Source organism: Streptomyces sp. NPDC056128 (genome assembly GCF_042263835.1).
Taxonomy (GTDB): Bacteria; Actinomycetota; Actinomycetes; order Streptomycetales; family Streptomycetaceae; genus Streptomyces.
The window spans coordinates 43,478-99,912 of record NZ_JBHJVQ010000002.1; the positions used below are offsets into that span (position 1 = coordinate 43,478).

48 protein-coding genes and 1 tRNA gene (1 of these 49 cut by a window edge) are annotated in these 56,435 nt (G+C 71.8%); 20 read left to right on the forward strand and 29 right to left on the reverse strand.

The genetic code is table 11. The features are described from left to right. Nucleotides 1-102: 102 nt before the first annotated feature. The 4 genes from ACFC1X_RS04155 to ACFC1X_RS04170 all read right to left on the reverse strand — a co-directional run bounded on the left by ACFC1X_RS04155 (nucleotide 103) and on the right by ACFC1X_RS04170 (nucleotide 3,043). Nucleotides 103-175 (reverse strand) — tRNA-His (locus ACFC1X_RS04155). Between the two features lie 122 nt (nucleotides 176-297). Then, nucleotides 298-900, reverse strand: coding sequence for an oligoribonuclease (gene orn / locus ACFC1X_RS04160; RefSeq protein ID WP_376348621.1), 603 nt, complete (start codon nucleotides 898-900; stop codon nucleotides 298-300). Nucleotides 901-1,139: 239 nt separating this feature from the next. Next, complete coding sequence (locus ACFC1X_RS04165) at nucleotides 1,140-2,330, reverse strand: helix-turn-helix domain-containing protein (RefSeq protein ID WP_376348622.1); 1,191 nt, start codon at nucleotides 2,328-2,330, stop codon at nucleotides 1,140-1,142. 386 nt (nucleotides 2,331-2,716) lie between these two features. Next, nucleotides 2,717-3,043, reverse strand: coding sequence for a hypothetical protein (locus ACFC1X_RS04170; RefSeq protein WP_376348624.1), 327 nt, complete (start codon nucleotides 3,041-3,043; stop codon nucleotides 2,717-2,719). Nucleotides 3,044-3,336: 293 nt separating this feature from the next. Between ACFC1X_RS04170 and ACFC1X_RS04175 the strand changes: the two genes are divergently transcribed. Beyond that, the gene (locus ACFC1X_RS04175) at nucleotides 3,337-3,864 is read left to right on the forward strand and encodes a universal stress protein (RefSeq protein ID WP_125495710.1); all 528 of its coding nucleotides are present in this window, start codon (nucleotides 3,337-3,339) and stop codon (nucleotides 3,862-3,864) included. A gap of 127 nt (nucleotides 3,865-3,991) precedes the next feature. On the opposite strand, the gene glmS is transcribed toward ACFC1X_RS04175, so the two are convergent. From glmS to ACFC1X_RS04190, 3 genes are all read right to left on the reverse strand, one after another. Beyond that, nucleotides 3,992-5,809, reverse strand: coding sequence for a glutamine--fructose-6-phosphate transaminase (isomerizing) (glmS, locus tag ACFC1X_RS04180; protein ID WP_376348626.1), 1,818 nt, complete (start codon nucleotides 5,807-5,809; stop codon nucleotides 3,992-3,994). Between the two features lie 33 nt (nucleotides 5,810-5,842). Continuing rightward, nucleotides 5,843-6,100 (reverse strand): hypothetical protein, encoded by a 258-nt coding sequence (locus ACFC1X_RS04185; protein WP_376349747.1) that lies wholly within the window; start codon nucleotides 6,098-6,100, stop codon nucleotides 5,843-5,845. A gap of 76 nt (nucleotides 6,101-6,176) precedes the next feature. After that, entirely contained in the window at nucleotides 6,177-7,058 is an 882-nt protein-coding gene (locus ACFC1X_RS04190) for a DUF4429 domain-containing protein (RefSeq protein ID WP_376348627.1), read from the reverse strand. 102 nt (nucleotides 7,059-7,160) lie between these two features. Here ACFC1X_RS04190 and ACFC1X_RS04195 point away from each other — a divergent pair, with 102 nt between their 5' ends. Continuing rightward, nucleotides 7,161-8,762 carry a beta-N-acetylhexosaminidase gene (locus ACFC1X_RS04195; RefSeq protein ID WP_376348629.1) on the forward strand — a complete coding sequence of 534 codons (1,602 nt, stop codon included), beginning with the start codon at nucleotides 7,161-7,163 and terminating at the stop codon, nucleotides 8,760-8,762. A 76-nt stretch (nucleotides 8,763-8,838) separates the two neighbouring features. Here ACFC1X_RS04195 and ACFC1X_RS04200 read toward each other — a convergent pair whose 3' ends face one another. The 10 genes from ACFC1X_RS04200 to ACFC1X_RS04245 all read right to left on the reverse strand — a co-directional run bounded on the left by ACFC1X_RS04200 (nucleotide 8,839) and on the right by ACFC1X_RS04245 (nucleotide 21,831). After that, entirely contained in the window at nucleotides 8,839-10,608 is a 1,770-nt protein-coding gene (locus ACFC1X_RS04200) for an IucA/IucC family protein (RefSeq protein WP_376348631.1), read from the reverse strand. Next, nucleotides 10,605-11,165, reverse strand: a complete 561-nt coding sequence (locus ACFC1X_RS04205; RefSeq protein ID WP_376348632.1) for a GNAT family N-acetyltransferase — start codon at nucleotides 11,163-11,165, stop codon at nucleotides 10,605-10,607. Before ACFC1X_RS04205 ends, ACFC1X_RS04200 begins: the two co-directional genes overlap by 4 nt. Then, entirely contained in the window at nucleotides 11,162-12,442 is a 1,281-nt protein-coding gene (locus tag ACFC1X_RS04210; protein ID WP_376348633.1) for a lysine N(6)-hydroxylase/L-ornithine N(5)-oxygenase family protein, read from the reverse strand. The genes ACFC1X_RS04205 and ACFC1X_RS04210 overlap by 4 nt, the downstream gene beginning before the upstream one ends. Further along, the gene (gene desA, locus ACFC1X_RS04215; protein WP_376348635.1) at nucleotides 12,426-13,868 is read right to left on the reverse strand and encodes a lysine decarboxylase DesA; all 1,443 of its coding nucleotides are present in this window, start codon (nucleotides 13,866-13,868) and stop codon (nucleotides 12,426-12,428) included. Before desA ends, ACFC1X_RS04210 begins: the two co-directional genes overlap by 17 nt. A 173-nt stretch (nucleotides 13,869-14,041) precedes the next feature. Next, a complete protein-coding gene (locus ACFC1X_RS04220; RefSeq protein WP_376348637.1) occupies nucleotides 14,042-14,902 on the reverse strand; it encodes a siderophore-interacting protein in 861 nt (286 codons plus the stop codon). Nucleotides 14,903-14,927: 25 nt separating this feature from the next. Continuing rightward, nucleotides 14,928-15,974 carry an ABC transporter substrate-binding protein gene (locus tag ACFC1X_RS04225; protein ID WP_376348638.1) on the reverse strand — a complete coding sequence of 349 codons (1,047 nt, stop codon included), beginning with the start codon at nucleotides 15,972-15,974 and terminating at the stop codon, nucleotides 14,928-14,930. A 131-nt stretch (nucleotides 15,975-16,105) separates the two neighbouring features. Beyond that, nucleotides 16,106-17,266, reverse strand: a complete 1,161-nt coding sequence (locus ACFC1X_RS04230) for an acyl-CoA dehydrogenase family protein (protein WP_376348639.1) — start codon at nucleotides 17,264-17,266, stop codon at nucleotides 16,106-16,108. A 6-nt stretch (nucleotides 17,267-17,272) separates the two neighbouring features. Further along, nucleotides 17,273-18,238, reverse strand: coding sequence for a hydroxymethylglutaryl-CoA lyase (locus ACFC1X_RS04235; RefSeq protein WP_376348640.1), 966 nt, complete (start codon nucleotides 18,236-18,238; stop codon nucleotides 17,273-17,275). Further along, nucleotides 18,235-20,178 (reverse strand): acetyl-CoA carboxylase biotin carboxylase subunit, encoded by a 1,944-nt coding sequence (locus ACFC1X_RS04240; protein ID WP_376349749.1) that lies wholly within the window; start codon nucleotides 20,176-20,178, stop codon nucleotides 18,235-18,237. Before ACFC1X_RS04240 ends, ACFC1X_RS04235 begins: the two co-directional genes overlap by 4 nt. Before the next feature lie 36 nt (nucleotides 20,179-20,214). Beyond that, complete coding sequence (locus ACFC1X_RS04245; RefSeq protein WP_376348642.1) at nucleotides 20,215-21,831, reverse strand: carboxyl transferase domain-containing protein; 1,617 nt, start codon at nucleotides 21,829-21,831, stop codon at nucleotides 20,215-20,217. A 97-nt stretch (nucleotides 21,832-21,928) separates the two neighbouring features. On the opposite strand from ACFC1X_RS04245, the gene ACFC1X_RS04250 reads away from it, so the two are divergent. The 3 genes from ACFC1X_RS04250 (at nucleotide 21,929) to ACFC1X_RS04260 (ending at nucleotide 24,675) form a co-directional block, all read left to right on the forward strand. Further along, nucleotides 21,929-22,537, forward strand: coding sequence for a TetR/AcrR family transcriptional regulator (locus ACFC1X_RS04250; protein ID WP_376348644.1), 609 nt, complete (start codon nucleotides 21,929-21,931; stop codon nucleotides 22,535-22,537). A 97-nt stretch (nucleotides 22,538-22,634) separates the two neighbouring features. Continuing rightward, a complete protein-coding gene (locus ACFC1X_RS04255; RefSeq protein WP_376348646.1) occupies nucleotides 22,635-23,792 on the forward strand; it encodes an acyl-CoA dehydrogenase family protein in 1,158 nt (385 codons plus the stop codon). A 10-nt stretch (nucleotides 23,793-23,802) separates the two neighbouring features. Continuing rightward, nucleotides 23,803-24,675, forward strand: coding sequence for an acyl-CoA thioesterase (locus ACFC1X_RS04260; RefSeq protein WP_376348647.1), 873 nt, complete (start codon nucleotides 23,803-23,805; stop codon nucleotides 24,673-24,675). Between the two features lie 14 nt (nucleotides 24,676-24,689). Here the strand turns inward: ACFC1X_RS04260 and ACFC1X_RS04265 are convergent, their stop codons facing one another. Further along, on the reverse strand, nucleotides 24,690-25,478 hold the full coding sequence (locus ACFC1X_RS04265; RefSeq protein WP_376348648.1) for a phosphatase: 789 nt from the start codon (nucleotides 25,476-25,478) through the stop codon (nucleotides 24,690-24,692). Between the two features lie 62 nt (nucleotides 25,479-25,540). Beyond that, nucleotides 25,541-27,337, reverse strand: coding sequence for a PucR family transcriptional regulator ligand-binding domain-containing protein (locus ACFC1X_RS04270; RefSeq protein ID WP_376348650.1), 1,797 nt, complete (start codon nucleotides 27,335-27,337; stop codon nucleotides 25,541-25,543). Between the two features lie 114 nt (nucleotides 27,338-27,451). On the opposite strand from ACFC1X_RS04270, the gene ACFC1X_RS04275 reads away from it, so the two are divergent. Genes ACFC1X_RS04275 through ACFC1X_RS04285 form a run of 3 tightly spaced genes read left to right on the forward strand, consistent with a single transcriptional unit; the run spans nucleotide 27,452 to nucleotide 31,639 of the window. Next, nucleotides 27,452-28,915: a sodium:solute symporter gene (locus tag ACFC1X_RS04275; protein WP_376348652.1), complete on the forward strand. Its 1,464-nt coding sequence runs from the start codon at nucleotides 27,452-27,454 to the stop codon at nucleotides 28,913-28,915. Between the two features lie 52 nt (nucleotides 28,916-28,967). Further along, nucleotides 28,968-29,957, forward strand: a complete 990-nt coding sequence (gene speB, locus ACFC1X_RS04280; RefSeq protein WP_376348653.1) for an agmatinase — start codon at nucleotides 28,968-28,970, stop codon at nucleotides 29,955-29,957. Then, on the forward strand, nucleotides 29,954-31,639 hold the full coding sequence (locus tag ACFC1X_RS04285; protein WP_376348654.1) for a thiamine pyrophosphate-binding protein: 1,686 nt from the start codon (nucleotides 29,954-29,956) through the stop codon (nucleotides 31,637-31,639). Before speB ends, ACFC1X_RS04285 begins: the two co-directional genes overlap by 4 nt. A gap of 13 nt (nucleotides 31,640-31,652) precedes the next feature. On the opposite strand, the gene ACFC1X_RS04290 is transcribed toward ACFC1X_RS04285, so the two are convergent. The 3 genes from ACFC1X_RS04290 to ACFC1X_RS04300 all read right to left on the reverse strand — a co-directional run bounded on the left by ACFC1X_RS04290 (nucleotide 31,653) and on the right by ACFC1X_RS04300 (nucleotide 33,318). Then, the gene (locus ACFC1X_RS04290; RefSeq protein WP_376348656.1) at nucleotides 31,653-32,468 is read right to left on the reverse strand and encodes an endonuclease I family protein; all 816 of its coding nucleotides are present in this window, start codon (nucleotides 32,466-32,468) and stop codon (nucleotides 31,653-31,655) included. 107 nt (nucleotides 32,469-32,575) lie between these two features. Next, on the reverse strand, nucleotides 32,576-32,989 hold the full coding sequence (locus ACFC1X_RS04295; RefSeq protein WP_376348658.1) for an SRPBCC domain-containing protein: 414 nt from the start codon (nucleotides 32,987-32,989) through the stop codon (nucleotides 32,576-32,578). Further along, nucleotides 32,986-33,318 (reverse strand): ArsR/SmtB family transcription factor, encoded by a 333-nt coding sequence (locus ACFC1X_RS04300; protein ID WP_376348659.1) that lies wholly within the window; start codon nucleotides 33,316-33,318, stop codon nucleotides 32,986-32,988. Before ACFC1X_RS04300 ends, ACFC1X_RS04295 begins: the two co-directional genes overlap by 4 nt. A gap of 159 nt (nucleotides 33,319-33,477) precedes the next feature. Between ACFC1X_RS04300 and ACFC1X_RS04305 the strand changes: the two genes are divergently transcribed. From ACFC1X_RS04305 to ACFC1X_RS04315, 3 genes are all read left to right on the forward strand, one after another. Next, entirely contained in the window at nucleotides 33,478-37,197 is a 3,720-nt protein-coding gene (locus ACFC1X_RS04305; RefSeq protein ID WP_376348661.1) for an ABC transporter ATP-binding protein, read from the forward strand. A 77-nt stretch (nucleotides 37,198-37,274) separates the two neighbouring features. Beyond that, nucleotides 37,275-37,667: a hypothetical protein gene (locus tag ACFC1X_RS04310; RefSeq protein ID WP_376348663.1), complete on the forward strand. Its 393-nt coding sequence runs from the start codon at nucleotides 37,275-37,277 to the stop codon at nucleotides 37,665-37,667. Nucleotides 37,668-37,761: 94 nt separating this feature from the next. Then, nucleotides 37,762-39,186, forward strand: coding sequence for a S28 family serine protease (locus ACFC1X_RS04315; protein WP_376348665.1), 1,425 nt, complete (start codon nucleotides 37,762-37,764; stop codon nucleotides 39,184-39,186). Nucleotides 39,187-39,208: 22 nt separating this feature from the next. On the opposite strand, the gene ACFC1X_RS04320 is transcribed toward ACFC1X_RS04315, so the two are convergent. Beyond that, a complete protein-coding gene (locus ACFC1X_RS04320; protein WP_376348667.1) occupies nucleotides 39,209-39,880 on the reverse strand; it encodes a hypothetical protein in 672 nt (223 codons plus the stop codon). A gap of 124 nt (nucleotides 39,881-40,004) precedes the next feature. Continuing rightward, nucleotides 40,005-41,852: a glycoside hydrolase family 3 protein gene (locus tag ACFC1X_RS04325; protein ID WP_376348669.1), complete on the reverse strand. Its 1,848-nt coding sequence runs from the start codon at nucleotides 41,850-41,852 to the stop codon at nucleotides 40,005-40,007. A 543-nt stretch (nucleotides 41,853-42,395) separates the two neighbouring features. Here ACFC1X_RS04325 and ACFC1X_RS04330 point away from each other — a divergent pair. Then, complete coding sequence (locus tag ACFC1X_RS04330; protein ID WP_376348671.1) at nucleotides 42,396-42,914, forward strand: hypothetical protein; 519 nt, start codon at nucleotides 42,396-42,398, stop codon at nucleotides 42,912-42,914. A gap of 90 nt (nucleotides 42,915-43,004) precedes the next feature. Continuing rightward, nucleotides 43,005-43,847, forward strand: a complete 843-nt coding sequence (locus ACFC1X_RS04335) for a DUF4097 domain-containing protein (protein WP_376348673.1) — start codon at nucleotides 43,005-43,007, stop codon at nucleotides 43,845-43,847. Nucleotides 43,848-43,857: 10 nt separating this feature from the next. On the opposite strand, the gene ACFC1X_RS04340 is transcribed toward ACFC1X_RS04335, so the two are convergent. Then, complete coding sequence (locus ACFC1X_RS04340; protein WP_376348675.1) at nucleotides 43,858-44,775, reverse strand: LysR family transcriptional regulator; 918 nt, start codon at nucleotides 44,773-44,775, stop codon at nucleotides 43,858-43,860. 109 nt (nucleotides 44,776-44,884) lie between these two features. Here ACFC1X_RS04340 and ACFC1X_RS04345 point away from each other — a divergent pair, with 109 nt between their 5' ends. Both ACFC1X_RS04345 and ACFC1X_RS04350 read left to right on the forward strand, forming a co-directional pair. Further along, nucleotides 44,885-45,829, forward strand: a complete 945-nt coding sequence (locus ACFC1X_RS04345) for an EamA family transporter (protein ID WP_376348677.1) — start codon at nucleotides 44,885-44,887, stop codon at nucleotides 45,827-45,829. Continuing rightward, nucleotides 45,826-46,467: a GNAT family N-acetyltransferase gene (locus ACFC1X_RS04350; RefSeq protein ID WP_376348678.1), complete on the forward strand. Its 642-nt coding sequence runs from the start codon at nucleotides 45,826-45,828 to the stop codon at nucleotides 46,465-46,467. Before ACFC1X_RS04345 ends, ACFC1X_RS04350 begins: the two co-directional genes overlap by 4 nt. Here ACFC1X_RS04350 and ACFC1X_RS04355 read toward each other — a convergent pair. Then, nucleotides 46,451-47,251 (reverse strand): sugar phosphate isomerase/epimerase family protein, encoded by an 801-nt coding sequence (locus tag ACFC1X_RS04355; protein ID WP_376349750.1) that lies wholly within the window; start codon nucleotides 47,249-47,251, stop codon nucleotides 46,451-46,453. The two genes, ACFC1X_RS04350 and ACFC1X_RS04355, sit on opposite strands and share 17 nt — an antisense overlap. A 203-nt stretch (nucleotides 47,252-47,454) precedes the next feature. On the opposite strand from ACFC1X_RS04355, the gene ACFC1X_RS04360 reads away from it, so the two are divergent. Together ACFC1X_RS04360 and ACFC1X_RS04365 are read left to right on the forward strand one after the other, a co-directional pair. Beyond that, the gene (locus tag ACFC1X_RS04360) at nucleotides 47,455-47,793 is read left to right on the forward strand and encodes a hypothetical protein (RefSeq protein ID WP_376349752.1); all 339 of its coding nucleotides are present in this window, start codon (nucleotides 47,455-47,457) and stop codon (nucleotides 47,791-47,793) included. 31 nt (nucleotides 47,794-47,824) lie between these two features. Further along, on the forward strand, nucleotides 47,825-48,868 hold the full coding sequence (locus ACFC1X_RS04365; protein WP_376348679.1) for a hypothetical protein: 1,044 nt from the start codon (nucleotides 47,825-47,827) through the stop codon (nucleotides 48,866-48,868). A gap of 553 nt (nucleotides 48,869-49,421) precedes the next feature. Here the strand turns inward: ACFC1X_RS04365 and ACFC1X_RS04370 are convergent. Continuing rightward, a complete protein-coding gene (locus ACFC1X_RS04370; protein ID WP_376348681.1) occupies nucleotides 49,422-50,930 on the reverse strand; it encodes a trypsin-like serine protease in 1,509 nt (502 codons plus the stop codon). A gap of 555 nt (nucleotides 50,931-51,485) precedes the next feature. Continuing rightward, nucleotides 51,486-52,532 carry a LacI family DNA-binding transcriptional regulator gene (locus tag ACFC1X_RS04375; protein ID WP_376348682.1) on the reverse strand — a complete coding sequence of 349 codons (1,047 nt, stop codon included), beginning with the start codon at nucleotides 52,530-52,532 and terminating at the stop codon, nucleotides 51,486-51,488. 191 nt (nucleotides 52,533-52,723) lie between these two features. Here ACFC1X_RS04375 and ACFC1X_RS04380 point away from each other — a divergent pair, with 191 nt between their 5' ends. The 3 genes from ACFC1X_RS04380 to ACFC1X_RS04390 are packed head-to-tail and all read left to right on the forward strand — an operon-like array spanning nucleotide 52,724 to nucleotide 55,898. Continuing rightward, nucleotides 52,724-53,875 (forward strand): Gfo/Idh/MocA family protein, encoded by a 1,152-nt coding sequence (locus ACFC1X_RS04380; protein ID WP_161326844.1) that lies wholly within the window; start codon nucleotides 52,724-52,726, stop codon nucleotides 53,873-53,875. Then, nucleotides 53,872-55,035 (forward strand): dihydrodipicolinate synthase family protein, encoded by a 1,164-nt coding sequence (locus ACFC1X_RS04385; RefSeq protein WP_376348685.1) that lies wholly within the window; start codon nucleotides 53,872-53,874, stop codon nucleotides 55,033-55,035. Before ACFC1X_RS04380 ends, ACFC1X_RS04385 begins: the two co-directional genes overlap by 4 nt. A 47-nt stretch (nucleotides 55,036-55,082) precedes the next feature. Beyond that, nucleotides 55,083-55,898 (forward strand): sugar phosphate isomerase/epimerase family protein, encoded by an 816-nt coding sequence (locus ACFC1X_RS04390; RefSeq protein ID WP_376349753.1) that lies wholly within the window; start codon nucleotides 55,083-55,085, stop codon nucleotides 55,896-55,898. Nucleotides 55,899-56,062: 164 nt separating this feature from the next. On the opposite strand, the gene rbsD is transcribed toward ACFC1X_RS04390, so the two are convergent. After that, nucleotides 56,063-56,435 carry the 3' portion of a D-ribose pyranase gene (rbsD, locus tag ACFC1X_RS04395; RefSeq protein ID WP_376348687.1) on the reverse strand. Its footprint extends 17 nt past the window's final position, so only the last 373 of its 390 coding nucleotides appear in the window; its start codon lies off the right edge, out of view; it ends in the stop codon at nucleotides 56,063-56,065.

The window sequence follows — 56,435 nt, forward strand, 5'->3', positions numbered from 1 at the left end:
GTGGGGGGGGAGTGGGGGCGGGGTGTGTGTGGGCGGTGGGGGGGTGGGCCGGGACGCCGGTGGGGGGGTTCCTTGCGCCAGGTCCCCCGCCCGACGGATCAGGGTGAGTGACGGGACTTGAACCCGCGGCCACCTGGACCACAACCAGGTGCTCTACCAACTGAGCTACACCCACCAAGGCCGGTGCTCGAATCCCGCGTGGCGGGGTTTCCCGACCGGCTGAGAAAAAGTGTACAGGGTCCGAAGGGGTGCTCGCGCCCGGCTTTCCGGGCGCCGCTCCCCGGCGTGCCGGGGCCCCTACCTGGCCGGTACGACGTGCTTCGCGGCGATCGCCTTGGCGGTCTCGGAGTCCGGGCCGGGCTGCGGGACGAAGACCGCCTCCCGGTAGTAGCGCAGTTCGGCGATGGACTCGCGGATGTCGGCGAGCGCGCGGTGGTTGCCGTTCTTCTCGGGGCTGTTGAAGTACGCCCGCGGGTACCAGCGGCGGGCCAGCTCCTTGATCGAGGAGACGTCGACGATCCGGTAGTGGAGGTAGTCCTCGAGCGTGGGCATGTCCCGCAGCAGGAAGCCGCGGTCGGTGCCGACCGAGTTGCCGCACAGGGGGGCCTTGCCGGGCTCCTTCACGTGCTCCCGTACATACGCGAGGACCTGCGCCTCGGCGTCCGCGAGCGTCGTGCCGCCGTCCAGCTCCGCGAGCAGGCCGGACGCGGTGTGCATCTCACGCACCACGTCGGGCATCGTCTCCAGGGCCCGCTCCGGCGGGCGGACGACGATGTCGACGCCCTCGCCGAGGATGTTCAGCTCGGAGTCGGTGACGAGGGCGGCTACCTCGATGAGCGCGTCGTCGGACAGCGAGAGGCCGGTCATCTCGCAGTCGATCCACACCATGCGATCGTTCATGCGGCCACTGTACGGTGGGCGCCCCTTTATCGGTCCCCCGGCGTCGGGGCGGGCGTCACGGGGGCTGCCGCCCCCGAACCCCCGCTTCGGCCTGACGGCCTCGTCCTCAAACGCCGGACGGGCTGGATGGGGCTGCCCGGCGTAGAAGGTGAACGCCGGACGGGCTGGATGGGGCTGCCCGGCGTCGAAGGTGAACGCCGGACGGGCTGAATCGCCCGTCCGGCGTTCCGAGAGCTATGTCACGACGCGCCCCGCTGGCCCGGGACGCCGGCCGCCGCCGGGACCGGTGCCGCTGTGCGGCGGGTCTGGAACGGGACCGAACCCTCCGGTGACAGGGCGGCCGGTTCGGCCGGGGCGGGCGGCCGGGGGGCTCCCGCGCTGCCCGGATCCGGGTCCACCGGGCGCTCGCTCTGGGGGCGCCGGGCCCGGTAGGCGGCACGGTAGGCGGCAGGGGAGGACCCCAGCTGGCGGCGGAAGTGACCGCGCAGGGCCACCGGCGAGCGGAAGCCGCAGCGGCCCGCGACCTCGTCCACCGAGTAGTCCGACGTCTCCAGCAGGCGCTGCGCCTGCAGCACCCGCTGGGTGATCAGCCACTGGAGCGGCGCACTGCCGGTCAGCGACCGGAAGCGGCGGTCGAAGGTGCGGCGGCTCATGTAGGCGCGCGCGGCCAGCGTCTCCACGTCGAACTGCTCGTGGAGGTGTTCCAGCGCCCAGGCGACGACCTCGGCGAGCGGGTCGGCGCCGATCTCCTCCGGTAAAGACCTGTCCAGGTAGCGCTCCTGGCCTCCGCTCCGGCGCGGCGGCACCACCAGGCGGCGGGCCAGCGCACCGGCCGCCTCGTTGCCGTGGTCGGTGCGCACGATGTGCAGGCACAGGTCGATCCCGGCGGCGGTGCCCGCGGACGTCAGCACGTCGCCGTCGTCCACGAACAGCTCGCGCGGGTCCACGTGCACCGACGGATAGCGCTTGGCCAGCGTCGGCGCGTACATCCAGTGCGTGGTCGCGGGGCGGCTGTCCAGCAGGCCGGCCGCCGCCAGCACGAAGGCGCCGGTGCACAGGCCGACGATGCGGGCGCCCTCCTCGTGCGCCCGGCGCAGGGCGTCGAGCGCCTCCTCCGGCGGCGGCGAGGTGATCGACCGCCACGCCGGCACGACGACGGTGCCCGCGCGTGAGATCGCCTCCAGGCCCTGCGGCGCGGTCAGTTCGAGGCCCCCCGTGGTCCGCAGCGGGCCGTCCTCACCGGCGCACACCAGCAAGCGGTAGCGCGGCACGCCGGCGTCCTGGCGGTCGATCCCGAACACCGACAGCGGTATGGAACTCTCGAAGATGGGGCCGCCGCTGAACAGCAGCACCGCGACGATCTCCTTGCGGCGTCGCCCGGAAAGCTTCCGGGCGGCGCTTTCCGGCGCGGCGGTGGAGTCGTGGCTCATACTGCTAAGCCCCCCTCGGTGGTCGCGGCACCCTCTACCCTTCGGGTCTGTCGCTCCAACACGTTTCCCCTCGGTCCTGCACGAGTCCCCCGCCGTAGACAGTCAAGATCGAATCTACTGTGTCCCGTCGCGCCGGGATGGCCGGTTCGGCACTTGGGACATTGTCGACATGGCAACTTGGCGTGAAGCAGTCGATCACGAAGCGTTGCACTCTGGGGCGCCCCAGGGAAGTGCGCCTTGTGTCAGTGGCCAATCCCCGTAGGGTGCGCGGGGTCCCCGAGACCCTTTCCGTGCAGGTGGAACGGGGGTTTGGGGGTGGTGAGGGGGGTAGATGAGCCACCCCAGGAAGTTGGCTGAAAAGAAGCGGAACTGTGCGCGGAAACCGGTCAGTCGACCGGTGTGTTTTCCCCAGCGTGCCGTCCGCCCCCGCGCGCCCGCGCCGCGGGCCTGCGCCGGCGGCCGCCCCGCCCCGCGCGCTCCCCGCCGCACGGGTGCGCGGCGAGGCGCTCGGACCGCCGCAGCAGCAGACGGCACACGCCGGTGACGGCGGCCAGGCCCAGGGCGGTGCCTGCCGTGCCGGCGAAGGACGCGCCGTACCAGAGGAGCGCGACCGGGACCAGGAAGCAGCTGAACGCCGCCCAGCGGACGAGGTCGGTCACGCCGTCCCGGGATGGCGCGGACGTCGGCTCGGCGGGGCGGTGCGGTCCGGACACGGGTGCTCCCTGAGGCTGGCGGCATGGAGATCAACGCCCGCGCGGCGCGTCGGTCACGACCGGTCACCGACAGTTGAATCCTGTGCAAACCGCCTGTACAGGGCAGCAACCATTGCGTTGCGGGCGCCCCTCGGGCATGCTCCGGTGAACCCCGCGGCGGACCCTCCGCGGGATCTGGGCGAAGGAGGCGTGCCGCCGTACCCTTGGGGGTATGGGGTTGGGAAGACCATTCCCGGACACAGCTCACCGCCCACTGTTGGCCCCCCATAGAGGATATAAACGCCGAGACAGCCATGGCCGGTCACGAATTCTTCGAACCCGCGGACCGCAAGCGGCCCGTCGCCGAACCTACGGCGGCCGAGCCCCTGGCGGCCGAAGAGCCACGCCAGTCGTGCGACCCCGCCTTCAAGCACGGGGTCGTTGTCGGCTTCGACGGCTCCACATCCAGTGAGCGTGCCCTTGCGTACGCCATCGGCATGGCATCCCGGCTGGGCTCCGGCCTGGTCATCGTGCATGTCGCCAACCGACTGCCCACCACGGTGTGGGCCGGCTGCGAGCCTCCCGTCTTCGTGGACGTGCCGGACCACCGCACCGAGGTGCTGGGTCTGGAGCTGGCGTGCGCCGACTATCTCGCCGACGTCCCCTGGATCCTGGTCGAGCGCGGCGGCGACATCTGCCACGAACTCGAAGAGGTGGGCCGGGAGTACGAGGCGGACGCCATCGTCGTCGGCTCCAGTCACGGACTCGTGGGCCGGCTCTTCGGCTCCGTCGCCGGGCGGCTCGCCAAGCGGGCGAAGCGGCCCGTGGTGATCATTCCGTAGCGTCCCGCCGTGTGGCGCGCAGGCCCCCCGCGTGTTTGGTGGCACACGTGGGGGGCCGTTCGGTTGTGTTGCCTGTGCGGGTGCGTCGTGGCTTGTCGCGCAGTTCCCCGCGCCCCTTTGGGGCGCGTTACTCCACCGTTACCGACTTTGCCAGGTTCCTCGGCTTGTCGATGTCCCTGCCCAGGGACAGGGCCGTGTGGTAGGCGAGGAGTTGGAGGGGGATGCCCATCAGGATGGGGTCCAGCTCGTCCTCGTTCTTCGGGACGACGATGGTGTGGTCGGCCTTCTCCTGCTCCTGGTGGGCGACGGCGAGGATCTGGCCGCTGCGGGCCTTGATCTCCTCCATGGCCGCGCGGTTCTTCTCCAGCAGGTCGTCGTCCGGCACGATCGCGACCGTCGGCAGCGCGGGCTCGATCAGGGCGAGCGGGCCGTGCTTCAGCTCGGAGGCCGGGTAGGCCTCGGCGTGGATGTACGAGACCTCCTTGAGCTTCAGGGAGGCCTCACGGGCGACCGGGTAGCCGCGGACGCGGCCGATGAAGAGCATCGAGCGGGCGTCGGCGTACTGCGCGGCCAGCTTCTTGACGTCCTCCTCCTGCTCCAGCATCTCGGCGATCTGCGCGGGCAGCTTGCGCAGGCCCTCGATGATCCGCTTCCCGTCGCGGACCGAGAGGTCGCGGGTGCGGCCCAGGTGCAGGGCGAGCAGCGCGAAGGCGACGCAGGTGTTGGTGAAGCACTTGGTGGAGACGACGCAGACCTCGGGCCCGGCGTGCACGTACATGCCGCCGTCGGCCTCGCGGGCGATCGCCGAGCCGACCACGTTGACGATGCCGAGGACGCGGGCGCCCTTGCGCTTCAGCTCCTGCACGGCGGCCAGCACGTCGTACGTCTCACCGGACTGGGAGACGGCGATGTACAGGGTGTCGGGGTCGACGACCGCGTTGCGGTACCGGAACTCGGAGGCGGGCTCGGCGTCCGCGGGGATGCGGGCCAGCTCCTCGATCATCTGGGCGCCGATCTGGCCCGCGTGGTACGAGGTGCCGCAGCCGAGGATCTTCACGCGGCGCACGGCACGCGCGTCGCGGGCGTCCAGGTTGAGGCCGCCGAGGTGCACGGTGGAGAAGCGGTCGTCGATCCGGCCGCGCAGCACGCGGTCCACGGCCTCGGCCTGCTCGTGGATCTCCTTGTGCATGTAGGTGTCGTGGCCGCCCATGTCGTAGGAGGCGGCCTCCCACTCCACGGTGGTGGGCTCGGCGGTGGTGCGGGTGCCCTCGGTGGTGTACGTGCGGAAGTCGTCCGCCTTGAGGGTGGCCATCTCGCCGTCGTCGAGGGTGACTATCTGGCGGGTGTGGGCGACCAGCGCGGCGATGTCCGAGGCGACGAACATCTCCTTCTCGCCGATGCCGAGGACGACCGGCGAGCCGTTGCGGGCGACGACGATGCGCTCGGGGAAGTCGGCGTGCATCACGGCGATGCCGTAGGTGCCCTCGATGACCCGCAGGGTCTCGCGGACCTTGTCCTCGAGCTTCTCCGCCTCGGAGCGGGCGATGAGGTGGACGAGGACCTCGGTGTCGGTCTCGGAGAGGAACTCGACGCCGTCCGCCTCCAGCTTGCGGCGCAGGTCGGCGGCGTTGTCGATGATGCCGTTGTGGACGACGGCGACCTTCTGGTCGGCCGACATGTGCGGGTGGGCGTTCGCGTCGGACGGGGCGCCGTGGGTGGCCCAGCGGGTGTGGGCGATGCCGGTGGTGCCCTTGAAGCGCGCCGGGACCTTGGCCTCCAGGTCGCGGACCCGGCCCTTGGCCTTGACCATCTTCAGGCCGGCCGCCTTCGGGGACGTGACGACGATGCCCGCCGAGTCGTAGCCGCGGTACTCCAGGCGCTGGAGGCCCTCCAGGAGCAGGGGCGCGACGTCACGCTTGCCGATGTATCCGACGATTCCGCACATATATACGTAAACCTCGTGTTCCTCTTCGGCTTCTCAGCCGTAGACGATGCGGCGCAGCTGACGGAGCGACAGCTCCGCCGGTGCCACCGCCCGGTATTTCAGTTCCGACCCGATCCGTTCGAAGATCGTCGCGTTCACCAGGCCCTGGGTCTGGAGTTCGCGGTGGCGGCGACGGACGAATTCCTCGGTCGTCTCGTCGAAGTAGGCGAGCACGTCCTGGATCACGCGCAGCGCCTCGCCCCGGTTCAGGGGAGTGGACCGCGTCAGATGATCAACGAGTTCGTCGTGCACCCGGTAGATCCTGGAGTACGAGGCACGGTTATGCAAGAATCCTGCCCGATTTCGGGCAGGGGTCGGCGGGGGCCGGTCAGAATCGCTTCAGTACCGCCTGCTTGGCCAGGTTGAACTCCTCCTCCGTCAGGACCCCGGAGCGGTGCAGCTCACCCAGCTCCCGCAGCCGGCGCAGCAGCGCGTCGTGGTCGTCCTCGGCCGCGGGGGCCGGGGCGGCCGCGTCCCCCGGCGGGAGGGTCTTCTCCACGGCGGCGGGGGCGGCCGGGTGCGGGAGGCGGGCCTGCACGGCCGCGGCGACCAGGGCCATCAGGGGGTCCTTCTTGAAGCCCCACAGCTCCACCGCGTTCGGGTCGTACTTGGGCGGCACCTTGCTCGGCGCGCCCCGCACGGTGAACCGGAGGTGGCCGTTCTCCATGCCGACCTCCGGCTGCCACTCCACCGAGAGGATGTCGCCGAGGGGGAGGGTGCGCGGACCCCCGGCCGACTTGGCGTCCTCCGCCTGCCACTTCCACTCCAGGCGCACCCGCTCGCCGTCGAAGCTCGCGATGCCGTCCCCGGCCGACACCGACAGCGGGACGGCGGGGCCCGGCAGCAGGTACGCGTCCACCGGACCCGGCGGAACCTGGTCGAGGAGCAGCGCGTTGCGCACCTCGTCCACGAAGTACTCGGCCACGCCGTACCGGTCGGACTCCACGAGGAGCTGGTACGGGTCGTGCGGCTCGGTCAGCCGGCCGCCCGTCGCGTGCAGCAGCGGGTCGGCGCCGTCCCGCAGGCGCAGCCGCAGCCGGCCGGACTTGCGGCCCTGCTCGAACGATATGCCCGCCAACGCCGAGAGCGGGACGAGCAGTTCACCCAACTCCCGGCGCAGCAGGGCGACGCTCTTGTCGCGTCCAGGAGTCAGCCGCAGCGAGTCGCCGTCGAAGACCCACGTTCCGTCCTTCTGGATGATTTCCGCCATGCGCGGATTGTTTCATCGCTTCTGTGGGCGGCGATGGTGCGGGAGAGTGGTCTACACCCGTCCCCAACCCCCGTACCGCACACCCGCGAAGGGAGCGCGCACGTGAGAGCTCATCGACGGCACCACCGAACGACTCCCCGCACCAGCCGGCTGCTGGGATCGCTGCTTCTGGTGGCGACGGCCTGTGCCATCACCACCGGCGCGGCACCCGCGCACAAGACCGCCGCGACCCCCCTGGACCAGGTGATCCCGGCCCCCGCCTCGGTCGACCCGGGCGGCGCCCCGTACCGCATCAACCGCTCCACCCACATCCGCGTCGACGGTTCGCGCGAGGCCCGCCGCGTCGGCGACTACCTCGCCGGCGTGCTGCGTCCCTCCACCGGCTACCGGCTGCCCGTCACCTCCCACGGCCACGGCGGCATCCAGCTGCGCCTGGCGAAGGGCTCCTACGGCGACGAGGGCTACCGCCTCGACAGCGGCCGCTCCGGCGTCACCATCACCGCCCGCAAGCCGGCCGGCCTCTTCCACGGCGTCCAGACCCTTCGTCAGCTCCTGCCCGCCGCCGTCGAGAAGGACTCCGTGCAGCCCGGCCCCTGGCTGGTGGCCGGCGGCACCGTCGAGGACACCCCCCGCTACGGCTGGCGCGCCGCCATGCTGGACGTCTCCCGGCACTTCTTCACCGTCGACGAGGTGAAGCAGTACATCGACCGCATCGCCCTCTACAAGTACAACAAGCTCCACCTGCACCTCAGCGACGACCAGGGCTGGCGCATCGCCATCGACTCCTGGCCGCGCCTGGCCACGTACGGCGGCTCCACCGAGGTCGGCGGCGGCCCCGGCGGCTACTACACCAAGGACGACTACAAGGAGATCCTGCGCTACGCCGCCTCCCGCCACCTGGAGGTCGTCCCCGAGATCGACATGCCGGGCCACACCAACGCGGCCCTCGCCTCCTACGCCGAGCTGAACTGCGACGGCGTCGCGCCGCCGCTGTACACCGGCACCAAGGTGGGCTTCAGCTCGCTGTGCGTCGGCAAGGAGGTCACGTACGACTTCGTCGACGACGTCGTGCGCGAGCTGGCCGCGCTCACCCCGGGCCGCTACCTCCACATCGGTGGCGACGAGGCGCATTCCACGCCGCACGAGGACTTCGTGGCGTTCATGAAGCGGGTGCAGCCGATCGTCGAGAAGTACGGCAAGACGGTCGTCGGCTGGCACCAGCTGGCGAGCGCCGAACCGGTGGAGGGCGCGCTCGTCCAGTACTGGGGCCTGGACCGTACCAGCGACGCGGAGAAGGCCCAGGTCGCCGAGGCGGCGCGGAACGGGACCGGGCTGATCCTGTCCCCGGCCGACCGGACGTACCTGGACATGAAGTACACCAAGGACACCCCGCTGGGCCTGTCCTGGGCGGGCTATGTCGAGGTGCGGCGGTCCTACGACTGGGACCCGGCCGCCTATCTGCCGGGCGCCCCGGCCTCCGCGGTGCGCGGTGTCGAGGCGCCGCTGTGGACGGAGACCCTGTCCAACCCGGAGCAGCTGGAGTTCATGGCCTTCCCGAGGCTGCCGGGCGTCGCCGAGCTGGGCTGGTCCCCGGCGTCGACGCACGACTGGGACACCTACAAGGTGCGGCTGGCCGCGCAGGCGCCGCGCTGGGAGGCGATGGAGATCGACTACTACCGCTCGCCGCAGGTCCCCTGGACGTGAGCCCGGCCTGACCGGAACGCGGTGACGGGCACCCCGGAGGACCGTCTCCGGGGTGCCCGCCTGTCCATGGGCCCGGCTACCGGCCGGCGAGCGGGTTCTCCAGCCGGCCGATCAGCTGGAGCGCGCCGGACGGGTCGGCGAGGTCCACCATCTGCCGGTTGTCGCGCAGCTGGAGCCGGTTGAGGCAGGACAGCGCGAACTCGGGCGCGAACATGTCGTACCGGTCGAACTTCTCGGCCAGTTCCGGCACCGACTCCTGGTACTCGCGGGTGACCTCCGCGACCGTCCGCCAGAAGTCGTCCTCCTCCACGATGCCCTCGCCCGCGAGGTTGGCGGCGAGGAAGCGGAAGAAGCAGTCGAAGACGTCCGTGAAGATGGACAGGAGCTTCTTGTCCTCGGGCACGTCCACGGCGATCCGGGCGACCTCCGGCGGCAGTACCGCGTCCGGGTCCATCACCGCGATCTCCTCGGCGATGTCCTTGTAGATCGCGCGCCGCACCACCCCGTCCTCCAGGACCAGGATCACGTTCTCGCCGTGCGGCATGTACACCAGGTCGTAGGCGTAGAAGCTGTGCAGCAGCGGGACGTAGTAGGCGCGCAGGTAGTGCCGCAGCCACTCGGCGGGCGCGAGGCCCGACCGCTCGATCAGCGCGCCCGCGAAGGACGCGCCCTCGTGGTCGACGTGGACGAGGGAGGCCATGGTGGCGAGCGTCTCGCCGTCCTTGAGGGAGGGCACCGGGCTCTCCCGCCAGAGCGCCGCCAGCATCTTGCGGTACGGCGAGTAGCGGTCGGTGGCCTGCTCGTACTCCAGGTGCCGGTAGCCGACGGCGGCCCGCTCCCGGATGATCGACAGACCGGTCGACTTGAGCACCGGGTCGCCGTCGATGAGCTGGGCGAGCCAGTCGTTGATGGCCGGCGTGGCCTCCATGTAGGCCGCCGACAGGCCGCGCATGAAGCCCATGTTGAGGACCGACAGGGCCGTCTTCACGTAGTGCTTCCCGGGGTGAGAGGCGTTGAAGAAGGTGCGGATGGACTGCTGGGCCAGGTACTCGTCGTCGCCCTCGCCGAGGCAGACCAGGTGCCCGCGGGCGACCTCGGCGGCGAAGGTGACGGTGAGCTTGTTCCACCACTGCCAGGGGTGGACCGGGATGAACAGGTAGTCGGCCGGGTCCAGGGCCCGCTCGCGCAGGACGCCGTGGAAGCGGTCGACGGTCGCCTCGCCCAGCTCGTCGCGGACGAAGGACTCGTACTCGATGCCCACGCCCGCCGTGAACGCCGCGCGGGAGCGGTGCGCGGCCAGCCACACCAGCCGGACCGGGCTCGCGGTCTCGGGGGCGTACGAGAGGTACTCGTGGATGCCGAAGCCGAGCCGCCCGTTGTTGGCGACGAAGCACGGGTGGCCCTCGGTCATGCCGGTCTCGACGGCCTGGAAGTCGCCGCGGGCCAGCTCGGCGGAGGTGATCCTCGGCTTGGTGAGCTTGTAGCAGGTGCCGGAGAGGGTGGAGGAGATCTCCTCCAGGTAGACCGGCAGGATCTCCTCGCTCAGGCCCAGCGTCTTCCGCAGCTCGACGAAGAAGTCCAGTGCGGCGAGCGGGAGTTCGGCCCCGTCGCGGTGGCGGGTGATCGAGGCGGCGTCCACCTGCCAGTGGTCCAGGGCGCGGACGGTGGCCGTGAAGCGGTAGCGGGTCTGGCCGTCGTCGCTGAGGACGACGTACTCCTCGCCGTCCTGCTCGGGGGAGAAGAGCCGCTCGTGCGTGAACTCGGCCAGGGCCTTGCGGATCAGGAGGCGGTTGGCCTGCTCCCAGCGTTCGGGGGAGAGGTGGGCGACGGCGTCGGCGAGGCTCATGCGGACACCGCCTTCGCGAACTGGTCGCGGGTGCAGAAGCTCAGCAACGCCTTCTTCTCCGGCTTCTGGATCTCGCGCTCGGGCACGAATCCGACGGCTGCGTTCAGGGCGTGGACGGCCTTGTTGTCGACGTCCGGCTCGACGACGACGCGGGCGGTGGCCGGGTCGGCGAACAGCTCGGTCATGACGGCGGTGATGACGGCGCGGGTGAAGCCGTGCACCGGCCGGTCGGTGGGGGCGACCAGGAAGTGCATGCCGACGTCACCGGGCTCCGGCTCGTACAGGCCGGTCAGCTCGCGGTGGACGGGGTCGTACCGCTCCATCAGGAAGGCGGGGACGCCGTCGTGCAGGCCGATGTAGGCGTCCTGGTGGGGGTCGGCGGCCACCTCCATGTAGGCCCGCTCGACGTCGACCAGTTTCGCCTCCTGCATCATCCAGAACGCGGACTTGGGGTGGGTGAGCCAGCCGTGCAGCAGCCCGGCGTCCTTGAGCGGGTCGAGGGGGCGCAGGGTGAGGGCGCCGATCCTCGTGGTGGCGGATTTCGTGGGGGTGGTCATGCGCTGAACTCCTGGAACGCGATCGACTTCTCGACCGGGTAGTACTCGGTGCCGAGCAGCTCTCGGACGATGTAGCTGTTGCGGTAGGCGCCCATACCCAGGTCCGGGCTGGTGACGCTGTGCGTGTGGACACCCGCGTTCTGCAGGAACACGCCGCTGCCCGTGACGTCCACGGCGTAGTTGCGGGCCACGTCGAAGTTGCCGCGGGAGTCGTAGCGGAGCCGGTCGCGGACGGGCTTGAGGAACTCCGGCTCGGCGTACCGGTACCCGGTGGCCAGGATCAGGCCCTGGGTGTCGATCTCGAAGTCCGTGCCCTGCTCCTCCTGGCGGAAGCCCAGGGTGTACGTGCCGTCGGCGTACCGGGCGCTGGTCAGGGCCGAGTTGGTGAGCAGCCGGGTGGGGACCGGGCCGCCCAGTTTCTTCTGGTAGAGCAGGTCGAAGATGTCGTTGATCAGGTCGCCGTCGATGCCCTTGAACAGGCCCTTCTGCTCCGCCGTGAGGCGGTAGCGGGTGGGCTCCGGCAGCGCGTGGTAGTAGTCCACGTACTCCGGGGAGGTCATCTCCAGCGTGAGCTTGGTGTACTCCAGCGGGAAGAAGCGCGGGGAGCGCGTCACCCAGTTGAGCTGGTATCCGTGGACGTCGATCTCGCTGAGCAGGTCCTGGTAGATCTCGGCGGCGGACTGGCCGCTGCCGACCAGCGTGATCGACTCCTTCTTCACCAGCTCCGCCCGGTGCTGGACGTACTGGGAGTTGTGGAGGAAGTCGCCGGCCAGGCCCCGGCAGGGTTCGGGGATGTGCGGCGGGGTGCCGGTGCCGAGGACGAGGCGGCGGGCGCGGTAGGTGTCGCCGGCCGTGGTGGCGACGGCGTACAGCTCCTCGCGCTCGTCGTACGTCACCTCGGTGACCGTCGTGGAGAAGCGGACGCTGCTCAGTTTGTTCGCGGCCCAGCGGCAGTAGTCGTCGTACTCGACACGCAGCGGGTAGAAGTTCTCCCGGATGTAGAACGAGTACAGCCGGCCCTTCTCCTTCAGGTAGTTGAGGAAGGAGTACGGGGAGGTCGGGTCGGCGAGCGTGACCAGGTCCGACATGAACGGGGTCTGGAGGTGGGCGCCGTCCAGGAACATGCCGGCGTGCCACTCGAAGTCCGGCTTGGACTCCAGGAAGACGCCGTTCAGCCCGTCGATGGGCTCGGTGAGGCAGGCGAGGCCGAGGTTGAAGGGGCCGAGGCCGATCCCCACGAAGTCGTACGTGGCACTGGCTTCAGGAAGCGCGGTCAAGGGACTCTCCCAGGTACTGCTCGGCGTGGCCGGCGATCAGGTCGAGGACGGCGGCGATGTCGGCCGTGGTCGTCTCGGGGTTGAGCAGGGTGAACTTCAGGTAGTGGCGTCCGGCCACCTTGGTGCCCGCGACCACGGCGTCGCCGGAGGCGAACAGGGCCCGGCGGGCGTATAGGTTGGCGCGGTCGATCTCGGCGGGGTCGGTGACGGCCGCCGGGATGTAGCGGAAGACCAGGGTGGACAGGCTCGGCTCCACGACGACGTCGTAGCGCGGGTCGCCGGCGATCATCCGCCAGCCCTCGGCGGCCAGGTCGCACACCTCGTCGAAGAGCTGCCCGATGCCGTCGGCGCCCATCACGCGCAGCGTCATCCACAGCTTGAGCGCGTCGAAGCGGCGGGTGGTCTGGAGCGACTTGTCCACCTGGTTGGGGATACGTTCCTGCACCATGCGGCGCGGGTTGAGGTACTCCGCGTGGTAGGTGGCGTGGCGCAGGGTGGCCGCGTCCCGCACCAGCACGGCCGACGAACTCACCGGCTGGAAGAAGGACTTGTGGTAGTCGACGGTGACCGAGTCGGCCCGCTCGATGCCGGCCAGCCGGTCCCGGTACTTCAGGGAGGCGAGCAGCCCGCAGCCGTAGGCCGCGTCCACGTGCATCCACACGCCGTACTGCTCGCAGAGCGCGGCGATCTCCGGCAGCGGGTCGATGGAGCCGAAGTCGGTGGTGCCGCTCGTGGCGACGACGGCCATGGGGACGAGGCCGTCCTGCGCGCAGCGCTCCAGCTCGCGGGCGAGGGCGACGGTGTGCAGGCGCTTGTCGTGGTCGACGGGGATCGAGACGACGGCGTCGGGGCCGAGGCCGAGCAGTTTCGCCGACTTCTGCACGCTGAAGTGGCTGACCTCGGAGGCGAAGATCCGCAGTTTGGCCAGGGAGTCGGTCTTGGCCTCCTCGCGGGCCAGCAGCAGCGCCTGGAGGTTCGACTGGGTGCCGCCGGAGGTGAACACGCCGTCGGCGGCGGGGCCGAGGCCGATCCGGTCGGTGGTCCAGTCGATCAGTTTCCGCTCGATGAGGGTGCCGCCGGCCGACTGGTCCCAGGTGTCCAGGGAGGAGTTGACGGCGGACAGCACCGCCTCGCCGAGCACCGCCGGTATGACGACCGGGCAGTTGAGGTGGGCGAGGTAGCGGGGGTGGTGGAAGTAGACGGCGTCGCGGAGGTAGACGTCCTCCAGCTCGTCGAGGACCGCGGCCGTGTCGTGCAGCGGCCGGTCGAGGTCGATCTCGTCGATGCGGGGGGAGAGGGCGTCGACCGTGACACCGGTGAACGGGCGGTCGGTGGTGGCGATTCTGGCGGCCACCCGCTCGACTCCTTCGATCACGGAGCGGCGGTACTGCTCCGCGGTGGTGTCGTTGAGCAGGTGCGAGCGCATGTGGGGGTCCTCCGGTGGGGACGGTCCGAGAGGGAGAGGGAAGGGCGGGAACGGGCGGAAGGGACGGAGCCCTTGCTTCGACTTAGGTTAGCCTAACCTAAGTCGAGTGGATCAAACGCAGCCCCGTGCGTGACTGCCGTCACTTACGTGCACGGGAGTAAGGCGCCCTGGTTTCAGCCCTGTTCGCGGAGCTGTTCCTCCGTCAGCCCCTGGCGCCAGTAGCCGACGAAGGTGACGCGCCGCCGGTCGAAGCCGCGCTCGCGCACGAAGTGCCGGCGCAGCGACTTGACGCAGCCGGACTCGCCCGCGATCCAGACGTAGGGGTGCTCGGCGTCCGGCAGTCGCGCGTCCCGCAGGGTGGTCAGGGTCGCTTCGGGGCCGCCGGTGACGTCCCGGACCAGCCAGGTGATCTCGGCGTCCGCCGCCGTGTCGAGGTCCTGCACGTCCTCGGCGTGCGGCACCTCCAGCCAGACCCGGGCGCGGGTGCCGGCTGGCAGCGACTCGACGATCGCGCAGGCGGCCGGTACGGCGGTCTCGTCGCCCCAGATCACCACCAGGTCGGTGTCCTCGGGCGGCCGGAAGCGGATCGCCCGGTTGTCGGCGATCGCCGGGCCGAGCAGCAGGACGCGGTCCCCGGCGCCGGCGGCGGCGGCCCAGCGGGCGGCGGGGCCGGCCTCGAAGGCGGCGCCGGGTTCGACGCCGTGCAGCACGAAGTCGATGTCGATCTCGGCGGTGTTGCCCTCGCCGTCCCGCCTGAGCGCCCGCAGCGTGTACGAGCGCATCACCGCCCGTACGTCGTCCGGGAGTTCGCGCCACGCCTGCCACCACCCGTCGCCCCGCTCCACCGGCACCGCGGGCTCGGACTGACCCGGGTGCGGCAGGAACAGCGACAGGGACTGGTCGCGGCCGTCCGAGTGGAAGGCGCGCAGGTCGTCCCCGGCGAAGGTGACACGGGCCAGAGACGGACCGAGCCGCCTCGTCCGTACGACCTGGAGGGAGAAGCGGGGGAACGGGGCGGCTACGGCCGTCGTCATGGCGTGCTCCGGGAGACGGAGAAGGTCAGCCGACCTTCTTGGCGTTCTCGATGGCCTCGGCGAGGTTGTTCAGCAGCGGCGTGCACTTGTCGTAGGACAGGATCGGCTCGGGGGAGCGGGCGATGACCTGGCCGGCCTTGACCGCGGGGAGCTTCTTCCAGGTGCCCTCGGTGATGTCCGCGGGCTGGATGGTGGAGGCGCGGTCGTCCATGATGATGACGTCGGCCGGGTACTTGTCGACGTTCTCCCAGCTCAGGCTCTCGAACCAGCCGCCGGTCGCCTTCTTCGCCTCCTCGGAGGGCTCGACGAAGTTCACGCCGAGGGCCTTGAAGTACTCCAGGTCCACGGAGAAGTTGGTGCCGGAGACGTAGAACAGGTCGGGGCTCGCGGAGCCGGCCAGGACCCTGATCTCGGGCTTGGCCTTGGCGGCGGCGCGCAGCCGGGCGGCGGCCTTCTCGAAGGCGGCCTTGGCGTCGGTGACCTTCTTGGCCTTCATGTCGGCGCCCAGCGACTCGGCCAGCTCCCACATGCGCTGGAGCGGCTGGGTGAGCTGGCGGTCGAAGACCGAGATGGCCACGCTCGGCGCGAGCTTGGCGACCTTGTCCTTGGACTCCTCCGGGACGGACCAGAGGGTGCCCGCGGTGTCGAACGTCGTGGTGACGAGCACCTCGGGGGCGAGGGTCGCGTACTTCTCGACGTTCAGCTTGCCCCACTCGTTGCCGAGGACGGTGACCTTGTCGACGTCGAGGTCGCCGGCCTGGACGTCGGGCTTGCCGTCCTTGGTCGTGGTGGGCCCGAAGACGCCCTTGACCTGGACGCCGTAGTCCCACAGGGCGGCGGCGACACCGGTGAAGGCGACGATGCTCGTGGGCACCTCGTCCAGCTTCACGGTCGTGCCGCGGTCGTCCTTGAAGGACCAGGGGCCGGACTTGCCGGCGCCCGCGTCGTCGCCCGAGCCGCCGCTCTTCGCGTCGTCGTCCCCGCAGGCCGCGAGCGCGGCACCGAGGCCGATGGCGCCGCCGGCGGCGAGGATTCCGCGACGGGTCGGGTGGGCAGCTCTGGCGTTGCGCATGGTGTGACTGCTTTCGAACGGTGCGGAGCTCCGCGGGACAATTCGAAGGTAGGTTAGCCTAACCTCAGATCTTGTCCAGGGGTGGGGCCGGGATGAGACCCGGCCGCCCCACCCCGCGACGGCGCTCCGCTTCAGCTCACCAGCCCCAACTCCCGTGCGATCAGCATCCGCTGGACCTCGCTGGTGCCCTCGCCGATCTCCAGAATCTTCGCGTCCCGCCACATGCGGGCCACCGGGTACTCGTTCATGAACCCGTACCCGCCGTGGATCTGGGTGGCCTCCCGGGCGTTGTCCACGGCCACCGTCGACGAGTACAGCTTCGCCAGCGCCGCCTCCTTCTTGAACGGCTCGCCCGTCACCAGGCGCGAGGCCGCGTCCCGCCAGGCGAGGCGGGAGGTGTGGGCCTTCATCTCCATGTCGGCGATCTTGAACTGGATGGCCTGGTTGGCGCCGATGGGCTTGCCGAAGGCGTGACGTTCCTTCGCATACCTGACCGACTCGTCCACGCAGCCCTGCGCGAGTCCCGTACCCAGCGCGGCGATGGCGACGCGCCCCTCGTCCAGGATGCGCAGGAACTGGGCGTAGCCGCGCCCCTTCTCGCCCAGCAGGTTCGCCGCCGGGACCCGGACGTCGGAGAAGGACAGCTCACGGGTGTCCGACGCGTTCCAGCCGACCTTCGAGTACGGGGCGGCCACCGTGAAGCCCGGCGTGCCCGACGGGACGATGATCGCCGAGATCAGGGGCCGGCCGTCCGGCTTGCGGCCGGTGACCGCCGTGACCGTCACCAGGCCCGTGATGTCCGTGCCCGAGTTGGTGATGAAGCACTTGGTGCCGTTGATGACCCACTCGCCGGTCGCCTCGTCGAGCCGCGCCGTCGTCCGCGTCGCGCCCGCGTCCGAGCCGCCGTCCGGCTCGGTCAGGCCGAAGGCGCCCAGGATCTCGCCGGAGCACAGCCGGGGCAGCCACTCACGCTTCTGCTCCTCGGTGCCGAACAGGTGGACGGGCATCGCGCCCAGCGAGACCCCCGCCTCCAGTGTGATCGCCACCGACGAGTCGACCCGCGCCAGCTCCTCCAGGGCGATGCCGAGGGCCAGGTAGTCGCCGCCCATGCCGCCGTACTCCTCCGGGAACGGCAGCCCGAACAGGCCCATGCGGCCCATCTCCCGGACGATCTCGTACGGGAACTCGTGCCGCTCGTAGAAGTCGCCGATCTTGGGCGCCACGACGTCGTGGGCGAACGCCTCCACCGTGCGGCGGAGTTCTTCCAGTTCGGGGGAGAGCTTGTGGTCCATGGCTGTTCACTGCTCCTGGTGGGAGTCGGCGCCCGAGCCGGCGAGGGCTCGTACGGTGCGGGACGGGCTGGGTCGGCCCAGGTGGGCGGCCATCCAGACGCTGGTGGCGACCAGACGGCCGAGGTCGACGCCGGTGTCGATGCCGAGGCCGCGCAGCATCCACACGAGGTCTTCGGTGGCGAGGTTGCCGGTGGCGGACTTGGCGTACGGGCAGCCGCCCAGGCCGCCGGCGGAGGCGTCGACCGTCGTCACGCCGTGCCGCAGCGCGGTCAGGGTGTTGGACAGGGCCTGGCCGTAGGTGTCGTGGAAGTGGACGCCGAGCGTGTCCACGGGGACGCCCGCCCCGGTGAGCGCGGTGAGCAGGGCGTCGACATGCCCCGGGGTCGCCACCCCGATGGTGTCGCCGAGGCTCAGCTCGTCGCAGCCCATGTCCAGCAGCGCCCGGCAGACCCGCACCACCTGCGGGACGGGGACGGCGCCCTCCCACGGGTCGCCGAAGCACATCGACAGGTAGCCCCGCACGTGCACGTCCGCCGCCTTCGCCCGCGCCACCACCGGCGCGAACATGGCCAGCGCCTCGTCCAGCGTGCGGTTCAGGTTGGCCTTGGCGAAGGACTCCGTGGCACTGGCGAAGACCGCCACCCGCCGGGCGCCGAGCGCCAGCGCGCGGTCCAGGCCGCGCTCGTTCGGCACCAGGACGGGGAGGTCGACCGGCAGCTCCGCGACCGCCGGGAACAGCTCCTCCGCGTCCGCCAGCTGCGGCACCCACTTGGGGTGCACGAAGCTCGTCGCCTCGATGGTGGTCAGGCCCGTCCCGGCCAGACGGCGGACGAACTCCGCCTTGACCGCCGCCGGGACGATCGCCTTCTCGTTCTGCAGGCCGTCGCGGGCGCCCACCTCGTGGATGCGGACGCGGGCGGGCAGGCCCTCGGCCGGCACCGTCATGGGCAGGCCCAGATCGGGGGTGTTCATGCCGTCTCCTCCTCCCCGTCCGCCGGGGTGATGACCGCCAGCACCTGGTCCATGGCGACCGTGGTGCCGGGCACGACGTCCAGTTCGGCGACGGTGCCGGCGTGCGGGGCGGAGATGACGTGCTCCATCTTCATCGCCTCCACGACCAGCAGGCTCTGTCCGGCGGCCACCTCGTCGCCGACGGCGACCTTCACCACCGTCACCGTGCCCGGCATGGGCGCGGTGAGCGAGTCGGCGCCCGCGTGGGCGGAGCGGGTGAGGGACGCGGCGACCGGGTCGTGGTCGCGCACGTGCCAGGCGTCGCCGTCGCGGCCCAGCCAGTCCCCGACGCGGTGGAAGGTGTGCCGGACGCCGTCGAGGGTGACGGCCACCTGGTCGTCGGTGACGGTGTGGGTGCCGCGCGGGGAGTGCGTGACGGGGGCGAGCCCCGGCGCCCGCATCGGGAAGGCCACCGGCTTCGGCTCGCCGCCCGTGCGCCAGCCGTCCGGCACCGAGAACGGGTCCGTCCAGCCGTCCCCGCGCGGACGCAGCGCGTCCAGCCGTACGGCCGCCGCCGCCTCGTACACCTCCTCCGGTACGTCCGTGGTGACCAGGCCGTCGGCCTCGCGCTCCACCAGACCGGTGTCCAGGTCGCCCGCCACCACCGCCGGGTGCGCGAGCAGCCGCCGCAGGAACCCGGCGTTGGTCTGCACGCCCAGCGTCACCGTCCGGGCCAGGGCCGCCCGCAGCTTGCGCAGCGCCGTCTCCCGGTCGGGGCCGTACGCGATCACCTTGGACAGCATCGGGTCGTAGAGGCTGCCGACCTCGCTGCCCTCGCTGAGCCCGGAGTCGGTGCGCACCCCGTCGCCCTCGGGCTCGCGCAGCCGCAGCACCGTGCCGCCGGAGGGCAGGAAGCCGCGCGCCGGGTCCTCGGCGCAGAGCCGGGCCTCCACCGCGTGCCCGGTCAGCCGGACGTCCTCCTGCGCGAAGCCGAGCGGTTCGCCCGCCGCCACCCGCAGCTGCCACTCCACCAGGTCCAGGCCGGTGACCAGCTCGGTCACCGGGTGCTCCACCTGGAGGCGGGTGTTCATCTCCATGAAGTAGTACGACGACGGGTCGCTGCCCGGCACGATGAACTCCACCGTGCCCGCGCCCCGGTACCCGCAGGAGCGCGCCGCCTGCACGGCGGCCTCACCCATCGCGGCGCGGGTCGCCTCGTCGAGGAGCACACTGGGCGCCTCCTCGATGATCTTCTGGTGCCGGCGCTGGAGGGAGCACTCGCGCTCGCCCAGGTGCACCACGTTCCCGTGGCCGTCGGCCAGGACCTGGATCTCGATGTGCCGGGGCCGGTCGATCCACCGCTCCACGAGGAGCGTGTCGTCGCCGAAGGAGGCGCGGGCCTCGCGGCGGGCGGCGGCGATCTCGTCGTCGAGCACGGCGGCGTCCCGCACCAGCCGCATCCCCTTGCCGCCACCGCCGGCCGACGGCTTGAGCAGCACCGGGGTGCCGATCTCGCGGGCGGCGTCGGCGAGCTGGGCGTCCGTCAGCCCGCTGCCGCTGGAGCCCGGGACGACCGGGACCCCGGCCGCCTGCACCGTCTCCTTGGCCCGGATCTTGTCGCCCATCAGGGCGATCGCGTCGGCGGGCGGCCCGATGAAGACCAGCCCCGCCTCCTCGCAGGCCCGCGCGAACCCCGCGTTCTCGGCGAGGAAGCCGTACCCCGGGTGGACGGCCTGCGCGCCGGTCCGGGCGGCGGCCTCCAGCAGCCGCTCGACGGACAGATAGCTCTCCGCCGCCGGCGCCGGGCCGATCCGCACCGCCTCGTCGGCCTCGCGCACGTGCCGCGCGTCCGCGTCGGCGTCGGAGAAGACCGCCACCGAGCGCACGCCCATCACGCGCAGCGTCCGGATGACTCGCACGGCGATCTCACCGCGGTTGGCCACCAGCACCGTGTCGAACATCAAGCTCCCCATCGTGCTTCCCATCGAGTCCCCTCCTCACATCCGGAAGACGCCGAACTGGGGGTCACCCAGCGGCGCGTTGGCACAGGCGGTCAGGGCCAGACCCAGCACCCGCCGGGTGTCGGCGGGCTCGATCACCCCGTCGTCCCACAGGCGGGCGGTCGCGTAGTAGGCGTTCCCCTGGCGCTCGTACTGGGCGCGGACCGGCGCCTTGAAGGTCTCCTCCTCCTCGGCCGGCCACTCCTCGCCGCGCGCCTCCAGCTGGTCCCGCTTGACCGTGGCCAGCACGGACGCGGCCTGCTCGCCGCCCATCACGGAGATCTTCGCGTTGGGCCACATCCACAGGAAGCGCGGTGAGTAGGCCCGCCCGCACATCGAGTAGTTCCCCGCGCCGTACGACCCGCCGACGACCACCGTCAGCTTCGGCACGCGCGTGCACGCCACCGCCGTCACCATCTTGGCGCCGTGCTTGGCGATGCCGCCGGCCTCGTAGTCCCGGCCGACCATGAACCCGGAGATGTTCTGCAGGAACACCAGCGGGATGCCGCGCTGGTCGCACAGCTCGATGAAGTGGGCGCCCTTCTGGGCCGACTCGGCGAACAGGATGCCGTTGTTGGCGACGATGCCCACCGGGTGGCCGTGGATACGGGCGAAGCCCGTGACCAGGGTCTGCCCGAACTCCGACTTGAACTCGGCGAACCGGGACCCGTCCACCACCCGCGCGATGACCTCGCGGACGTCGTAGGGGGTGCGGGAGTCGACCGGCACCGCGCCGTACAGCCCCTGCGGGTCGGCCTTCGGCTCGACGGCGGGCTCCACGCCCCAGGGGAGCGCGCCGCGCCGGGGCAGCGTGGAGACGATCTGCCGCACGATCCGCAGCGCGTGCGCGTCGTCCTCGGCCAGGTGGTCGGTCACGCCGGACACGCGCGAGTGGACCTCGCCGCCGCCCAGCTCCTCCGCCGTGACCACCTCGCCGGTGGCCGCCTTCACCAGCGGCGGGCCGCCCAGGAAGATCGTGCCCTGATTGCGGACGATCACGGCCTCGTCGCTCATCGCCGGGACGTACGCGCCGCCCGCCGTGCAGGAGCCGAGGACGGCGGCGATCTGCGGGATGCCGGCGCCGGACATCCGGGCCTGGTTGTAGAAGATCCGCCCGAAGTGCTCGCGGTCGGGGAAGACCTCGTCCTGCATCGGCAGGAAGGCGCCCCCCGAGTCGACCAGGTACAGGCACGGCAGCCGGTTCTCCAGCGCCACCTCCTGTGCCCGCAGGTGCTTCTTCACGGTCATCGGGTAGTACGTGCCGCCCTTGACGGTGGCGTCGTTGGCGACGACCACGCACTCGCGGCCGCTCACCCGCCCGATCCCGGCGATCACGCCGGCCGCCGGGGCCTGTCCGTCGTAGAGCCCGTCGGCCGCGAGCGGGGCCAGCTCCAGGAACGGCGAGCCCGGGTCGAGCAGCGTGTCCACGCGGTCGCGCGGCAGCAGCTTGCCGCGCGCGGTGTGCCGGGCCCGAGCCCGCTCCCCGCCGCCGAGCCGGGCCGCGGCGAGCTTGGCGCGCAGCTCCTGAACGAGGACGCCGTGCGCCTCCTCGTTGGCCCGAAAGGCCTCGGAGGCGGGATCTGCCGCCGTCGTCAGCTCCGGTGCCTCGTGCATCCTGCGGTCCCCTCACCCAGTGATCGACCAGTTAATGAGCGTTAACGCGTTTCCCTCAGGTTAACGACCGCTAACCTCCCTGTCTAGAATTGCTCCCATGGCCACCAGAACCGACGCCCCCACCCGCCGCGAGCAGATCCTCAAGGAGGCCGCCCGGCTCTTCGCCGAGCGCGGTTTCCACGGTGTCGGCGTCGACGAGATAGGCGCCGCGGTCGGCATCAGCGGCCCCGGTCTGTACCGGCACTTCGCCGGCAAGGACGCGATGCTCGCGGAGCTGCTGGTCGGGATCAGCGGACAGCTGCTGACGGGGGCGAAGCGTCGGCTGGCGGAGGCCGAGAGGGTGGACGGCTCCGGTCTGGGTGCGGAGGCGGTCCTCGACTCGCTCATCGAGGGTCACATCGACTTCGCGCTCGACGACCGCCCGCTCATCACCCTGCACGACCGCGAGCTGGACCGCCTCCGGGACGCCGACCGCAAGATGGTGCGCCAGCTCCAGCGGCAGTACGTCGAGCTGTGGGTCGGCGTGCTCCGCGAGGTCTACCCCACGGTCACGGAACCGAGCGCCCGCTCGGCCGTCCACTCGGTCTTCGGCCTCCTGAACTCCACCCCCCACCTGGGCCGCCCCGGCGCCCTCCCCGGCCGCACGGTCACGTCGGAACTGCTGCACCGGATGGCCCGGGGGGCGTTCGCGGCGGTGGGGGAGTGACGAGGGTTACCCACGGCCCACTCTGGACGCCCCTCCCTACCCGCCGGTACGGTGAAGTCTGAGCAAGCGCTTAGATACGTACCCTGGAGGTGGCGCGGTGCGCCGTACGGTGTTCAACGAGGACCACGAGGCGTTCCGGGAGACCATCCGCGCCTTCATCGAGGCCGAGGTCGTCCCCGTCTACGACGAGTGGTTCGCCGCCGGCCAGGCGCCGCGCGACTTCTACTACAAGCTCGGCGACCTGGGCATCTTCGGCATCAACGTGCCCGAGGAGTTCGGCGGCGCCGGTATGGACAGCCACAAGTTCGAGGCCGTCCTCTACGAGGAGACCGCCCGCGCGGGCGTCCAGTTCGGCGGCTCCGGCGTGCACGTGCTGCTCGCCCTGCCCTACATCAAGATGCTGGCCACCGACGAGCAGAAGAAGCGCTTCCTGCCGAAGTTCGTCAGCGGCGAGGAGATGTGGGCCATCGCCATGACGGAGCCCGGCACCGGCTCCGACCTCGCGGGCATGAAGTCCACCGCCAAGCTCTCCGAGGACGGCACCCACTACGTCCTCAACGGCGCCAAGACCTTCATCACCGGCGGCGTGCACGCCGACAAGGTCATCGTCTGCGCCCGCACCGCCGCGCCCACCGCCGAGGACCGCCGCCACGGCATCTCGCTCTTCGCCGTGGACACCAAGTCCGAGGGCTACTCGGTCGGCCGCAAGCTGGACAAGCTCGGCCTGCGCACCTCCGACACCGCCGAGCTGGCCTTCGTCGACGTCAAGGTCCCCGTCGAGGACCTGCTCGGCGAGGAGAACAAGGGCTTCTCCTACCTCGGCCACAACCTGGCCTCCGAGCGCTGGGGCATCGCCTTCGGCGCCTACGCCCAGGCCGCCGCCGCCGTCCGGTTCGCCAAGCAGTACGTGCAGGACCGCACCGTCTTCGGCAAGCCGGTCGCCCACTTCCAGAACACCAAGTTCGAGCTGGCCGCCTGCCAGGCCGAGGTGGACGCCGCCGAGGCCGTCGCCGACCGCGCCACCGAGGCGCTGGACGCCGGTGAGCTGACCCCCGCCGAGGCCGCCAGCGCCAAGCTGTTCTGCACCGAGGTCGCCCACCGCGTCATCGACCGCTGCCTCCAGCTGCACGGCGGCTACGGCTACATGAACGAGTACCCGATCGCCCGCCTGTACGCGGACAACCGCGTCAACCGCATCTACGGCGGCACCAGCGAGGTCATGAAGATGATCATCGCGAAGAACATGGGCCTGTGACCCTCGGGGCATGAGCGAAGCACTCCAGTCCCTCCTCGACCTGCTCGACCTCGAGCGGATCGAGGAGGACATCTACCGCGGCCACTCCCGCTCCGCCGTCGTCCCCCGGGTCTTCGGCGGGCAGGTGGCCGCCCAGGCGCTGGTCGCCGCCGGACGCACGGTCCCCGAGGACCGGCACGCGCACTCCCTGCACGCGTACTTCCTGCGCCCCGGCGATCCCGGCGCCCCCATCGTCTACAACGTCGACCGGCTGCGCGACGGCCGCTCCTTCACCACCCGCCGGGTGGTCGCCGTCCAGCACGGCAAGCCGATCTTCGGCCTGTCGGCGTCCTTCCAGACGTACGAGGAGGGCCTGGACCACCAGGCCCCCATGCCGTCAGCCCCGGACCCGGCGACGCTGCCCACCGGCGAGGAGCGGCTGCGGAGCTACCCGCACCTGCCCGCCGACACCGTCGAGCGGTTCCTGGAGGCCCGCGCCGCCGTCGACCTGCGCTACGTCGACGACCCGCCGTTCGGTGACTTCGGCACCCCGCGCGACCCGCACTCCCAGGTGTGGTTCCGCACCAACGGCAAACTCGCGGACGACCCCCTCCTGCACGTCGTGCTCGCCACGTACGTCTCCGACATGACGCTCCTCGACTCGGTGCTGCTCGCGCACGGGCGCGGCGGCTGGGCCGTCGGGGACGTGGTCGGTGCCTCGCTGGACCACGCCATGTGGTTCCACCGGCCGTTCCGCGCCGACGAGTGGCTGCTGTACGACCAGCAGTCCCCGTCCGCGTCCGGCGGCCGGGGACTGGGGCAGGCCCGGATCCACACCCAGGACGGGCGGCTCGCGATCTCGGTCATCCAGGAGGGTGTGGTGCGGGTCCCCCGCGAGCGCTGAGGGCCCGCGGGGGGCTACTTCAGCCCCGCCTCCGTCAGCAGGTAGGCCGTCATCGGGTCGTAGTAGCGCGGGCTGACCACGTGGTCGTCCAGCGGCACCGCGACCTGGAGGGTGCCCTCGGACTCGGCGAGGAAGAGGGCCGGGTCGTTGCAGTCCGCGTAGCCGACGGAGTCGACGCCGTGCTGGGCGGCACAGCCGGCCCAGCCGTGGTCGGCGACGACCAGGTCGGGCAGCGGGCGGCCCGCGCGCTCCAGGCCGGCGAGGATCGCCTTCATCGGCTCGCCGGAGTGGGTGTGCCACAGCGAGGCACCGTGCTCCAGCACGGCCACGTCCGCGAACTGCTGTACGTATCCCTCCTCCGTCGTCAGCCCCTCAGGGATCACGACGATCTCGCAACCGGCGGTGCGCAGCGCGTCGGCCGTGGCGCGGTGCACGTCGAGCAGGCCGCCCGGGTGGCCGGTGGCGAACAGCACCCGCTGCTCGCCGTCGGCGGCCTTGCGCAGCCGCCCCGCCATCCGCTCCAGCGCGGCCACGGTCAGCTCGGGGTCGATGGTGTCCTGGCCGTACCGGTATTCCGGGTCGTCGTTGACGCCGACCCGCTCCGCCATCACCGCGAGCACGTCCTGCTCGTCGGTCCAGCGGTCGCCCAGCTCCAGACCGAGCCAGAAGTTGCGGTCGCCGTTCGCCAGCTTCCGGTAGTGGGAGAGGTTGTTCTCGCGGGGCGTGGCGACGTCGCCCGCGATACGGGTTCTGACGAGGTGCTCGGCGAGTTCGGCGCGGCTGGGTGTCCCGGGTATCGGCATGGCTCCCATTGTGAGGCAGCCGCCAGTCGGCGTCTCCGGCATGTCGCGCGCTGGGACGCGGGTCACCTCCGCAGCGCGAACCAGAGTTCCATCCGTACGTCCGGGTCGTCGAGGTCGGTGTCCAGCAGGGCCGCGCAGCGGGCGATGCGCTGCCGGACGGTGTTGCGGTGCACGGACAGGGCGACGGCGGTGCGGTCCCAGCTGCCGTGCAGGGAGAGCCAGGTGCGCAGCGTCTCGGTGAGCGCCGGGACGTCCGCGACCGGCGCGAGCAGCGCACGCGCGTGCGCCTCGGCCTCGCCGTCCGGCACCAGGTCGGCCAGCGCGGGCCGCGCGCCGTGCCGGACCAGCGGCACCCGCGTGGCCCGCGCCCGGGCCAGCGCCCGAGCCGCCTGCGCATCGCCGGCCGGCCACTCGGCGGGACCGACGGCAGCACTGACCCCCATCACCCACCCACCCTGCGCCACCGGCCCCACTCCGGCCCCGCTCCCGGCCCCCGGGGCGGCCCCGGCCGGGGCTCCCGGCCCTGCCCCGGCTCCGGCTACCTGGCTTGCTCCGGTACCGGCTCCCGCGCTCGATCCGGTTCCGGCCCGCGGGCCTGCCCCGCTTCCGGTCCCCGCGCTCGCCCCGGCTGGGGCTCCCGGGCCTCCTCCGGTTTCGGCTCGCGCGCTCGCTCCCGAGTGCGCCCCGGCTCCACCCCCCGGACCCGCCCCCGCCAGGCCCTCGGCCCCGCTGCGGGAAGCCACGGTCGGAGAGGTCACCGGTGTGCCGCCCGTTTCCCTGCCGTCCGGTGGGGGTGCCTGGGAGGCCGGGACGAGTACGCGTACGACGTCCTCGGTCGTGTCGACGAGGGGGGAGCCGAGGGCCGTGCCCAGGGCGGAGGCGGAGACCGGGTCGGGTGTTCCGGTGTCCGGGCGGGCGTGGACGACGTGCCAGTGGGTGACGCCCCCGCCGCCGAGGAGCGGCGCGGCCTCCTCGGGGCGGGCGCCCAGCAGCAGCCGTACGAGTGCCGAGGAGCGGGCCGCGCCCGTGCCGCTCTGGTGCTCGCCGGTGAGCAGGGAGAGCAGGACGGCGGCGACCGACGCGATGGTGTGGTCCCCGGATTCCCGGTGCGGCGCGGCGACCCCGAGGACGAAGCCCTGCCCGGTGCCGAGCGCGTACGCGGCGAGACGGGTGCCGGCCACCGTGTCCGTGGCGGTGGTGGAGGTGTGGCCGGTGACGAACCGGGACAGCTCCGCCAGCGCCCGCCGCACCTCGCCCCCGGGCTCCCGCCCCGCCGCCGCGATCTCCGTGCCCTCCGGCCCGTACAGCACCGCCCGCCCGTCGAGCCGCCCCGCCAGCCGGCGCAGGACCGACGGCACCGGATCCGGACGGGAGGCCGCCGCGGCCAGACCCTGCTGCGCCTCGGAGACCCGGCGCAGCTCGGCCAGCCGGGCCCGCGCCATCAGCTGCCACACCGCGCGGGCCACGCCCGAGAACGTCGTCCTCGGCGGCACCTCCACCAGCGGCAGCCCGTGCGCCTCGCAGGCCGCGACCAGCGCCCCGGGCACGGTGTCGTGCACGGGCGCCAGCCCGAAGCCGAGCGCCGCGCCGCCCGCCGCGACGATCCGCGACACGTAGGCGTCGAAGTAGCTCCCCGAGCCCGCCCCCTCCGGGACGTGCACCCCCGCCGTGAGCAGCAGCTCGCCGCCCAGCAGGTACGGATAGGGGTCCGACATCTCCGAGGTGTGCGCCCAGTGGACCCGCACGTCCGCCGCCGCGGGCCCGGCGATCTGGCGCAGCCCCAGGTCGTCCCGCGACAGCAGTGCCGCCAGTGACACCGGGGGAGTGGGAGGCGTGGGTGGCGCGGCCGGCTCCTGCATGATGGACGTTTCCTCCATTCGAGCGATCCCGAATAGATGAAACGTACACTTCGCAGTCGCTTTTCAGCCACCTAGTGTCAACCCGGACCGAGTGCGCGAAGGAGGGCTCCCCCCATGGCCGTCGACTACATCGTGATCGTCGTCTATCTCGCCGGCATGCTCGCCATGGGCTGGTGGGGCATGCGCCGTGCCAAGTCCAAGAGCGAGTTCCTCGTCGCCGGGCGCCGGCTCGGCCCCGCGATGTACTCCGGGACCATGGCGGCGATCGTCCTCGGCGGCGCCTCCACCATCGGCGGCGTCGGCCTCGGCTACCAGTACGGCTTCTCGGGCGCCTGGATGGTCGTCACCATCGGCCTCGGCCTGCTCGCCCTGTCCGTCTTCTTCTCCGCCCGCATCGCCCGCCTGAAGGTCTACACCGTCTCCGAGATGCTCGACCTGCGCTACGGCGGCAAGGCGGGCGTCATCTCCGGCGTCGTCATGTGGGCGTACACCCTGATGCTCGCGGTCACCTCGACCATCGCCTACGCCACGATCTTCGACGTCCTCTTCGACGTGAACCGCACCCTCGCGATCATCCTCGGCGGCTCCATCGTCGTCGCCTACTCCACCCTCGGCGGCATGTGGTCCATCACGCTCACCGACATGGTGCAGTTCGTGGTGAAGACCATCGGCGTGCTGCTCCTGCTGCTGCCCATCGCGGTGGTCAAGGCCGGCGGCTTCAGCGAGATGAAGGCCCAGCTGCCGACCGAGTACTTCGACCCGCTGGGCGTCGGCGGCGAGACCATCTTCACCTATGTCCTGATCTACACGTTCGGCATGCTCATCGGTCAGGACATCTGGCAGCGCGTCTTCACCGCCGGCAGCGACCGCACCGCGAAGTGGGGCGGCACCATCGCCGGCACCTACTGCCTCGTCTACGCCGTCGCCGGCGCCGTCATCGGCACCGCCGCCAAGGTGCTCTACCCGAACCTCGCCAGCCCCGACGACGCCTTCGCCACCATCGTCAAGGACGAACTCCCCATGGGCGTGCGCGGACTGGTGCTCGCCGCCGCCCTGGCCGCCGTGATGTCCACCTCGTCCGGCGCCCTCATCGCCTGCGCCACCGTCGCCAACAACGACATCTGGTCCCGGCTGCGCGGCGTCATGCGCAAGACGGACGGCGAACACGACGAGGTGAAGGGGAACCGCGCCTTCATCCTCGCGATGGGCGTCGCGGTCGTCGTCATCGCGATCGCCCTCAACGACGTCGTCGAGGCCCTCACGGTCGCCTACAACCTGCTCGTCGGCGGCCTCCTCGTCCCCATCCTCGGCGGCCTGCTGTGGAAGCGCGGCACGGCGCACGGCGCCCTCGCCGCCGTGGCGGTCGGCGGTGTCACCGTCGTCGGCCTGATGGCCGGCTACGGCGTCCTCGCCAACGAGCCGATCTACTACGGCCTCCTGGCCTCCCTCGCCGTCTACGTCGCCGTCTCCCTGGCCACCCGCCCCACCGACGAGGCGATCCTCGCCGCGTGGCGCGAACGCCTCGCCGGACGGTCCCCCGAATCCCCGTCCGAACCGCCGGTCCCGGCACACCAGTAGAGTCGGACGGCAGTAGTACATACGCGACGAAGCGTAAGAAGGAAGGCAGTACATGAGCAGCAACGAGACGCCCCGCGGCCCCGTCGACTCCTCCCGGATCCCGCGCTACGCCGGACCCGCGACCTTCGCCCGGCTGCCCCGCCTGGACGAGGTCTCCTCCGCCGACGTCGCCGTGGTCGGCGTGCCGTTCGACTCCGGCGTCTCGTACCGGCCCGGCGCGCGGTTCGGCGGCAACGCCATCCGCGAGGCCTCCCGCCTGCTGCGCCCGTACAACCCGGCGCAGGACGCCTCCCCCTTCGCCCTCGCCCAGGTCGCCGACGGCGGCGACATAGCGGTCAACCCCTTCAACATCAACGAGGCCGTCGAGACCGTGGAGGCCGCCGCCGACGACCTCCTCGGCACCGGCGCCCGCCTGATGACGCTGGGCGGCGACCACACCATCGCCCTGCCGCTGCTGCGCTCGGTCGCGAAGAAGCACGGCCCGGTCGCCCTGCTCCACTTCGACGCCCACCTGGACACCTGGGACACCTACTTCGGCGCCGAGTACACGCACGGCACGCCGTTCCGGCGCGCGGTGGAGGAGGGCGTCCTCGACACGTCCGCGCTCTCCCACGTGGGCACCCGCGGCCCGCTGTACGGCAAGCAGGACCTCACCGACGACGAGAAGATGGGCTTCGGCATCGTCACCTCCGCCGACGTCTACCGGCGCGGCGCCGACGAGGTCGCCGACCAGCTCCGCCAGCGCATCGGCGACCGCCCCCTCTACATCTCCATCGACATCGACTGCCTCGACCCCGCCCACGCGCCCGGCACCGGCACCCCCGAGGCCGGCGGCATGACCTCCCGCGAACTGCTGGAGATCCTGCGCGGGCTGGCATCCTGCAACCTGGTCTCCGCCGACGTCGTCGAGGTGGCCCCCGCCTACGACCACGCCGAGATCACCTCCGTCGCGGCCTCCCACACCGCGTACGAACTCACCACGATCATGTCCCGCCAGATCGCGCAGGCCCGCGCGACGGACCAGGAGACCGAGAGCAAGTGACCCACGACCACGACCTGGTACTCCGTCCGACCGCCGCCCAGACGGAGGCAGCGCTGAACCCTCCCCCCGGCCGCAACGGCGGAGACCTGGTCGTGGAGACCCTGGCCGGGCTCGGCGCGACCACCGTCTTCGGCCTGCCCGGCCAGCACGCCCTCGGCATGTTCGACGCGCTGCGCCGCTCCGACCTGCGCTACATCGGCCTGCGGGTGGAGAACAACGCCGGTTTCGCGGCCGACGCGTACGGCCGGATCACCGGTGAGGCGGCCCCGCTGCTCCTGTCGACCGGCCCGGGAGCCCTCACCTCCCTCGCCGCGCTCCAGGAGGCGCGGGCGGCCTCCGCCCCCGTCCTCGCGATCAGCAGCCAGATCCCCACGGCCGGCCTGGGCGGCGGCCGCCACGGCTACCTCCACGAACTCCCGGACCAGGCGGCCTCGTTCCGCGGTGTGGTGAAGTCCGTCCACACGGTCCGCACCCAGTCCCAGATCCCGTCCGCGATCGCGGAGGCGTGGACGTCCGCGCTGACCGTCCCGCACGGACCGGTGTGGGTGGAGATCCCGCAGGACGTCCTCCTGTCCGAGACCCCGGTCCCGGTGGTGACCGGCGGCGACACCTTCCCCGAGGAACTGCCCCCGCGCCCCGAACTGACGGCGGTGGCGGCCGACCTGCTGTCCCGCGCGGAACGCCCCGTGATCATCGCGGGCGGCGGCGTCGTACGCGCGGACGCCTCGGGCAAGCTGAGGCAGCTCGCGGAGCGGCTCGCGGCCCCCGTCGTCACGACCTTCGGCGGCAAGGGCGCGTTCCCGTGGACGCACCCCCTGTCCCTCCAGTCCTGGCTGGAGGACCGCCACACGACGGACTTCCTGGAGGACGCCGACGTCCTCCTGGTGGTCGGCTCGGGCCTCGGCGAACTCTCCTCGAACTACCACACGTTCAAGCCGCGCGGCCGGGTCGTCCAGATCGAGGCCGACCTCGGCAAGCTGGAGTCCAACCACCCGGCCCTCGGCATCCACGCCGACGCCCGCCTCGCCCTCCAGGCCCTGCTGGAGACGGTGGACGAGCGCACCGACCCCACCGCCCCCGAGCGGGTACGCGCGGTCCTCGACCGGGTCCGCGAGCGCATCGCCGCCCAGGAACTCACCCTGGAACAGGACGTACTGGCCTCCGTTCGCAAGGCCCTCCCGCCCGGCGCCCCGTCCTTCTGGGACATGACGATCCTGGCCTACTGGGCGTGGTCGGCCTTCGACGCCAAGGCGCCCAACACCATGCACTCCGCCCAGGGCGCGGGCGGCCTCGGCTACGGCTTCCCGGCGGCACTGGGAGCCGCGGCCGCCGACCCCACCCACCCGGTGCTGGCGGTCTCCGGCGACGGCGGCGCCCTGTACTCCATCGCCGAACTGGCCACCGCCCGCCAGTACGACCTGAACGTCACCTGGCTGATCGTCGACGACGGCGGCTACGGCATCCTGCGCGAGTACATGACCGACGCCTTCGGCCGGCCGACCGCCACGGAACTGACCCGCCCGGACTACGTGGCCCTCGCGGAGTCGTTCGGCGTACCGGGCACGCGCACGTCGCCGGAGACACTGCAGGCCGACCTCGCGAAGGCCCTGGCCGCACCGGGACCGTCCGTGGTCGTCCTCCCGGCCGTCCTGCGGATGTTCGCACCGACGCACCTCGACTGAGGCGGCGGAACGCCTACCAGATCGCCTCGACCCACTCCGGGTGGTCGACGAACGGGTTGCGGTTGTGCTGGTAGGTGTCGTAGATGACCTGGTTGCGGCGCTCCTCGAAGGCGTCCGGCGGGTCCTCGTCGTTCCACGTCTTCAGCACGGACAGCTTGCCGATGTAAGGGTTGCTGCCGTTGTCGACGCTGCCGTTGACCTCCAGGTCGGCGAAGCCCTCGCCGCCCTCGTAACGGACCGCCATGTAGAAGATCATGCGGGCCACGTCGCCCTTGACCGCGTCGCGGGGCTCGAAGGAGTCGGCGTCGGTGAGGCTGCCGCCGCTGTCGGTGAAGCCGCTGCCGCCGTCGTCGAAGTCCTTGTTGCCCCGCACGCTGTTGACCCCGACGTCCTCGGGGCGCAGGTGGTGGATGTCCGTGCCCGGCCCGGTCGCGGTGCCGAAGTCGCCGTGGGACTTGGCCCACACGTGCTCGCGGTTCCAGTCGCCGGAGTCGCCACCGTTCGACGACTTGCTGCGGGAGAGGCCCGAGTAGAGCAGGATCACGCTGCCGCTGTCGGCCGGATCCTGGTCGGTCGTCTTCAACGCGTCCCAGACCGCCGAGTACGAGAGCTTGGTCTGGTCGCTGATGATCGTGTGGAGCGAGGACTTGAGGCTGTCGCCCGTCTTGCCGATCGCGTCCTTGTAGTACGTGTCGTCGTAGTCCGCCGTGGCCGCCGGGGCGGTCGCCCCGGCCGGGGTCGCGGTCAGGGAGGAGGCGGCGAGCCCGGTGAGGGCGGCGGCGGCCGCGAGGGCGGCCGCCTTCCGGCGCCCGGTGCGTATCGCGAGCATGTGGGGTGTCCGATCTACGCGTGTTGAGGAGAACGGTAGACCGAGCGTGACATGGACATGTTGGAGGTCGGGTGTACGCGACGTGGCGATTGCGTGCCGGGTACGGCTCAGGCGGCCTCGTCCAGGGCCCTGTCGAGGCGGTTCAGGACGCGGGGCCAGCCGTGGCCCATGCCCTCGTAGGCCTGTCGGCCCATCGGGGAGTCGAGGTCGAAGCCCGCGTGGGTGAGGACGAGGCGGGTGCCTTCGCCCTCCGGGCGGAGCGTCCAGGTGATGGTGGTGTCGAGGGTGCTCTCGGCGAATCGGTAGGCCAGCAGGCGCTGGTCGTCCACCTCGGTCACCTCGCAGGGCTGGCTGCCGAAGTTGCCCATGTCCAGGGTGAAGCGGTGTCCGACGACGGGCTTGACGTCACCGGCGGCCCACCAGCGGGCGTGCAGGTCCGGGTCGGTGAGGGCCTTCCACACCGCCGCCGGGGGGTGCGGCAGGAACTTCTCGCAGGTGATCGTGTTGTTGTTCTCGGTCATTTCTCTTCTTCTTCTCTTCTCGCTTCTTCCTCGTCCAGGAGGGCCGCCAGCGCGTCCAGGCGCTGCGTCCAGTAGTGCTCGAACGGGTGCAGCCACTCGCTCACCTCGGCCAGCCGGGCCGGCTCGAGGTGGTAGATGCGGTGCCGGCCGCGCGGCTCCTCGCGCACCAGTCCGGCGGTGCGCAGCACCGCCAGGTGCTCGGACACCGCGGGCCTTCCCAGCTCGAACATCCCGGCCAGCTCACCCGTCGAACGCGGTCCTTCACGCAGGTGCTCGAGCAGTCTGCGGCGCACCGGGTTGGCCAGCACTCCGAACACGTCCGTAGGCATGACCGCACGATACGTCGGAGAATTCCGACGCGTCAAGAATCTCCGACGCGTCGGTCCGGGCCGGCCCGAAGTGTTGCGACGGGATGAAATCCCCGCTCGCGGGCGTTGGTGCCTTCCGGTAGATCAGGTGCAGCAGGACGACCGACCGGAGGGCACGGCGTGGACGCGCAACGGGGATGGACACGACGACTGGCGGGATACGCCTGGCGCTACCCCAAGGACGTCGTCCTCGCCCTCGGTGCCTCACTGGGCGGCATGGCCGTCATGGCCCTCGTCCCCCTGATCACCAAGGTGATCATCGACGACGTGATCGGCGACAAGACCAGGGACATGGCCGTCTGGGCCGGTCTCCTCGTCGGCGCCGCGGCCGTCGTCTACGTCCTGACCTACATCCGGCGCTACTACGGCGGCCGGCTCGCCCTCGACGTCCAGCACGACCTGCGCACCGACATGTACGGGACGATCACCCGGCTCGACGGGCGGCGGCAGGACGAGCTGTCCACGGGCCAGGTGGTGGGGCGGGCGACCAGCGACCTCCAGCTGATCCAGGGCCTGCTCTTCATGCTCCCGATGACCATCGGGAACATCCTGCTCTTCCTGATCTCCCTGGTCATCATGGCGTGGCTGTCGCCCCCGCTGACGCTGGTGGCCGTCGCCGTCGCCCCCGCGCTGTGGTTCATCGCCCGCCGCAGCCGCAGCCGCCTGCACCCCGCCACCTGGTACGCGCAGGCCCAGGCCGCCGCCGTCGCGGGCGTGGTCGACGGCTCGGTGAGCGGCGTCCGCGTGGTGAAGGGCTTCGGGCAGGAGGACCAGGAGACCGGGAAGCTCCGGGCGGTCGGGCGCAAGCTCTTCGCCGGGCGGCTGCGGACGATCAGGCTGAACGCCGCGTACACCCCGGCCCTCCAGGCGGTCCCCGCGCTCGGCCAGGTGGCCATGCTGGCCCTCGGCGGCTGGCTCGCGGTGGGCGGGCACATCACGCTCGGCACCTTCGTGGCCTTCTCCACCTACCTCGCCCAGCTCGTCGGCCCGGTCCGGATGCTCGCCGTGGTCCTCACTGTCGGCCAGCAGGCCCGCGCCGGCACCGAACGCGTCCTGGAGCTGATCGACACCGAGCCGTCGATCGAGGACGGCACCAAGACGCTGCCGGCCGACGCGCCCGCGACCGTCGAGTTCGACGACGTGTCCTTCGGCTACGACGCCGAACGGCCCGTCCTCGACGGCCTCTCCTTCGAGATCCGCGCCGGTGAGACCCTCGCCGTCGTCGGCTCCTCCGGTTCCGGCAAGTCCACGGTGTCGCTGCTCCTGCCGCGCTTCTACGACGTCACGCGCGGCGCCGTCCTCGTCGGCGGCCACGACGTGCGCGAGCTGACCACCGACTCGCTGCGGGCCGCCGTCGGACTGGTGCCCGAGGACTCGTTCCTCTTCTCGGACACCGTCCGCGCCAACATCGCGTACGGCCGTCCGGACGCCACCGACGAGGAGATCGAGGCCGCCGCGCGGGCCGCGCAGGCGCACGGGTTCGTCAGCGAGCTGCCCGACGGCTACGACACGACCGTCGGCGAGCACGGCCTGACCCTCTCCGGCGGCCAGCGCCAGCGCGTCGCCCTCGCCCGCGCCATCCTCACCGACCCCCGGCTGCTCGTCCTCGACGACGCCACCTCCGCCGTCGACGCCCGCGTGGAGCACGAGATCCACGAGGCGCTGAAGCAGGTCATGCGGGGCCGCACCACGCTCCTCATCGCGCACCGCCGCTCCACCCTGGGCCTCGCCGACCGCATCGCCGTCCTCGACCGCGGCCGCCTCGCCGACCTCGGCACCCACGAGGAACTCCAGCGGCGCTCCGCCCTCTACCGCCGCCTGCTCACCGACCCCGACGAGCTGGGCGGCGTCTCCCCGGGGCACACCCCCGCCGCCGGACCGCGGGAGGACACCTCCGTCCGCGAGGAACTGGACGCCGAGTTCGACGCCGAGCGCGGCGTCACCCCACGGCTGTGGACCGGCGACCGCACCCCGAAGGACACCGCCCTCGCCGGCACCCCGGCCACCCCCGAACTGCTCGCCCAGGTCGACGCGCTGCCCCCGGCGGACGGCACCCCGGACATCGACGAGACGCGGGCCGTCCAGCCGGAGGAGTCGTACGGTCTGCGCCGCCTGCTGCGCGGCTTCCGCACCCCCCTGCTGATCAGCCTCGCCCTCGTGGCCGTGGACGCCGGTATGGGCCTGCTGCTGCCGGTGCTGATCCGGCACGGCATCGACGAGGGCGTCACCCAGCTCGCCCTCGGCGCGGTCTGGGCGGTCTCCCTGCTCGGCTTGGTCGCGGTGCTCGCCCAGTGGACGGCGCAGACCGGCGAGATCCGCATGACCGGCCGGACGGGCGAGCGGATCCTGTACTCGCTCCGCCTGAAGATCTTCGCCCAGCTCCAGCGGCTCGGCCTCGACTACTACGAGCGCGAGCTGACCGGCCGGATCATGACCCGGATGACCACCGACGTGGACGCGCTGTCGACGTTCCTGCAGACGGGACTCGTCACCGCCTTCGTCTCGATCGTCACCTTCTTCGGCATCCTGGTCGCCCTGCTGGTCATCGACGTACAGCTCGCCTTCGTCGTCTTCGCGACGCTGCCGCCGCTGATCATCGCCACGTACTTCTTCCGCAAGGCCAGCGTGAAGGCCTACGAACTGGCCCGGGAGCGGGTCTCCACGGTCAACGCCGACCTCCAGGAGTCGGTGGCGGGGCTGCGGATCGTGCAGGCGTTCCGGCGCGAGCGCGACGGCGGGCGGCGGTTCGCCGAGCGCAGCGACGGCTACCGGCAGGCCCGCATCCGGGGACAGTGGCTGATCTCGATCTACTTCCCGTTCGTGCAGCTGCTCTCCTCGGGCGCCGCCGCGGCCGTACTGATCGTGGGCGGCGGCCGGATCGACGACGCGACGCTGACCACCGGCGCGCTGGTGGCGTACCTGCTCTACATCGACCTGTTCTTCGCGCCCGTCCAGCAGCTCTCCCAGGTCTTCGACGGCTACCAGCAGGCGTCCGTCTCGCTGGGCCGCATCCAGGAGCTGCTGCGCGAGCCGACCTCCACCCGGGCCGCGGAGAAGCCGGCCGAGGTCACGTCCCTGCGCGGCGAGCTGGCCTTCGAGGACGTGCACTTCCGCTACGGCGCCGAGGAGGAGGCCCTCACCGGCATCGACCTGCGCATCCCCGCCGGACAGACCGTCGCCTTCGTCGGCGAGACCGGCGCGGGCAAGTCGACCCTGGTGAAGCTGGTGGCCCGGTTCTACGACCCGACCGGCGGCCGGGTCACGGTCGACGGGCAGGACCTGCGCGCCCTCGACCTCACCTCCTACCGGCACCGGCTGGGCGTCGTCCCGCAGGAGGCGTACCTCTTCCCGGGCACCGTGCGGGACGCCATCGCCTACGGCCGCCCGGACGCCACCGACGCCGACGTGGAGGCGGCGGCGCGCGCGGTCGGCGCGCACGAGATGATCGCCACGCTCACCGGCGGCTACCTCCACGAGGTCGCCGAGCGGGGCCGCAACCTCTCCGCCGGGCAGCGGCAGTTGATCGCGCTGGCCCGCGCCGAGCTGGTCGACCCGGACGTGCTGCTCCTCGACGAGGCGACGGCCGCGCTGGACCTGGCCACGGAGGCGCAGGTCAACCAGGCCACCGACCGGATAGCGGGCCGGCGGACGACGCTGGTCGTCGCCCACCGGCTGACCACGGCCGCCCGCGCGGACCGCGTCGTCGTCATGGACGGCGGGCGGGTCGCCGAGGACGGCACGCACGACGAGCTGCTGGCGCTCGACGGACGGTACGCGCGGCTGTGGCGGACCTTCGTCGGCGCGGCGGAGCCCGAGGAGCCGGTCGGCGCGGCACACTGACGCTCGCGCAACCATTCGACACCCGGCACGCGTCCGTACATCCGTACGTCAGTGACCGCCGTACGGAGGGGACCACAGTGGGCCGAGCCGGTGCTGGGACACGACGCGGGCCGGCGCTCGTCACGGCCTTGCTCGTGGCGGCCGGGCTGCTCGCCGTGGCGACGCCGCAGGACGCCCATGCCGCCACGGCGTGCTCGGGCCGCAAGGTACGCACACTCCCGTTCGCGACGGGGTCGGTCCTCGTCCACAAGCGCGGCGGCTACGTCTGCGCCGTCACCGTCCCCAAGAAGCCCGGCACCAAGCGGCAGATGTCCGTCAGTGTGCGGGCGCGCGGGGGCCGTGCGGTGGTGGACTCGGGGCGGTACGCCTACCGGGCGGGGCCCGTGACGGTGCACGCCGGGAAGCGCTGCGTATGGGTGACCGGCAAGGTCTCCGGCCGCTCGGTCAGCTCCGGCTGGATCCTCTGCTGAGGCGGCCACCGCCCGCCATTTCCTCATCTCCCCTGGTGCGCGCGCGACTTGCTCCGATAGCTTCCGGCGGACATCCGTTTCACAGGGAGGGTGCATGCGCAAGGCGCTCAGATGGCTGCTGGCGCTCGTGGTGCTCATAGGCACCGTCAGCACGGCGGGGGCGGCCACCGCCGCCGAGCCGAAGGCCGTCGACATCAAGGACCGGCTGCTGTCCATACCGGGCATGAGCCTGATCGAGGAGAAGCCGTACACCGGCTACCGCTTCTTCGTCCTCAACTACACGCAGCCGGTCGACCACCGGCGTCCGTCCAAGGGCACGTTCCAGCAGCGGATCACCGTCCTGCACAAGGACGTGAACCGCCCGACGGTCTTCTACACCGGCGGCTACAACGTCTCCACGAACCCCAGCCGGCGCGAGCCGACCCAGATCGTGGACGGCAACCAGGTCTCCATGGAGTACCGCTACTTCACCCCGTCCCGGCCGGCGCCGGCCGACTGGTCCAAGCTGGACATCTGGCAGGCGGCCAGCGACCAGCACCGCATCTTCAAGGCTCTCGAGCCGCTCTACAAGAAGAACTGGATCTCCACCGGCGGCTCCAAGGGCGGCATGACCGCCACCTACTACGAGCGCTTCTACCCGCGCGACATGGACGGCGTCGTCGCCTACGTTGCCCCCAACGACGTGGTCAATCGCGAGGACTCGGCGTACGACCGCTTCTTCGCCCGCGTCGGCACCGAGGAGTGCCGCGACAAGCTGAACGGCGTGCAGCGCGAGGCGCTGGTGCGCCGTGCGCCGCTCAAGAAGAAGTACGAGGCGTACGCGGCCGAGAACGGCTACACCTTCGACACCATCGGCAGCCTGGACCGCGCCTACGAGGCCGTCGTCCTCGACTACGTCTGGGGCTTCTGGCAGTACAGCACCGTCGACGACTGCGCCGACATCCCGGCCGACGCCAAGAACGCCACCGACGAGGCGATCTGGGGCTCCGTCGACTCGATCTCCGGCTTCTCCGCCTACACGGACCAGGGCCTGGAGACCTACACGCCGTACTACTACCAGGCGGGCACCCAGCTGGGCGCGCCGACGATCCACTTCCCGCACATCGAGAAGAAGTACATCCGCTACGGCTACCAGCCGCCGCGCAACTTCGTGCCCCGGTCGATCCCGATGCGGTTCGAGCCGTGGGCCATGTGGGACGTCGACCGCTGGGTGAGGCACAACGCCCGGCAGATGCTGTTCGTGTACGGCGAGAACGACCCGTGGGGCGCCGAGCCCTTCCGCCTCGGCCACGGCGCGCGCGACTCCTACGTGGTCACCGCGCCCGGCATGAACCACGGGGCCAACGTCGCCGGTCTGGTCCCCGACCAGAAGGCGAAGGCCACGGCCCGCATCCTCGACTGGGCGGGCGTCGCCTCCGACAAGGTCCAGGAGAACCCGTCGGCGGCCAAGCCGCTGGCCACGTTCGACGCCAAGCTGGACAAGCGGGACGTCGAGCGCGAGCCGGCGCTGCGCCCGTAGCACGGTGACTGTGCCCGGCCGCTCACAAGGGCCGGGCACAGCCCACCGGCCGGGCACCGCCGAGGCGGACGTACAGGCCGGTCGAGGCGGGGCAGTCGGCCCGGTGGACGACCGCCTCGACCACCTTGAACTGGGGCTCGCGTGCACCCGTTCCGTCGCACGCGGTCTCGCGGACCTTGCCGTCGCCGGTGTCGTGGACGCAGTCGCCGACGATGGTGCGCGGTCCGCCACCGCCGCCCGGGTCGCCGGGGTGCGGTGGCTGGAGATTGCGCATGCAGGCGTAGCCCTGGGGCACGACGCCGTCGCCGTCCTCGTCGGCGGAGGGACGCTGCTCGCTGATGTGCAGGACGAAGTCGGTGGTGGCGGGGCACGGCGGCCCGTCGCTCGCGCGGCCGTCCTCCCGGGCCACGACCCGCGCCGCCGCCCGCTCGCTGTCGCACGGCACCTCGGTGGAACTGACCGTGCCGAACGAGCCGCACTCGTCGACCGCCAGGAACACCGCCCCGTACCCGGAGGTCGGCACCGCGGCCGGCGCCGACCGCGACGCCGTGGCCCCGCCGGACCGCCCGTCCCCGGAGGCCGTGCCGCCGGTGTCCCCACCGGCCGGGCCCGCCGGGCTCTGGCAGCCCGTCAGCAGCAGGGCGCACAGCACCGGCAGCGCCCACCGCACTCCCGCGGCCCGTCTCTCACGCATCGCCGTCCCCCTGGATCCCCGGTCCAGCGTGACCCGCCGCAGCGGGCGCACGCCAGACGCGCGGGGTGCTTCGGGCACGGTCGCCGGGAGCGCCCCCGGCGCGTGACGTAGGCCGCGCTACGCCCTACGACCGGTAGGACAGCCCGTGCCCGAGGGGGTACAGCACCGTGTCCGGATCGTCCGCCCGGACCACCGGCACCGGCAGCTTCCCGCGCGGCCGGACCCGCCCGGCGATCACCCGGGCCGCCGCCCGCACCTCGACGTCGGTCCAGGAGTAGGCGGCCAGGTGGGCACGGACGCCGGGGAGGTGGGCCACGTCGTACGGGTTGCGGATCGCGACCGCGACGACCGGTTTCCCGGTCTCCAGCAGCCGTGTGACCAGGGTGCGCTGGCTGCTGGCCGCCGTGACGTTGTACGTCGCGACCACCACCGCGTCCGCGTCCCCGGCGGCCGCGACCGCGCCGTCGATCACGGCGGCGGAGGGGGCGGTGCCGGTGGACAGGGCGGTGGCCGTGAAGCCCAGCTCCGTCAGCGCGCCCGCGAGCACCCCCGTGGGCGGCCCGGTCGTGCCCGACGGCGAGGCGGGGTCGGCGCCCACGACGAGCACGCTGCGATGCTCGCGCCGCGACAGCGGCAGCAGCCGGTCCTCGTTGACCAGCAGGGTGGTGGTCCGCTCGGCGATCCGGTCGGCGGCGGCCAGGTGCCCCCGGGTGCCGACGGTCCGGTCGACGTCCCGGCGGCTGGTGTAGGCGTCCCGGAACAGCCCCAGCTTCGCCTTCAGCCGCAGCACCCGCAGGATCGATTCGTCGAGCCGTGCCTCGGTGAGTTCGCCGTCCCGTACGGCCGTCAGGACCGCGTTCCAGGCGAGGTCCAGGTGCGGCGGGTTGAGCAACTGGTCGACGCCCGCCTTCAGCGCCAGCACCGGCACCCGTTCGTCGCCGTACTTGGTCCGCACGCCCTCCATGCCGAGCGAGTCGGTGACCACGACCCCGTCGTAGCCCAGTTCCTCGCGCAGGATGCCGGTGAGGATGGGGCGCGAGAGGGTGGCCGGGTCGCCGGAGTCGTCGAGCGCCGGGACCACCAGGTGCGCGGTCATGATCGCGTCGATGCCGGCGTCGATCGCCGCGCGGAAGGGCGGCGCGTCCAGCGTCTCCCACTCCTCGCGGGTGTGCGTGATCTCCGGCAGGCCGGTGTGGCTGTCGGTGGCGGTGTCGCCGTGCCCGGGGAAGTGCTTGGCGCACGCGGCGACCCCGGACCGCTGGTACCCCGTCACCTCGGCGGCCACCATCTCCGCCACCGCCTCCGGATCGGCGCCGAAGGACCGTACGCCGATCACGGGGTTGGCCGGGTTGACGTTCACGTCGGCGACGGGGGAGTAGTCCTGGCGGACGCCCATCGCGTGCAGTTCGGCGCCCGCGATCCGGCCGAGGGTGCGGGCGTCGGACCGCGATCCGCCGGCGCCGACGGCCATCGCGCCCGGGAAGAGGGTCGCCGGTTCGCCCACGCGGGCCACTATGCCGTGTTCCTGGTCCGTGGAGATCAGCACCGGGAGGCCGCGCGGCATCTCCAGGGACGCCTTCTGGATGCCGTTGGAGAGGTCGGCGATCTGGTGCGGGTCGCGGGTGTTGTGCGCCCAGGCGAAGTAGATGACGCCGCCGACCCGGTACTTGGCGACCAGCTCGGCCGCGGTGCGGACGCCGATCTCCTTGAGGTTGGCGTCGATGTCGGCCTGGTCGGGGGCGGTCGCGGAGTGGCCGTAGACCCGCATGACGAAGAGCTGGCCGACCTTCTCCTCCAGCGTCATGCGGGAGATCAGGGCGCGGAGCTTGGCGTCGTCGGGCCGGTGCGGGTGGGCGTACGCCGTGCCGCCGCCGGCCGCCAGGGCCGCGGTGACGACCGCGGTGGCGGTGAGGACGGTACGTCTGGAGGGGTGTGCGGTGCTTCCCGTGCCGGCCGTGCTGCTGTGGTGCACGTGCGCTCCTTCCGGAGTGATCCGCTGGGGATCGCTGGAGAGCTGCTGAAGGAAACTGCCAAGGAGCCACCAATATCCAGGAAGTTTCTGCCAGTCAAGGGACCGCACAGGAGTAGCCCGAAGCCGCGCGGGGGCCGGGGGAGTCAGGGGCAAGGGGCCGCCGTCGGCGCTAGGGAGGGGGCACGCCGACGGCGACGGCTGCCGGCCGCGGCTCGGCGGAAGGGTGGCCGACGCCGCGCCGCGGAGACTCGTCCGGCAGCGTGCGGGTTGGACGGGGGAGGCGGGGGCCGGGTTCCCGGTTCCGGTGGGTGTCCCGGTGGCGGCGCGCTGCCGAGCTTGGCGCCGAGTGGTGCCACATGGCGCCATGTGGCGCCGGATGATGCCATTCCGGGTTTCTGTGGGCGCTCGTCGAGGTGTGGCGCCTAGGCCGGCCGGGTTGATGTCGTCGCATCCTTGCAGGTCAGAGTTCGATGTGCCGCCCAGGCGGGTGCGATGGCGCCGTGCGGCTTGCGCATGGGGCCATCATGGTGCCATGATGATGTCATGGACCTCACGCCGTATGTCGACACCCTCCGCCGCGAACTCGCGGTGGCCGCCGAAGCCGGCGGTGAAGAAGCCCGCGAACTGGCCGAACGGCTCACCGCCCCACTGGAGTCGGCGACCAGGCTGACCATGCTCAACGTGCTCTCCGCGGCGATGGACGAGATCACCCGCGAACTCGCCCCGGGCTCGGTCGACCTGCGGCTGCGGGGGCTGGACCCCGACTTCGTCGTGACCGTGCCGCCCACCGACGGCGGCGGCCTCGGCGAGCCGACCGCACCCGTCGAACCGCTCAGGCCGCAGGCACCCGCCGAAGGCGACGAGGGCGGCACCGCCCGCGTCAACCTGCGCCTGCCCGCCCACCTCAAGTCGCGCGCCGAGGAGGCCGCGAGCCGCGAGGGCCTGTCGGTCAACGCCTGGCTGGTGCGGGCCGTGTCGGCCGCCGTCGAGGGCGGCAACCGCCCGCGCACGACGGAACGCACCCAGAACGTCGGACAGAGCTTCACGGGCTGGGTGCGCTAAGGAAGTCGCACGCCGCACGCCCGCTCCACCTCACCCACACCACGTCCCACCAGCGGGGACGGCCCAACGACTCATGAGGACGGGACAGCCATGCCTTCTTTCGACACTCCCGAACCGATCTCGGTCACCGCGCATGTGGAGGCCGGTTCCATCCAGTTCACGGCGGGCGACCGCACCGACACCGTCGTCGAGGTCCGGCCCCGCAACGCGAAGAAGGACATCGACGGCCGCACCGCGGAACAGACCGAGGTCACCTGCGCGGGCGGCGCACTGACCGTCAGGACCCCCAAGGCAGGCCTGTTCGGCCGCTCCGGCACCGTCGACGTGACCGTCGAACTGCCCGCGGGCTCGCGCATCGACCTGACCGGCGCCTGGACCCAGGTGCTCGGCGAGGGCCGGCTCGGCGAGGTCCGCGTGAAGGTCTCGTCCGGCGACGTCCGCTTCGACGCCACCGGCCCGCTCAACCTGACGGCGTCCCACGGCTCGATCACCGTGGACCGCGTCGAGGGCGGCGCGGAGATCGCCACCAGCTCCGGCAGCCTGCGCGTCGGCCTGCTCGACGGCTCCGCCGTCCTGAAGAACTCGCACGGCACCACGACCGTCGGCACCGCCGTCGGGGAGCTGCGGGTCAACGGCGCCAACGGAGACATCGACGTCGCCCGCGCCGAGGACTCCGTCACCGCCACCACGGCCCACGGCACCCTGCGGGTGGGGCGCGTGACCCGCGGCTCCGTCCAGTTGCAGACCAGCTACGGCGCCATCGAGGTCGGCGTCGCCGAGGGCACGGCCGCCTGGCTCGACGTCAACTCGCGTTCGGGGCAGGTGCGCAACACGCTCACCTCGTCCGGGAGCCCGGAGAAGACCGAGGAGGCCGTCGAGGTCCGCGCCCGCACCCGGCACGGCAACATCGACATCCGCCGCGCCCGGGACTGAGCACGCCCGGCTACGGGACGGTGTGCGCCGAGGCCGCCGGCCAGTGGGCCCGCAGCGTGCGTACCGTCTCCGCGATCGCCGGACGGCGCGCCGCGCCCGCCCGCCACAGTGCGTACAGCCGCCGTACCGGCATCGGGTCGAGCGGCACCTCCACCACCCCGGCCGGCAGCGGACCGCGCCCCAGCCGGGGGATCAGGGCGATGCCCAGCCCGGCCGCGACCAGGGCGACGAGCGTCGGATTCTCGTCCGCCTGGTGGACGATGTCCGGCTCGTGCCCGGCGCCCCGCAGGGTCCGCATCAGCCAGTCGTGGCAGACCCGGCCGGGCGGCTGGCAGATCCACCGCTCCCCGCCCAGCTCCGCACGCCGGACGGCGGCCCGGCCGGCGAAGCGGTGCCCCTCCGGCACGAGCAGATCGCACAGGTCCTCGCCGATCGGCGCCTGCTCCACCCCGGTCGGGGCCGGCAGCGGGGCGATGTCCCAGTCGTGCGCCACCACCAGGTCGACGGCGCCCTTCGCCACCAGGTCCACGGACAGATGCGGGTCGACCTCGGTGAGCCGGGCGTCGAGCGCCGGATGACGGGCGGCCAGGTCGGCCAGCACGGAGGGCAGCAGACCGCGCGCCGCCGACGCGAACGCGGCCACGGTCAGCCGCCCCGACGGCACCCCGCGCCGCTCCTCCAGCCGGGTCTCCGCCCGCTCCACCAGGGCCAGCAGCTCGACGGCGGTGGCGGCCAGCTGCCACGCCTCGTCGGTGAGCCGGACCCCGCGTCCCTCCCGTTCCAGGAGCACGGTCCTGGTCTCCCGCTCCAACTTGGCGATCTGCTGCGACACCGCGGACGGCGTGAACCCGAGCGCGGCGGCGGCCGCGCCCACCGTGCCGTGCACGGACACGGCGTGCAGGGCACGCAGACGCTGAAGATCGAGCACGACGCCCTCCCGGCACTGAATAGCTAGGACGAATAGTTAGTACTGCTTCATCCAACCATGCAGCAATCATCGCTGGTGCTACACAGTACGGGGGCGCGATCCTCGACGCATGCGACCTTCCCACCTCCTCCTCGCCGTGCTCGTCGCCGCCGTCTGGGGCGTGAACTTCACGGTCATCGAGGTCGGCCTCGACCACTTCCCGCCGCTGCTCTTCTCCGCCCTGCGCTTCCTGGCGGCCGCGCTGCCCGCCGTCTTCCTGGTGGGCCGGCCCAAGGTCGCGTGGAAGTGGATCGTGGCGGTGGGGCTGGTGCTGGGCGTGGCCAAGTTCGGCCTGGTCTTCGTGGGCATGGACGCGGGCATGCCGGCCGGCCTGTCCTCCCTGGTCCTGCAGATCCAGGCGGTGTTCACCGCGGTGATCGCCGCCGCGGTCCTGGGCGAACGCCCCTCCCGCGTCCAGGCGGCGGGCATGCTCGTCGCGCTGTCCGGCATCGGTGTGGCGGCGTTCGACGAGGGCGCGTCCGGCCCGCTGGGCGCCTTCGTGATGGTCGTCGGGGCGGCCGCCGCGTGGGGACTGTCCAACGTCCTCACCCGCAAGGCGTCCCCGCCCGACGCCCTGAACTTCATGGTGTGGGTGTGCACCGTCCCGGTGCTGCCGCTGCTGGCCCTCTCCCTGCTGACGGAGGGCCCGGACGCGGACCTCGCGGCACTGCGCGGCCTGGACTGGCAGGGCGCGGGCACGATCCTCTACGTGGCCTGGGTCTCGACCGTCTTCGGCTTCGGCGCCTGGGGCTGGCTGCTGCGCCGTCACCCCGCGTCGACGGTCGCGCCCTTCTCGCTCCTGGTCCCGGTCTTCGGGATGTCCTCGGCGGCGCTCTTCCTCGGCGAGGCGGTGACGCCACTGCGCTGGTGCGCGGCGGCACTGCTGGTGGGCGGGGTGGCGCTGACGACGCTCACGGGCCGACGCGCCCGCAACCGGACGCCGCACGTGATCGCGTCGGCCCGCCCGCAAATCATTGGACGGCCCCCCGCGCCGGCGGAAGAATCCGTCCGGTGACGTTCGCACTGAAGGGCCCGACCCTCGAAGGCACGCTGGTACGACTGGAGCCGCTGGGCCACCGGCACGCGGCCGACCTCGCGGTGGCGGCGGAGGAGGACCGCGGCGGCTACGCGTACACGTGGGTGCCGAGGGCCGACGAGGTCGGCGGCTACATCGACGCCCAACTCTCCCGCGCGGCCTCGGGGCGGCTGGCGCCCTACGCGCAGATCTCCCTCGCCACCGGGCGGGCGGTCGGCGCCACCGCCTACTGGGAACCCCGCTCCTGGCTCACCGACGACGCCCTCGACGCGATCGAGGTCGGCTTCACCTGGCTGGCCGCCTCCGCCCAGGGCACCGGTACGAACGCCGAGGCCAAGCTGCTCCTGTTCCGCCACGCCTTCGAGGTCTGGCAGGTGTCCCGGGTCGACCTCAAGACCGACGCCCGCAACGCCCGTTCCCGGGCGGCGATCGAGAAGACCGGCGCCCGTCTCGAGGGCGTCCTGCGCAACTGGTCCCGCTCCTGGGCGCCGGGCGAGGAGGGCCGGCTGCGTGACTCCGCGATCTACTCGATCACGGCGGCGGAGTGGCCCGAGCGCCGGGACCGGCTGGAGCGCCGGGTCCGGTCGGCGGCGGACGCCCTCACGCCGCGTCGGTGAGCAGCCGGGTCAGGTGCTCGCGGCCGGCCGCCAGCAGCTCGGGCAACGGGGCGGCGGACTCGTACCACCGCTTCTCGTACTCCCAGCACAGCCAGCCGTCCCAGCCGTGCCGGGAGAGGACGTCCACCACCTCGGTGAGCGGCAGCACGCCCGCGCCCAGCGCCAGCGGGGTGGTGTCCTCGGCGGAGGCGATGTCCTTGACCTGGACGTAGCCGAGGTGCGGGGAGAGGGCCGCGTACGACTCGAAGGGCTGCTCGCCGCCCAGCCAGGTGTGCATCACGTCCCACAGGGCGCCGACCTGGAGGTGCCCGACCAGCCCGAGGACGCGCATCGCGTCGGCGCCCGTGCGGTGCGAGTCGTGGGTCTCCAGGAGGATGCGGACGCCGAGGTCGGCGGCGTACTCGGCGGCCGTGCCCAGCCGCCGGGCGGCCGTCGCGTCGGCCTCCTCGGCGCTCTGCTCGGTGCCGCCGCCGGGGAAGACGCGGATGTACGGGGCGCCCAGGTCGCGGGCGAGTTCGAGCAGGGCGTGGACCTCGGCGAGGACCGGCTCGTCGTCACCGGGCGCGGCCACCCGCGCGTACCCGGCCACACCGAGCAGTTCCACGCCGGACGCCTTGAACTCGGCCGCCACGGCCGCCCGTTCGTCCGGGGACAGACCCGGGTGCACCGGTTCCTCCGGATGGGCGCGCAACTCGACACCGTGGTAGCCGTGCGCGGTCGCGAGGCCCAGCACATCGGTCAGGGGCAGCCCGGGAACACCGAGGGTGGAGAACGCCAGCTTCATGGTGCCGGAGAGTACCCGCCCCACCGCACCGCACTCCTCCGCGTGAACAGGGTGTCGCCGATCGGACCCTCCCAGCCTGCCCGGCTGGCCTCGCGCTGCACTCTCGGGCGCCCGGGCCGTTCGGACATGGCAGGCTCTGGAGCATCACCGTCTCGCAGAGGCAGGCGAACGGCCTCACCTACGACCAGTCCCGGTGCCATCTCATCCCGAGCGTCCTCGGCGGAAAGGGTACGAGCGAGCTCACGCGGCGCAACCTCGTCCCCTGCTGGCAGAGCGGGATGAACACAGGTACGCCCAGCATGCGGACGTACGAGAAGATGGCCGAGGACCTGGTCGAGGGCGATATCGCCCTCTTCGGGCCGGCCGACGCGATTTTCTACGAGGTGACGCCCGTCTATAGGTACGCGAACAGCACCGTCCCGACCGGTGTCACGATGAGGGCGACGATCCAACGGGCGAACGGGACAACCGAGGAACTGTTCCCGAACGTCTACGTCACCAACACCTACACCAGCACTGGGTTGCACAACCTCGGTAACTGATTTCACCCAGATCGCGCCACCGGGAGCCGACATGAGTTTCAGGACCCCACCGCGGCCGTTCGACATCGCCGCACTCTTCCCTGAGCTGGCCCCGCTGGCGCGCACGGCGACCCGGCTGCACCCGCGGCCGGGGTCGCCGACGGTGCACGACAGCTCTGTCGGCGGGCCGCTGCTGTGGCCCGCCGACGAGCCATGGCCGTACTGCGACGAGCCGCACGACAGCCGCGCGACGAGCGCGGTGCACTCCCCGGACGACGTCCGGCTCTTTCGCCGCAGGCAGGAGGCAGTGGCCGAGCGGCTGCGCCTCGACCCCCAGGCACCCGCAGTCACACCCGAGGAACTGGTGGCCGCGAAGCGGTTCCGCGAGGGGCGCCCGTGGTTTGACGGCCCGATCCCCCTCCTCCCCGTCGCCCAGCTCTACGCTCGAGACATCCCCTTTACGTGCCCACCCGACGCGGACCTCCTCCAGGTCCTGTGGTGCCCCTTCGACCACGAGAAGGCCGCCCATCCCCGTACGGCCCTCTTCTGGCGCTCCGCCACCACCGTCACTGACGTCCTCGACGCATCGCCCGAGCCGCCGATCATCCAGTCCATGCACTACCTCCCGGAGCCGTGCCTGTTCTCACCGGAGCAGGCCACCGACTATCCCAACCCGTCGGAACTGAGCGATGAGCATCGGGACCTGTTGGACGACATGAGCCGCTGGGAGACGATCGTCCCCGCGCGGTACAACACGTACGCGGACGACCCGGGCGAGCTCTATCTGAACAACCTCTCCACCGCCCCCGGTTGGAAGACCGGCGGCTGGACCCGCTGGAGCCCCACCGATCCCGTCAACCGCTCCTGCCCCGAGTGCGGCACCGAAGAGGTGCCGCTCCTCACCATCGCCTCCTCGGAATGGGACGGCGGCAGCGAGACATGGATCGCCGACGAGGACCGGACGACCCCGGCCCCGCATCATCTGGGCGCGGAGGACGCCAACTTCACCCTGATCGACATCACCGGCGGTAACAACCTCCAGCTCCACGCCTGCCCGGCCGACCCGACCCACCCCCACATCGAGCTGTTCCAGTGACCGGCACGTCGGGAGTCGGCACGACTTTCACCACCCCCACCGCGGCCGGTCGGCGGGCTCCGCACGTCGAGCGCCTCTGAGGAGATCCTTCAACTCGTGGCCCGCTGCCTCACGGGCGCGGGCCACTTGCGGTCACCGTCGACGTCGGCGAAGTGCAGCCGACCCAGGTCCTTACACGTCACGAAGAGATCCCAACCGCACTGAAGCACCCGCCCCGCCAGGAACGGCTGTGGATGGCGGTCAACTCGGCTTCACTGCTCCTGCGGCGCAGGGTCTCACCCGCCTCGGGGGCGTCGGTGGCCACTTCCAGGGCAGCGGACAGCGCTGCCGAGTGGGCCCGCGAGCAGTGGGTGAGGCGCTGCGGGACGCCGGGCGACGGCTGAACAAGGGGCCGTCACTCGCGTGAAACGGCCCCTGTGTCAGAGCAACGCGCGGTATGGCGGAGTTCAATTGATTGCTGCCGGTACGCACGTTCAGCTCGGGCTTCTGTGACAGAAGCGTGCTTGGCCCGCCCTGGATGGACGGGAGGCACGCCGACGACTGGATGGGACTGTTACGGCGCGGGGCGCATGGCAACGCCCTTGTTGAGGGTGCCGGTGCCGGTGCCGGTGTACAGGAGCAGCGTGCCCTGACCACCGACGGCGGCGACATCGCCCTTGGTGTCGCCGTTGAAGTCGCCGCCGATGATGCGCTTCATGGGGGTCCAGGTGTTGTCGGGCCACAGCTTGCGGGCGGCGTCCAGACCGCCCGCGGTGTTGCCCGCGTACCAGTTCAGGCTGCCGTCCTCGCGGACCGCGACGAGGTCGTCACGGCCGTCGGCGTTGATGTCGGCGGTTCCGGTGAGGCGGGTCTTGCCCCAGGTGGCGTCCGGCCACATCTTGATCTTCTCGCCGGTCAGCACGCCGTCGGCGCCGGTGTAGTAGCCGTAGAGGCTGCCGTCGCCCCACTGGGCGACCAGGCCGTCACGGCCGTTGAGCGTGAAACGGGTGACCTGCTTGATCGTCTTCCACGACGTGTCGTGCCACATGGGCTTGCTCTTGTTCAGGATGCCGGTGGCGGTGCCCGTGTACAGGTGCAGGGTGCCGTCGCTGCGCACGGCGGCGATGTCACCGTTACCGTCGTCGTTGAAGTCGCCGCCGATGATCTGCACCATCGGGCTCCAGGTCTTGTCGTTCCACAGTTCGCGCCCGTACTCCAGGGTCCCGTCGGGCTTGGTGTAGAAGGCGTGCAGGGACCCGTCGTCCAGGACGGCGGCGACGTCGGTGCGGCCGTCGCTGTTGAAGTCGGCGGAGGCCACCAGGTCGCTCAGGTTGCCGGTGCCGAGGTCACGGTTGACGGTCTGTGTGATGAAGGCCGTGTCGCTCGCTGACGCGATGGCATCCGTACTGGTCGACTCCGAGCCGAAGCAGCCACCCTGCATGGAGCGGCTGTTGATGCCAACCAGCTGCAAGGTGCCGTTCTTGTCCTGCAGCAGAGGGCCGCCGGCGTCACCAGCGCATATGGCGTCGCCCCCCTGGCCCGTGACGTTGATGGCATCGGCGGTGGCCGACGTGACGGAGAAGGAGCCCTGATGGCGCCGGGTGGGCACCCATTGGTCCTTCGTACGCCCGAAGCCGACCGCCGTGAGCGTTGCGCCCGCGCTCGGTGCACCGGACGCCAGACGGACCGGCGCGATGTCGGGAACGGCCTTGTCCAGCCGTGCGAGGACCATGTCGCGGTTCGAGTGCGGGACGAGCTCGACGACCTCACGCACGTAGCCGTTGGCGATGGTGGAGTCGGCCCGGCCCACGGTGGCTCTGGTGAGCTGGGCGGGCTTTCCAGCAGCGACAGCGCCGGCTCCGTCCGCGAAACAGCTGGCTGCGGTGAGCACCCACTGCGGGTTCACCAGCGCACCCGAGCATGCCCGGAAGTCGGTGCCGATCGTCAGACGGGCGGTGAAGTCCAGCTTCGCGTCAGTGGCAGGGTCGCCCACGGCGGCATGAGCCGGCGGGGATACCAATGCGCTCGCGAGGACGGCTGCGGACACAGCGGTGACCCGGGCGGGATACGGCATACGAAACATAGGAGTCCTCAATCCGCGTTGAAGCAGTGACGGTGCCGGGAAGAACCGACGGAGACGGTCAGCGGGGGCGAGGGGCCGCCCGGCGGGTTCCCCTCGCTCGCGCAGTCGGCGAGCTCCATGTGGTCGGCACCACGCGGCGCATGACGGGGCACCGACGGCGGCTGCGGTGCTCCGAAGGTCTGGCAATGCGCTGCGTCGTCTCATCACAGTCCTAGAGGCCGATGGTCGGCAGAAGCCGACCGGAGGAAATCTTCGCCACCCGCCTGCAGTTCAAGATCCTTATAGAAGCGAAGGGTTGGCGGGCGCGTCCATCTCAGAAATCGGATGGAAAGTGGCAACCGGTAAAGAAGGGTCATGATGTGTGTCACACACGGAAACGGTTGTAGTGCAGTGAGTAAAGAATTGGCATCTAAATGATGGTGTGCGTCCGCTGTCAGGTAGGTGCCGCCAGGCGCTGCCGCGCATGGCATCGTTCGAACCTGTCGCGAGAGGGCACGGGGGTCCAACCCTCAACCGTGCCCACGCCCACCCGGGCCCTCGAGACCCCCACGGCACCTACCCCCGCGGCCCCCCGGAGGACCCCCGCACCATCAACTCCCCCCGCACCGTAGCGATCCCCCCGGCCGGCGCCTCCTCCCGCCCCATCGCCACCCGCCCCGCCCGAGCCCCCGCCTCCGCCAGCGGCAGCCGGACCGTCGTCAGCGCGGGCACCGCGTCGATGCTGAACGGCAGGTCGTCGAAGCCGGCCACGGACACGTCGTCCGGAATCCGCAGCCCCGAGTCCCGCAGCGCCGCGCACGCCCCCAGCGCGACGGAGTCGTTCGCGGCCACGACAGCCGTCAGGGACGGATCCCTGCGCAGGAGTTCCAGCGTCGCCTCGTAACCGGACTGCCGGTCGTAGCGGCCGTGGACCGTCCAGCGGGGGTCCTCCTCGACGCCGTGCGCGGCGAGAGCCGCCCGGTGGCCCTCCAGTCGGTGCCGGGTCGTGGTCCGCTCCTGGGGGCCGGCGATGTAGCCGAGCCGGCGGTGCCCGAGCCCGAGCAGGTGCTCGGTCAGCTCCCGGCCGCCCCCGCGGTTGTCGAAGGTCAGCGCGATGGCCCCGGTCTCCGGCGCCGGTGGCCGCCCGCACAGCACCACCCGCGTCCCGGCCTCCGTCAGCTTCCGCAGCTTCGCCCCCACCGCCGCCTGGTGCGCCGCGTCCTCCATCGCCCCGCCGGTCAGCACGACGGCCGCCGCGCGCTGCCGTTGCAGCAGGGTGAGGTAGGTCAGCTCGCGCTCCGGGGAGCCGCCGGTGTTGCAGACCACCGCGAGCCGCTCGCCGCCCGCTCTGCCGCCCGGCCCGCCGATCTCGGACTGGATGGCGCCGGCCATGATGCCGAAGAAGGGGTCGGCGATGTCGTTGACCAGGATGCCGACCAGGTCGGACGTGGCCGCGGCCAGGGCGCTCGCCGGGCCGTTGAGCACGTAGTCCAGCTCGTCGACCGCCTTCAACACCCGCTCCCGGGTGGTGGCGGCCACCGGATAGTTCCCGTTCAGCACGCGCGACACCGTCGCGGGGGAGACCTGGGCGCGGGCCGCCACGTCCGCAAGTGTCACCGTCATGTCCTCGTCCTCCGCATCGCGCGTGAGCCGAACGCCGTCGCGGTGACCCTACGGCCACCACGCGTCGTCGTTCGCCCCCTCGAACAACTCACCCGAATCGCGGTCTTGTCCAGACCACCGTTCACAGGCTAGCTTCGTTCTGTATAGAAAGCGCTTGCTGTAGGACGTATGGCTCGTACGAAGGGAATGACGTGACACGCAAGACGGTGCGTATCGCCATGAACGGCGTGACCGGGCGCATGGGCTACCGCCAGCACCTCGTCCGCTCCATCCTGGCCCTCCGCGAACAGGGCGGCCTCGACCTCGGCGACGGCACCGTGCTGTGGCCGGAGCCGGTCCTGGTCGGCCGCCGCGAACACGCGCTGAAGGCGCTCGCCGAACGGCACGGACTCGACCACGTCTCCACGGACCTGGACGCGGTCCTGGCCGACGACAGCGTCGACGTCTACTTCGACGCCCAGGTCACCTCGGCCCGCGAGGAGGCGATCAAGAAGGCGATCGCCGCGGGCAAGCACATCTACACCGAGAAGCCCACCGCCACCGGCCTGGACGGAGCCCTCGACCTCGCCCGCCTCGCCAACGCGAAGGGCGTCCGGCACGGCGTCGTCCAGGACAAGCTCTTCCTCCCCGGCCTGCTCAAGCTCAAGCGCCTCATCGACGGCGGCTTCTTCGGCCGGATCCTGTCCGTGCGCGGCGAGTTCGGCTACTGGGTCTTCGAGGGCGACTGGCAGGAGGCCCAGCGCCCCTCGTGGAACTACCGCACCGAGGACGGCGGCGGCATCGTCGTCGACATGTTCCCGCACTGGGAGTACGTCCTGCACGAGCTGTTCGGCCGCGTGAAGTCCGTGCAGGCCCTCACCGCCACCCACGTCCCGCAGCGCTGGGACGAGAACGGCAAGCCCTACGACGCCACCGCCGACGACGCCGCCTACGGCGTCTTCGAGCTGGACGGCGGCGCGATCGCCCAGATCAACTCCTCCTGGGCGGTGCGCGTCAACCGCGACGAACTGGTCGAGTTCCAGGTCGACGGCACCGAGGGCTCGGCCGTCGCGGGCCTGCGCAACTGCCGCGTCCAGCACCGCTCCGCCACCCCCAAGCCGGTCTGGAACCCGGACATCCCCGCCACCGAGGCCTTCCGCGACCAGTGGCAGGAGGTCCCGGACAACGGCGACTTCGACAACGGCTTCAAGGCCCAGTGGGAGCTGTTCCTCAAGCACGTCTACGCCGACGCCCCCTACCACTGGGACCTGCTGGCCGGCGCCCGCGGCGTCCAGCTCGCCGAACTGGGCCTGAGGTCCTCGGCGGAGGGCCGCCGCCTCGACGTACCGGAGATCTCGCTGTGACCCTCCACCTGCCGGGCGCGGACGGCACCCTGCGCGCCCACGAACCGCGCACCGAGCCCCTCGCCGTCACCCGGGACGGAGCGGGAAGCGCTTTCACCTCCCGTACGGTCTTCTCGGCGGCGCACGTGGTCGCCGACCCGTTCGCGGACACCACCCCCGACTCGCCCGCCGCCGTCGACTGGGACGCCACCCTCGCCTTCCGCCGCCACCTGTGGTCCCACGGACTCGGCGTCGCCGAGGCGATGGACACCGCCCAGCGCGGCATGGGCCTGGACTGGGCCACGGCGGCCGAGCTGATCCGCCGCTCCGCCGCCGAGGCGAGGGCGACCGGCGGCCGCATCGCGTGCGGAGTAGGCACGGACCAGCTGACCACCACCGGCACCCTGGCAGACGTCCGCGGGGCCTACGAGGAACAGCTCGCCCTCGTCGAGGAGTCGGGCGCCCAGGCCATCCTGATGGCCTCCCGCGCCCTCGGCGCGACCGCGAAGGGCCCGGACGACTACCTGGAGGTCTACGGCCACCTCCTCCGCCAGTCCGCCGAACCGGTCGTCCTGCACTGGCTGGGCCCGATGTTCGACCCGGCCCTGGAGGGCTACTGGGGCTCGTCCGACCTCGACGCGGCGACGGACACCTTCCTGGAGGTCATCGCCGCCCACCCCGACAAGGTCGACGGCATCAAGGTCTCCCTCCTGGACGCCCAGCGCGAGATCGACCTGCGCCGCCGCCTCCCGCGGGGCGTGCGCTGCTACACCGGCGACGACTTCAACTACCCGGAGCTGATCGCGGGCGACGAGCAGGGCTTCAGCCACGCCCTGCTCGGCATCTTCGACCCCCTGGGCCCGCTGGCCGCCGAGGCGGTCCGCCACCTGGACACCGGCGACACGGAGGGTTTCCGCGCCCTCCTCGACCCCACCGTCGAACTCTCCCGCCACCTCTTCCAGAGCCCCACCCGCTACTACAAGACGGGCGTGGTGTTCCTGGCCTGGCTGGCCGGCCACCAGAGCCACTTCACGATGGTCGGCGGCCTCCAGTCGGCCCGCTCCCTGCCGCACCTCGCCCGCGCCTACGAACTCGCGGACAGCCTCGGCCTGTTCCCGGACCCGAAACTCGCCGAGGAGCGCATGCGGACCCTGCTCGACCTGTACGGAGTCACCCAGTGAGCGACACCCGTCCCGCCCCCGACCTGACCCGCTTCAGCATCAACCAGATGACGGTCAAGCAGCTGACGCTGCCCGAACTGACCACCGCCTGCCGCGACCTGGGCATCGGCAACGTCGGCCTGTGGCGCGAACCGGTCCAGGCGTACGGCGTCGAGGCGGCGGCCAAGCTGGTCCGCGACGCGGGCCTGACCGTCACCACCCTGTGCCGCGGCGGCTTCCTCACGGCCGTCGACCCGGACGAGCGCGCCGCCGCCCTGGCCGACAACCGCCGCGCCGTCGACGAGGCCGCCGCCCTCGGCACCGACACCCTCGTCCTGGTCTCCGGCGGCCTCCCGGCCGGCCACAAGGACCTGCGCGCCGCCCGTGAACGCATCGCGGACGCGCTCGCCGAACTCGCCCCCTACGCCGAGCAGCACGGCGTACGCCTCGCCATCGAGCCGCTGCACCCGATGTACGCCTCGGACCGCTGCGTGGTCTCCACCCTCGCCCAGGCCCTGGACCTGGCCGAACGCTTCCCCGCCCACCAGGTCGGCGTCACCGTCGACACGTACCACATCTGGTGGGACGACCGGGCGCCCGAGCAGATCGCCCGGGCCGGGGCGGGCGGCCGCATCCACACCTTCCAGCTCGCCGACTGGACCACCCCCCTGCCCGAGGGCGTCCTCAACGGCCGCGGCCAGATCGGCGACGGCGCGATCGACATGCGCGAGTGGAAGAACTACGTGGAGACGGCCGGATACACCGGCCCCATCGAGGTCGAACTCTTCAACGAGGCCCTGTGGGCGCGCGACGGACGCGAGGTACTGGCCGAGACGGCGGCCCGGTTCGCCGCGCACGCGGGGGACGCCGAGCCGGAAAAATAAATCACGGTGACGCGTGCAACCCTTTCCGCGTCCCGCGGGTCGTACTTGGCATCAGAACCCCTGTGGGGGGACCCGGGGGGGGATCCGTGGGGTTCTGAAGGGGAGGGGAAACCCGAGAGGGCCCGGTCGCGACCGGGCCCTCTCAAAGTTTTCGGGCGCATCCGTCAGAAGAAGACCCCGCACCGCAGCAGCACGTTCGCGTACGGCCGGGCCTCGCCGGTGCGGACGATCAGGCGCGCACCCGCCGACAGCTCCTTGAGCCGCTCGTGCGGGACCAGGGCCAGGCCGGGGAAGTGGCCGTCGAGCAGTGCCGCGGCGTCGGTGTTGGCCTGCCGCACCTCCGTCGCCGCCACCGCGTCCTCCACGACCAGCTCGGCGAGCAGACCGTCCAGCACCTCCGCGAAGGACGGCACCCCGGCGCGGAAGGCCAGGTCGACGACGCGCGGGCCGTTCGGGATGGGCATGCCCGCGTCGCACACCAGGACCCCGTCCCCGTGCCCGAGTTCGGCGAGCGCGCCCGCGAGGTGGCGGTTGAGT

What these genes read in the sequence shown, in the direction of transcription:
- ACFC1X_RS04175 (WP_125495710.1), top strand. Translation starts at nt 3,337, where the DNA reads ATGGCCGGTCACGAATTCTTCGAACCCGCGGACCGCAAGCGGCCCGTC.
- speB (WP_376348653.1), top strand. Translation starts at nt 28,968, where the DNA reads ATGAGCAGCAACGAGACGCCCCGCGGCCCCGTCGACTCCTCCCGGATC.
- ACFC1X_RS04225 (WP_376348638.1), bottom strand. Translation starts at nt 15,974, where the DNA reads ATGCGCAACGCCAGAGCTGCCCACCCGACCCGTCGCGGAATCCTCGCC.
- ACFC1X_RS04270 (WP_376348650.1), bottom strand. Translation starts at nt 27,337, where the DNA reads ATGCAGGAGCCGGCCGCGCCACCCACGCCTCCCACTCCCCCGGTGTCA.
- ACFC1X_RS04295 (WP_376348658.1), bottom strand. Translation starts at nt 32,989, where the DNA reads ATGACCGAGAACAACAACACGATCACCTGCGAGAAGTTCCTGCCGCAC.
- ACFC1X_RS04250 (WP_376348644.1), top strand. Translation starts at nt 21,929, where the DNA reads ATGGCCACCAGAACCGACGCCCCCACCCGCCGCGAGCAGATCCTCAAG.
- ACFC1X_RS04165 (WP_376348622.1), bottom strand. Translation starts at nt 2,330, where the DNA reads ATGAGCCACGACTCCACCGCCGCGCCGGAAAGCGCCGCCCGGAAGCTT.
- ACFC1X_RS04240 (WP_376349749.1), bottom strand. Translation starts at nt 20,178, where the DNA reads ATGTTCGACACGGTGCTGGTGGCCAACCGCGGTGAGATCGCCGTGCGA.
- ACFC1X_RS04275 (WP_376348652.1), top strand. Translation starts at nt 27,452, where the DNA reads ATGGCCGTCGACTACATCGTGATCGTCGTCTATCTCGCCGGCATGCTC.
- ACFC1X_RS04315 (WP_376348665.1), top strand. Translation starts at nt 37,762, where the DNA reads ATGCGCAAGGCGCTCAGATGGCTGCTGGCGCTCGTGGTGCTCATAGGC.
- desA (WP_376348635.1), bottom strand. Translation starts at nt 13,868, where the DNA reads ATGCGCTCGCACCTGCTCAACGACACCACCGCGGAGCAGTACCGCCGC.
- ACFC1X_RS04370 (WP_376348681.1), bottom strand. Translation starts at nt 50,930, where the DNA reads ATGTTTCGTATGCCGTATCCCGCCCGGGTCACCGCTGTGTCCGCAGCC.
- orn (WP_376348621.1), bottom strand. Translation starts at nt 900, where the DNA reads ATGAACGATCGCATGGTGTGGATCGACTGCGAGATGACCGGCCTCTCG.
- ACFC1X_RS04345 (WP_376348677.1), top strand. Translation starts at nt 44,885, where the DNA reads ATGCGACCTTCCCACCTCCTCCTCGCCGTGCTCGTCGCCGCCGTCTGG.
- ACFC1X_RS04335 (WP_376348673.1), top strand. Translation starts at nt 43,005, where the DNA reads ATGCCTTCTTTCGACACTCCCGAACCGATCTCGGTCACCGCGCATGTG.
- ACFC1X_RS04245 (WP_376348642.1), bottom strand. Translation starts at nt 21,831, where the DNA reads ATGCACGAGGCACCGGAGCTGACGACGGCGGCAGATCCCGCCTCCGAG.
- ACFC1X_RS04220 (WP_376348637.1), bottom strand. Translation starts at nt 14,902, where the DNA reads ATGACGACGGCCGTAGCCGCCCCGTTCCCCCGCTTCTCCCTCCAGGTC.
- ACFC1X_RS04390 (WP_376349753.1), top strand. Translation starts at nt 55,083, where the DNA reads ATGACGGTCAAGCAGCTGACGCTGCCCGAACTGACCACCGCCTGCCGC.
- ACFC1X_RS04190 (WP_376348627.1), bottom strand. Translation starts at nt 7,058, where the DNA reads ATGGCGGAAATCATCCAGAAGGACGGAACGTGGGTCTTCGACGGCGAC.
- ACFC1X_RS04330 (WP_376348671.1), top strand. Translation starts at nt 42,396, where the DNA reads ATGGACCTCACGCCGTATGTCGACACCCTCCGCCGCGAACTCGCGGTG.
- ACFC1X_RS04235 (WP_376348640.1), bottom strand. Translation starts at nt 18,238, where the DNA reads ATGAACACCCCCGATCTGGGCCTGCCCATGACGGTGCCGGCCGAGGGC.
- ACFC1X_RS04365 (WP_376348679.1), top strand. Translation starts at nt 47,825, where the DNA reads ATGAGTTTCAGGACCCCACCGCGGCCGTTCGACATCGCCGCACTCTTC.
- ACFC1X_RS04260 (WP_376348647.1), top strand. Translation starts at nt 23,803, where the DNA reads ATGAGCGAAGCACTCCAGTCCCTCCTCGACCTGCTCGACCTCGAGCGG.
- ACFC1X_RS04290 (WP_376348656.1), bottom strand. Translation starts at nt 32,468, where the DNA reads ATGCTCGCGATACGCACCGGGCGCCGGAAGGCGGCCGCCCTCGCGGCC.
- ACFC1X_RS04230 (WP_376348639.1), bottom strand. Translation starts at nt 17,266, where the DNA reads ATGGACCACAAGCTCTCCCCCGAACTGGAAGAACTCCGCCGCACGGTG.
- ACFC1X_RS04200 (WP_376348631.1), bottom strand. Translation starts at nt 10,608, where the DNA reads ATGAGCCTCGCCGACGCCGTCGCCCACCTCTCCCCCGAACGCTGGGAG.
- glmS (WP_376348626.1), bottom strand. Translation starts at nt 5,809, where the DNA reads ATGTGCGGAATCGTCGGATACATCGGCAAGCGTGACGTCGCGCCCCTG.
- ACFC1X_RS04355 (WP_376349750.1), bottom strand. Translation starts at nt 47,251, where the DNA reads ATGAAGCTGGCGTTCTCCACCCTCGGTGTTCCCGGGCTGCCCCTGACC.
- ACFC1X_RS04375 (WP_376348682.1), bottom strand. Translation starts at nt 52,532, where the DNA reads ATGACGGTGACACTTGCGGACGTGGCGGCCCGCGCCCAGGTCTCCCCC.
- ACFC1X_RS04205 (WP_376348632.1), bottom strand. Translation starts at nt 11,165, where the DNA reads ATGACCACCCCCACGAAATCCGCCACCACGAGGATCGGCGCCCTCACC.
- ACFC1X_RS04300 (WP_376348659.1), bottom strand. Translation starts at nt 33,318, where the DNA reads ATGCCTACGGACGTGTTCGGAGTGCTGGCCAACCCGGTGCGCCGCAGA.
- ACFC1X_RS04320 (WP_376348667.1), bottom strand. Translation starts at nt 39,880, where the DNA reads ATGCGTGAGAGACGGGCCGCGGGAGTGCGGTGGGCGCTGCCGGTGCTG.
- ACFC1X_RS04265 (WP_376348648.1), bottom strand. Translation starts at nt 25,478, where the DNA reads ATGCCGATACCCGGGACACCCAGCCGCGCCGAACTCGCCGAGCACCTC.